This is a genomic window from Streptomyces sp. NPDC060049 (assembly GCF_042736715.1).
GTDB lineage: Bacteria > Actinomycetota > Actinomycetes > Streptomycetales > Streptomycetaceae > Streptomyces.
The window spans coordinates 238,873-294,868 of the sequence record NZ_JBHWVV010000009.1 but is presented as its reverse complement, the minus strand read 5'-3'; the positions used below and the strand labels follow the sequence as shown (position 1 = coordinate 294,868).

The 55,996-nt window shown below is 72.0% G+C and carries 49 protein-coding genes and 1 pseudogene (1 of these 50 cut by a window edge); 21 read left to right on the top strand and 29 right to left on the bottom strand.

All coding sequences use genetic code 11. The features are described 5' to 3' along the window. Window positions 1-330: 330 nt before the first annotated feature. Window positions 331-813, top strand: a complete 483-nt coding sequence (locus ACFWBY_RS19345; protein WP_385338646.1) for a hypothetical protein — start codon at window positions 331-333, stop codon at window positions 811-813. A 226-nt stretch (window positions 814-1,039) separates the two neighbouring features. Here the strand turns inward: ACFWBY_RS19345 and ACFWBY_RS19340 are convergent. The 5 genes and pseudogenes from ACFWBY_RS19340 to ACFWBY_RS19320 all read right to left on the bottom strand — a co-directional run. Then, a pseudogene (locus tag ACFWBY_RS19340) lies at window positions 1,040-1,432 on the bottom strand (mismatch-specific DNA-glycosylase); the annotation flags it as partial. Continuing rightward, window positions 1,429-2,862: an adenylosuccinate lyase gene (purB, locus tag ACFWBY_RS19335; protein ID WP_385338649.1), complete on the bottom strand. Its 1,434-nt coding sequence runs from the start codon at window positions 2,860-2,862 to the stop codon at window positions 1,429-1,431. The pseudogene ACFWBY_RS19340 and the gene purB, both read right to left, overlap by 4 nt. Window positions 2,863-3,027: 165 nt before the next feature. Then, window positions 3,028-3,819, bottom strand: coding sequence for an SGNH/GDSL hydrolase family protein (locus tag ACFWBY_RS19330; RefSeq protein WP_385338652.1), 792 nt, complete (start codon window positions 3,817-3,819; stop codon window positions 3,028-3,030). A gap of 98 nt (window positions 3,820-3,917) precedes the next feature. Next, window positions 3,918-4,937, bottom strand: a complete 1,020-nt coding sequence (locus ACFWBY_RS19325) for a hemolysin family protein (protein WP_385338655.1) — start codon at window positions 4,935-4,937, stop codon at window positions 3,918-3,920. Further along, window positions 4,934-6,274: a hemolysin family protein gene (locus ACFWBY_RS19320; RefSeq protein ID WP_385338658.1), complete on the bottom strand. Its 1,341-nt coding sequence runs from the start codon at window positions 6,272-6,274 to the stop codon at window positions 4,934-4,936. The genes ACFWBY_RS19325 and ACFWBY_RS19320 overlap by 4 nt, the downstream gene beginning before the upstream one ends. Window positions 6,275-6,491: 217 nt before the next feature. Here ACFWBY_RS19320 and ACFWBY_RS19315 point away from each other — a divergent pair, with 217 nt between their 5' ends. Further along, on the top strand, window positions 6,492-6,917 hold the full coding sequence (locus ACFWBY_RS19315; protein ID WP_385338661.1) for a GNAT family N-acetyltransferase: 426 nt from the start codon (window positions 6,492-6,494) through the stop codon (window positions 6,915-6,917). Window positions 6,918-6,988: 71 nt separating this feature from the next. Here the strand turns inward: ACFWBY_RS19315 and bioD are convergent, their stop codons facing one another. The 3 genes from bioD to bioB are packed head-to-tail and all read right to left on the bottom strand — an operon-like array spanning window position 6,989 to window position 10,269. Further along, on the bottom strand, window positions 6,989-7,717 hold the full coding sequence (gene bioD, locus ACFWBY_RS19310) for a dethiobiotin synthase (RefSeq protein WP_385338664.1): 729 nt from the start codon (window positions 7,715-7,717) through the stop codon (window positions 6,989-6,991). Window position 7,718: 1 nt separating this feature from the next. Then, on the bottom strand, window positions 7,719-9,041 hold the full coding sequence (locus ACFWBY_RS19305) for an adenosylmethionine--8-amino-7-oxononanoate transaminase (RefSeq protein ID WP_385338667.1): 1,323 nt from the start codon (window positions 9,039-9,041) through the stop codon (window positions 7,719-7,721). Continuing rightward, window positions 9,034-10,269, bottom strand: coding sequence for a biotin synthase BioB (gene bioB, locus ACFWBY_RS19300; RefSeq protein WP_385338670.1), 1,236 nt, complete (start codon window positions 10,267-10,269; stop codon window positions 9,034-9,036). The genes ACFWBY_RS19305 and bioB overlap by 8 nt, the downstream gene beginning before the upstream one ends. A gap of 154 nt (window positions 10,270-10,423) precedes the next feature. Between bioB and ACFWBY_RS19295 the strand changes: the two genes are divergently transcribed. Then, window positions 10,424-11,596: an 8-amino-7-oxononanoate synthase gene (locus tag ACFWBY_RS19295; RefSeq protein ID WP_385338673.1), complete on the top strand. Its 1,173-nt coding sequence runs from the start codon at window positions 10,424-10,426 to the stop codon at window positions 11,594-11,596. 75 nt (window positions 11,597-11,671) lie between these two features. On the opposite strand, the gene ACFWBY_RS19290 is transcribed toward ACFWBY_RS19295, so the two are convergent. Both ACFWBY_RS19290 and ACFWBY_RS19285 read right to left on the bottom strand, forming a co-directional pair. After that, a complete protein-coding gene (locus ACFWBY_RS19290) occupies window positions 11,672-11,893 on the bottom strand; it encodes a DUF397 domain-containing protein (protein WP_385338676.1) in 222 nt (73 codons plus the stop codon). A 13-nt stretch (window positions 11,894-11,906) separates the two neighbouring features. Continuing rightward, entirely contained in the window at window positions 11,907-12,791 is an 885-nt protein-coding gene (locus ACFWBY_RS19285) for a helix-turn-helix domain-containing protein (protein WP_385338679.1), read from the bottom strand. Between the two features lie 196 nt (window positions 12,792-12,987). Here ACFWBY_RS19285 and ACFWBY_RS19280 point away from each other — a divergent pair, with 196 nt between their 5' ends. Beyond that, window positions 12,988-13,437: an ATP-binding protein gene (locus ACFWBY_RS19280; protein WP_385338682.1), complete on the top strand. Its 450-nt coding sequence runs from the start codon at window positions 12,988-12,990 to the stop codon at window positions 13,435-13,437. A gap of 7 nt (window positions 13,438-13,444) precedes the next feature. Here ACFWBY_RS19280 and ACFWBY_RS19275 read toward each other — a convergent pair whose 3' ends face one another. After that, window positions 13,445-13,834 carry a VOC family protein gene (locus ACFWBY_RS19275; protein ID WP_385338685.1) on the bottom strand — a complete coding sequence of 130 codons (390 nt, stop codon included), beginning with the start codon at window positions 13,832-13,834 and terminating at the stop codon, window positions 13,445-13,447. A gap of 309 nt (window positions 13,835-14,143) precedes the next feature. Between ACFWBY_RS19275 and ACFWBY_RS19270 the strand changes: the two genes are divergently transcribed. From ACFWBY_RS19270 to ACFWBY_RS19240, 7 genes are all read left to right on the top strand, one after another. After that, window positions 14,144-14,446, top strand: a complete 303-nt coding sequence (locus ACFWBY_RS19270; protein WP_385338688.1) for an urease subunit gamma — start codon at window positions 14,144-14,146, stop codon at window positions 14,444-14,446. Between the two features lie 13 nt (window positions 14,447-14,459). After that, window positions 14,460-14,771 carry an urease subunit beta gene (locus tag ACFWBY_RS19265; RefSeq protein ID WP_385338691.1) on the top strand — a complete coding sequence of 104 codons (312 nt, stop codon included), beginning with the start codon at window positions 14,460-14,462 and terminating at the stop codon, window positions 14,769-14,771. Next, the gene (locus ACFWBY_RS19260; protein WP_385338694.1) at window positions 14,764-16,485 is read left to right on the top strand and encodes an urease subunit alpha; all 1,722 of its coding nucleotides are present in this window, start codon (window positions 14,764-14,766) and stop codon (window positions 16,483-16,485) included. Before ACFWBY_RS19265 ends, ACFWBY_RS19260 begins: the two co-directional genes overlap by 8 nt. A 30-nt stretch (window positions 16,486-16,515) precedes the next feature. Next, entirely contained in the window at window positions 16,516-17,190 is a 675-nt protein-coding gene (locus ACFWBY_RS19255) for an urease accessory protein UreF (RefSeq protein WP_385338697.1), read from the top strand. Window positions 17,191-17,252: 62 nt separating this feature from the next. Next, a complete protein-coding gene (ureG, locus tag ACFWBY_RS19250) occupies window positions 17,253-17,948 on the top strand; it encodes an urease accessory protein UreG (protein WP_385338699.1) in 696 nt (231 codons plus the stop codon). Beyond that, window positions 17,945-18,763 carry an urease accessory protein UreD gene (locus ACFWBY_RS19245; RefSeq protein WP_385338702.1) on the top strand — a complete coding sequence of 273 codons (819 nt, stop codon included), beginning with the start codon at window positions 17,945-17,947 and terminating at the stop codon, window positions 18,761-18,763. The genes ureG and ACFWBY_RS19245 overlap by 4 nt, the downstream gene beginning before the upstream one ends. Window positions 18,764-18,969: 206 nt before the next feature. Next, window positions 18,970-20,649, top strand: coding sequence for an alpha/beta hydrolase (locus tag ACFWBY_RS19240; protein ID WP_385338704.1), 1,680 nt, complete (start codon window positions 18,970-18,972; stop codon window positions 20,647-20,649). A gap of 48 nt (window positions 20,650-20,697) precedes the next feature. Here the strand turns inward: ACFWBY_RS19240 and ACFWBY_RS19235 are convergent, their stop codons facing one another. The 6 genes from ACFWBY_RS19235 to ACFWBY_RS19210 form a co-directional block, all read right to left on the bottom strand. Next, window positions 20,698-21,408, bottom strand: a complete 711-nt coding sequence (locus ACFWBY_RS19235) for a lysophospholipid acyltransferase family protein (protein WP_385338707.1) — start codon at window positions 21,406-21,408, stop codon at window positions 20,698-20,700. A gap of 72 nt (window positions 21,409-21,480) precedes the next feature. Then, window positions 21,481-21,627, bottom strand: a complete 147-nt coding sequence (locus ACFWBY_RS19230; RefSeq protein ID WP_385338759.1) for a hypothetical protein — start codon at window positions 21,625-21,627, stop codon at window positions 21,481-21,483. 44 nt (window positions 21,628-21,671) lie between these two features. Then, window positions 21,672-22,601 (bottom strand): cytochrome c oxidase assembly protein, encoded by a 930-nt coding sequence (locus ACFWBY_RS19225; RefSeq protein WP_385338754.1) that lies wholly within the window; start codon window positions 22,599-22,601, stop codon window positions 21,672-21,674. 139 nt (window positions 22,602-22,740) lie between these two features. Continuing rightward, window positions 22,741-23,769: a 6-phosphofructokinase gene (locus ACFWBY_RS19220; protein ID WP_385338709.1), complete on the bottom strand. Its 1,029-nt coding sequence runs from the start codon at window positions 23,767-23,769 to the stop codon at window positions 22,741-22,743. 190 nt (window positions 23,770-23,959) lie between these two features. Then, complete coding sequence (locus ACFWBY_RS19215; protein ID WP_385338712.1) at window positions 23,960-24,688, bottom strand: type 1 glutamine amidotransferase; 729 nt, start codon at window positions 24,686-24,688, stop codon at window positions 23,960-23,962. Window positions 24,689-24,717: 29 nt separating this feature from the next. Beyond that, on the bottom strand, window positions 24,718-25,956 hold the full coding sequence (locus ACFWBY_RS19210) for a MurT ligase domain-containing protein (RefSeq protein ID WP_385338715.1): 1,239 nt from the start codon (window positions 25,954-25,956) through the stop codon (window positions 24,718-24,720). A 123-nt stretch (window positions 25,957-26,079) separates the two neighbouring features. On the opposite strand from ACFWBY_RS19210, the gene def reads away from it, so the two are divergent. After that, the gene (def, locus tag ACFWBY_RS19205; RefSeq protein ID WP_385338717.1) at window positions 26,080-26,643 is read left to right on the top strand and encodes a peptide deformylase; all 564 of its coding nucleotides are present in this window, start codon (window positions 26,080-26,082) and stop codon (window positions 26,641-26,643) included. A 96-nt stretch (window positions 26,644-26,739) separates the two neighbouring features. Here def and ACFWBY_RS19200 read toward each other — a convergent pair whose 3' ends face one another. Continuing rightward, a complete protein-coding gene (locus tag ACFWBY_RS19200) occupies window positions 26,740-27,384 on the bottom strand; it encodes a TetR family transcriptional regulator (RefSeq protein ID WP_385338720.1) in 645 nt (214 codons plus the stop codon). 183 nt (window positions 27,385-27,567) lie between these two features. On the opposite strand from ACFWBY_RS19200, the gene ACFWBY_RS19195 reads away from it, so the two are divergent. After that, window positions 27,568-28,797: an acyl-CoA dehydrogenase family protein gene (locus ACFWBY_RS19195; protein ID WP_385338723.1), complete on the top strand. Its 1,230-nt coding sequence runs from the start codon at window positions 27,568-27,570 to the stop codon at window positions 28,795-28,797. Between the two features lie 88 nt (window positions 28,798-28,885). Here the strand turns inward: ACFWBY_RS19195 and ACFWBY_RS19190 are convergent, their stop codons facing one another. Beyond that, window positions 28,886-29,323, bottom strand: a complete 438-nt coding sequence (locus ACFWBY_RS19190) for an SRPBCC family protein (RefSeq protein ID WP_385338726.1) — start codon at window positions 29,321-29,323, stop codon at window positions 28,886-28,888. A gap of 155 nt (window positions 29,324-29,478) precedes the next feature. Between ACFWBY_RS19190 and ACFWBY_RS19185 the strand changes: the two genes are divergently transcribed. After that, window positions 29,479-29,664 (top strand): DUF5999 family protein, encoded by a 186-nt coding sequence (locus tag ACFWBY_RS19185; protein WP_112449366.1) that lies wholly within the window; start codon window positions 29,479-29,481, stop codon window positions 29,662-29,664. 146 nt (window positions 29,665-29,810) lie between these two features. On the opposite strand, the gene ACFWBY_RS19180 is transcribed toward ACFWBY_RS19185, so the two are convergent. Both ACFWBY_RS19180 and ACFWBY_RS19175 read right to left on the bottom strand, forming a co-directional pair. After that, window positions 29,811-31,832, bottom strand: coding sequence for an ATP-binding protein (locus ACFWBY_RS19180; RefSeq protein ID WP_385338729.1), 2,022 nt, complete (start codon window positions 31,830-31,832; stop codon window positions 29,811-29,813). A gap of 170 nt (window positions 31,833-32,002) precedes the next feature. Beyond that, window positions 32,003-33,001 carry a fibronectin type III domain-containing protein gene (locus tag ACFWBY_RS19175; RefSeq protein WP_385338732.1) on the bottom strand — a complete coding sequence of 333 codons (999 nt, stop codon included), beginning with the start codon at window positions 32,999-33,001 and terminating at the stop codon, window positions 32,003-32,005. Between the two features lie 234 nt (window positions 33,002-33,235). Here ACFWBY_RS19175 and ACFWBY_RS19170 point away from each other — a divergent pair, with 234 nt between their 5' ends. Together ACFWBY_RS19170 and ACFWBY_RS19165 are read left to right on the top strand one after the other, a co-directional pair. Continuing rightward, the gene (locus ACFWBY_RS19170; RefSeq protein ID WP_385338735.1) at window positions 33,236-33,430 is read left to right on the top strand and encodes a hypothetical protein; all 195 of its coding nucleotides are present in this window, start codon (window positions 33,236-33,238) and stop codon (window positions 33,428-33,430) included. Window positions 33,431-33,582: 152 nt separating this feature from the next. Then, window positions 33,583-35,151 carry a hypothetical protein gene (locus tag ACFWBY_RS19165; RefSeq protein WP_385338738.1) on the top strand — a complete coding sequence of 523 codons (1,569 nt, stop codon included), beginning with the start codon at window positions 33,583-33,585 and terminating at the stop codon, window positions 35,149-35,151. Between the two features lie 37 nt (window positions 35,152-35,188). On the opposite strand, the gene ACFWBY_RS19160 is transcribed toward ACFWBY_RS19165, so the two are convergent. Next, the gene (locus ACFWBY_RS19160) at window positions 35,189-38,683 is read right to left on the bottom strand and encodes a M28 family peptidase (RefSeq protein ID WP_385338757.1); all 3,495 of its coding nucleotides are present in this window, start codon (window positions 38,681-38,683) and stop codon (window positions 35,189-35,191) included. A 175-nt stretch (window positions 38,684-38,858) separates the two neighbouring features. Here ACFWBY_RS19160 and ACFWBY_RS19155 point away from each other — a divergent pair, with 175 nt between their 5' ends. Then, window positions 38,859-39,818: a LysR family transcriptional regulator gene (locus ACFWBY_RS19155; protein ID WP_385338740.1), complete on the top strand. Its 960-nt coding sequence runs from the start codon at window positions 38,859-38,861 to the stop codon at window positions 39,816-39,818. A gap of 56 nt (window positions 39,819-39,874) precedes the next feature. On the opposite strand, the gene ACFWBY_RS19150 is transcribed toward ACFWBY_RS19155, so the two are convergent. The 3 genes from ACFWBY_RS19150 to ACFWBY_RS19140 form a co-directional block, all read right to left on the bottom strand. Continuing rightward, the gene (locus tag ACFWBY_RS19150; protein WP_385338743.1) at window positions 39,875-40,471 is read right to left on the bottom strand and encodes a TetR/AcrR family transcriptional regulator; all 597 of its coding nucleotides are present in this window, start codon (window positions 40,469-40,471) and stop codon (window positions 39,875-39,877) included. A gap of 80 nt (window positions 40,472-40,551) precedes the next feature. Next, window positions 40,552-42,561: a discoidin domain-containing protein gene (locus ACFWBY_RS19145; protein ID WP_385338746.1), complete on the bottom strand. Its 2,010-nt coding sequence runs from the start codon at window positions 42,559-42,561 to the stop codon at window positions 40,552-40,554. Window positions 42,562-42,851: 290 nt separating this feature from the next. Next, entirely contained in the window at window positions 42,852-43,664 is an 813-nt protein-coding gene (locus tag ACFWBY_RS19140; protein WP_385338749.1) for a helix-turn-helix domain-containing protein, read from the bottom strand. A gap of 49 nt (window positions 43,665-43,713) precedes the next feature. Here ACFWBY_RS19140 and ACFWBY_RS19135 point away from each other — a divergent pair, with 49 nt between their 5' ends. Continuing rightward, the gene (locus ACFWBY_RS19135; RefSeq protein ID WP_385338751.1) at window positions 43,714-44,187 is read left to right on the top strand and encodes a DUF2000 family protein; all 474 of its coding nucleotides are present in this window, start codon (window positions 43,714-43,716) and stop codon (window positions 44,185-44,187) included. A gap of 138 nt (window positions 44,188-44,325) precedes the next feature. On the opposite strand, the gene ACFWBY_RS19130 is transcribed toward ACFWBY_RS19135, so the two are convergent. Continuing rightward, window positions 44,326-46,149 carry a protein kinase gene (locus ACFWBY_RS19130; protein ID WP_385344977.1) on the bottom strand — a complete coding sequence of 608 codons (1,824 nt, stop codon included), beginning with the start codon at window positions 46,147-46,149 and terminating at the stop codon, window positions 44,326-44,328. A gap of 323 nt (window positions 46,150-46,472) precedes the next feature. Between ACFWBY_RS19130 and ACFWBY_RS19125 the strand changes: the two genes are divergently transcribed. Both ACFWBY_RS19125 and ACFWBY_RS19120 read left to right on the top strand, forming a co-directional pair. Beyond that, entirely contained in the window at window positions 46,473-50,414 is a 3,942-nt protein-coding gene (locus tag ACFWBY_RS19125) for a Pls/PosA family non-ribosomal peptide synthetase (protein ID WP_385344975.1), read from the top strand. A gap of 84 nt (window positions 50,415-50,498) precedes the next feature. After that, window positions 50,499-51,821 carry a M1 family metallopeptidase gene (locus ACFWBY_RS19120; protein ID WP_385344971.1) on the top strand — a complete coding sequence of 441 codons (1,323 nt, stop codon included), beginning with the start codon at window positions 50,499-50,501 and terminating at the stop codon, window positions 51,819-51,821. A gap of 81 nt (window positions 51,822-51,902) precedes the next feature. Here ACFWBY_RS19120 and ACFWBY_RS19115 read toward each other — a convergent pair whose 3' ends face one another. Both ACFWBY_RS19115 and ACFWBY_RS19110 read right to left on the bottom strand, forming a co-directional pair. After that, the gene (locus ACFWBY_RS19115; RefSeq protein ID WP_385339726.1) at window positions 51,903-53,579 is read right to left on the bottom strand and encodes a carbohydrate binding domain-containing protein; all 1,677 of its coding nucleotides are present in this window, start codon (window positions 53,577-53,579) and stop codon (window positions 51,903-51,905) included. A 347-nt stretch (window positions 53,580-53,926) separates the two neighbouring features. After that, complete coding sequence (locus tag ACFWBY_RS19110; RefSeq protein ID WP_385339723.1) at window positions 53,927-54,283, bottom strand: VOC family protein; 357 nt, start codon at window positions 54,281-54,283, stop codon at window positions 53,927-53,929. 198 nt (window positions 54,284-54,481) lie between these two features. Between ACFWBY_RS19110 and ACFWBY_RS19105 the strand changes: the two genes are divergently transcribed. After that, complete coding sequence (locus tag ACFWBY_RS19105; RefSeq protein WP_385339720.1) at window positions 54,482-55,213, top strand: intradiol ring-cleavage dioxygenase; 732 nt, start codon at window positions 54,482-54,484, stop codon at window positions 55,211-55,213. 81 nt (window positions 55,214-55,294) lie between these two features. On the opposite strand, the gene katG is transcribed toward ACFWBY_RS19105, so the two are convergent. Then, window positions 55,295-55,996, bottom strand: the 3' end of a protein-coding gene (gene katG / locus ACFWBY_RS19100) for a catalase/peroxidase HPI (RefSeq protein WP_385339717.1). 1,488 nt of this gene lie beyond the right edge of the window; the window shows 702 of its 2,190 coding nt (coding positions 1,489-2,190); its start codon lies beyond the right edge, outside the window; its stop codon occupies window positions 55,295-55,297.

Here is a 55,996-nt window from a genome sequence, read left to right as displayed (position 1 = left end):
TGAAAGGCGGAAGAATCAGCCTCGTGCGGACCGGCGCCCTCGGCGGCAGCGCGGAGGCGGGCGTATTCGTGGGCCATGGATTCGGCGGTCCAGTGCGCGTTGAGACCACTCGGGTTGGGCAGGGCCCAGATACGAGTGGCACCGATGGTGCGGTCCTGAGGACCGATCTGTGCCTTTCGCTCGCCGAACGGCGGACAGATTGGCGCTGACGGTGACCTTCGCGCCACTCTGTCGGTTCTCAGCCGTTCCGCCGAGAGTCGTTGATCCGTAACGCTCCGTACTGACACGCTCTGACCAGGCAGGCAGTGAGCCGGCCAGCGAGGAGACGCCATGTCCGAGACCACGCCCAACTCCAAGGGCCCCGCGCCGGCTCAGTACAAGCCCACAGCGACAGAACCCGCTGCGAACTATGACGACACACTGAAGCGGATCGACGCTCAGGCAGCCGAACTCGCGAAGTCGCTTGAACAACTGAAGGATGCTCCCGAAGCCACTCGGGCGGCTGCCGTCAACGCCGTGAAACCGCACCTCACCGGCTTCTACACCAACTGGTCGCACTACGAAAGTGGCCGCTCCAGCTTGATCCCGGCAGAACAGGTCAAGCCCGAGGACATCGGCACACTGTCAATTGAGGATCGGGGCGGTAAGCCCGTCATCGTCGTCAGCGGCGGAAAGTACGTTCCGGCAGAGCTGTCGGTGGTTCATGTGGTGCAAGCACGCCAGAAGAACATCTTCCTGGCGAAGGTGAGTGACCAGGCAGAAAGGTACGACGAAATGATCAGCTACATGAAGGAAATTCCCTCCGGCATGTGAACTGTCGTACATCAGACGCCGGCAGGGCATGCCGACACTGAACCGGGGCAGCGCCAGAACAGCGGAGCCTGAACCCCGAAATCCTCACGCGTTTTGAGTCGGTGGCACGGACAGCGGTTGAACGTTCCCGTCCGTGTTCGTCCTGCTGAGCATGACGCCCCCACCGTCATGGTGGGGGCTTTTGCGTGTCCGCAGGTCAGGCAGCCAGCATCACATGCAGGTTGCTACGGCTTGCGAAGGCGGTGCGGTAGGCGGTGACTCCGACGACGGCCAACCACTGGGGGCGCAGGAGTTCGACCTTGGCGGTCAGGATGCGGCCGCCCTCGCGGAACTCCTCGGAGCTCAGTTCGTCGGCGCGCGCGGTGGCCCGGGCCACGACGTTGGTGATGCCGAGGCGGTAGCTCAGCAACTCCTCCTGCTCCGCCGGGGCGAGGCGTCGCGGGGTGAAACCGGACAGGTGCAGGACCGGCCAGAAGCGGTTGCCGGGGCGGGCGAAGTGGTGGCCCGTCGCGGCGGAGAGGAGACCAGGGTTGATGCCGCAGAAGAGGACACGAAGCCCGCCCGCGACCACGTCCGGGAGGACGCGGTCACGGGCGGCGTTCAGCTCGTCGGGGGTCAGAGGATCGACCCCGGGGTGTAGCCGGCGGCCTCCGGGTGCTCCTTGGTGATCGCTTCGATGCGCGAGAGCACCACGGCGACCTGATCGCCCGCGGCGCCGGTGAAGGACAGCTTGTCGGCCATCAGGGCGTCGAGCTGGGTCCGGTCCAGCGGCATCCGCTCGTCGGCGGCCAGCTTGTCGAGCAGCTCGTTGCGCTCGGCGCCCTGCTCGCGCATGGCGAGGGCGGAGGCCACCGCGTGCTCCTTGATGACCTCGTGGGCGGCCTCGCGGCCCACCCCGGCCCGCACCGCGCCCATGAGGACCTTGGTGGTGGCGAGGAAGGGGAGGTAGCGGTCCAGCTCGCGGGCCACGACGGCGGGGAAGGCGCCGAACTCGTCGAGGACGGTCAGGAAGGTCTCCATCAGGCCGTCGAGCGCGAAGAACGCGTCGGGCAGGGCGACACGGCGGACCACGGAGCAGGAGACGTCGCCCTCGTTCCACTGGTCGCCGGCCAGCTCGCCGGTCATCGACGCGTAGCCGCGCAGGATGACCATCAGACCGTTCACGCGCTCGCAGGAGCGGGTGTTCATCTTGTGCGGCATCGCGGAGGAGCCGACCTGACCGGGCTTGAAGCCCTCGGTGACCAGCTCGTGGCCGGCCATCAGGCGGATCGTCTTGGCGATCGACGACGGGGCGGCGGCCAGCTGCACCAGGGCGGTGACCACGTCGTAGTCGAGCGAGCGCGGGTAGACCTGGCCGACGGAGGTGAAGGCCTGGCCGAAGCCGAGGTGGGCGGCGATGCGCTGCTCGAGGTCGGCGAGCTTCGAGGTGTCGCCGCCCAACAGGTCGAGCATGTCCTGCGAGGTGCCGACGGGACCCTTGATGCCGCGCAGTGGGTAGCGGCCCAGCAGGTCCTCCAGGCGGCCGTAGGCGACGAGCAGCTCGTCGGCGGCCGTGGCGAAGCGCTTGCCCAGGGTCGTCGCCTGCGCGGCGACGTTGTGGGAGCGGCCGGCCATGACCAGCTCGGCGTGCTCGCCGGCCAGCTTGCCCAGACGGGCGAGGACGGCGACCGTGCGGTCGCGGGCCAGCTCCAGGGAGAGCCGGATCTGGAGCTGCTCGACGTTCTCGGTGAGGTCGCGCGAGGTCATGCCCTTGTGGACGTGCTCGTGGCCGGCGAGGGCGTTGAACTCCTCGATGCGGGCCTTCACGTCGTGGCGGGTGACCTTCTCGCGCTCCGCGATGGAGGCGAGGTCGACGGTCTCCAGGACGCGCTCGTAGTCGGCGAGGGCCTCGTCCGGGACCTCGATACCGAGGTCCTTCTGGGCGCGGAGCACGGCGAGCCACAGCCGCCGCTCCAGCGTCACCTTGTATTCGGGGGACCACAGGACGGCGAGCTCCGCGGAGGCGTAGCGGCCGGCCAGGACATTGGGGATGCGGGGCTTGGCAGTCACGTGGAGGGATTCTACTTGGGTCGCGGCTGTGCGTTCACGCAGGTGGGAACCCCACCGGGGATTGTGGCTTGCTACGAGGGCGAGGAAAGGGCGAGGAAAGGGGCGAGGAGAGGGCGAGGAGAGGACGAGGACGGCGACCGGCGGGTGCGGGTGGTGGCCCCGGGCTTACGGGAGCCGTTCTCCGGCCGGAGCCCCGTAGGGCAGCAGCTCGGGGCGCTTGGCCGGGCGGCCGTCCCCGCTGGAGCGGCCCGTCAGGCGGCGGCCGAGCCACGGCAGCAGGTGCTCACGCGCGAAGCTGAGGTCCTGTGCCCGCCGTACGGCCCACCCCGCCGGGACGGCCGAGGGCAGCTCGGCGCGCCAGTCCTCCCCGGGCGGCAGGCCCAGCGCCCGCCAGACCGCCTCGGCGACCCTGCGGTGGCCTTCGGCCGTCAGGTGCAGCCGGTCCACGTCCCACATCCGGGGATCGGCGAGCACGGGGGCCCCGTACAGGTCCACCACGACGGCGCCGTGCCGCGCGGCGAGCTCCTCGATGATGACGAAGACCTCCTCCATGCGCGGGCGGAAGCGATCCATCACGGGCCCGTCGCGTCCCGGCGAGCGCATCAGGACCAGCGTCCCGCAGGCGGGCGCCAGCAAGCCGACTGCCTCCTCCAGGTGCTCGCGGACCCGGCCCATGTCGACCTTGGGTCGCAGAGCGTCGTTCAGGCCGCCGACCAGGGTCACGAGGTCCGCGCCCATCGCGGCGGCCGCCGGCGCCTGCTCCTCGGCGATCTGCCCGATGAGCTTGCCGCGGACCGCGAGGTTGGCGTAGCGGAAGCCGGGCTCGCGCGCGGCCAGGCGATCGGCCAGCAGATCGGCCCAGCCCCGGTAGGAGCCGTCGGGAAGCAGGTCCGACATGCCCTCGGTGAAGGAGTCGCCGACCGCGACGAAACTGGTGTAGGACGCATTCATCTCCATGGCGGGAGCGATGCTACCGCGCGGTATCCCGGTCCCGCAGGCTGGGACCGGGATACCAGGCGATACGGGGATACCGGGATACTGGGAAGCGCGCCCGGCTACGGGGAGGCGGGCCGGCCGAACAGTTCCCGCAGGACGTCCTCCATCGTGACGAGCCCCGTCATCACGCCGTCGGGCCCGAGTACTGCCGCCAGGTGCGTACGGCTGCGCCGCATCGCGGTCAGCACGTCGTCCAGCGGGGTCTCCGCCCGCACCTGGGCGATCGGCCGCAGCGCGGCGACCGGGAACGGCTCGTCCCGCTCCACCACGTCCAGGACGTCCTTGACGTGCAGGTATCCCAGGATCCGGTGCCGTGCGTCGATCATCGGGAAACGGGAGTACCCGGACTCAGCCGACAGCTGCTCCAGCCCGGCCGGCGTAATGCCCTCGTAGGCCGGAACGACCCGGTCCGCCGGCAGCACCACATCGGTCACCGGGCGCCGCCCCAGCTCCAGGGCGTCGTGCAGCCGCTCGCTCGCCCGGTCGTCGATGAGGCCGGCCTCACTGGAGTCCTTGACGATCCGGGCCAGCTCGTCGTCGGAGAAGGTCGCCCCGACCTCGTCCTTGACCTCCACCCGCAGCAGGCGCAGCAGGGCGCTGGCGAAGGCGTTGATCGCGAAGATCACCGGCTTCAGTGCCCGGGTCAGGGTCACCAGCGGCGGGCCCAGCGCCAGCGCGGTCCGAACCGGTTCGGCCAGAGCCACGTTCTTCGGCAGCATCTCGCCGAAGAGCATGTGCAGGTACGTGGCCAGCGCCAGCGCCACCACGAAGGAGATCGCGTGCGTCAACCCGTCCGGTACCCCGAAGAAGTCGAACACCGGGGTCAGCAGGTGCGCGATGGCCGGCTCGGCCACCACGCCCAGCACCAGGGTGCACAGCGTGATGCCCAACTGGGCGGCAGCCATCAGAGCCGACACGTGCTCCAGGCCCCACAGTACGGCGCGCGCCCTGCGGTCGCCGTTTTCGGCATAGGGCTCGATCTGGCTTCGGCGGACCGAGATCAGCGCGAATTCCGCGCCGACGAAGAAGGCGTTGACGACGAGGGTCGCCAGGCCGATCAGCAACTGGACGACGGTCATCGGGTCTCCTCCGCACCGTGGTCGCCGGTGGGCTCGGCCGGCACGCGCAGCAGCACCCGCGCCGCCCGCCGCCCGCTCGCGTCCACCACGTCCAAGCGCCAGCCGTCGAGCTCCAGGCTGTCGCCGACCACCGGGATCCGCCCCAGTCGGGTCGCTATCAGTCCGGCCAGGGTCTCGTACGGACCGTCCGGCACGCGCAGTCCGATCCGCTGGAGCTGGTCGGTGCGCGCGGAGCCCTCCGCGGAGTACAGCGCGCGCCCGGCGGTGTCCTCCCCGGCCGGCGCCAGGTCGGAGGTCTCGTGCGGGTCGTGCTCGTCGCGGACCTCGCCGACGACCTCCTCGACGATGTCCTCCAGCGTGGCCACACCGGCCGTGCCGCCGTACTCGTCGATGACGACGGCCATCGTCTGCTTGCCGGACAGCCGGTCCAGCAGCCGGTCCACGGTCAGCGACTCCGGGACGAGGAGCGGTTCGCGCAGCAGCTGCGACACCGGATGGCGGTGGCGCTCCTCGGCGGGCAGGGTCAGTACGTCCTTGATGTGGACGGTCCCCACGACGGTGTCGAGGCTGCCCCGGTAGACGGGGAAGCGGGACAGACCCGTGGCGCGCGTCGCGTTGGCCACGTCCTCGGCGGTGGTCTGCACGTCGAGGGCGGTCACCTGGACGCGCGGGGTCATGACGTTCTCCGCGGTCAGGTCGGCGAGGTTCAAGGTGCGCACGAACAGCTCGGCGGTGTCCTTCTCCAGGGCGCCGGCCTTCGCGGAGTGCCGGGCCAGGGCCACCAACTCCTGCGGGGTGCGAGCGGAGGCGAGCTCCTCGGCCGGCTCCATGCCGAACCGGCGGACCATGTGGTTCGCCGTGGTGTTCAGATGGCTGATCAGGGGCTTGAAGGTGCGGCTGAAGACCCGCTGCGTGGTTGCTACGCGCTTGGCGACGGCCAGCGGTGAGGAGATCGCCCAGTTCTTGGGCACCAGCTCGCCGACGACCATCAGCACGACGGTCGACAGCACGGTGCCGAGGACCAGGGCGGTGGAGGACGCGACGCCGGCGGACAGCCCCATGGCTTCGAAGGGGCCCTTGAGCAGGGCGGCGATCGAGGGCTTGGAGATCATGCCGATGACCAGCCCGGTCACGGTGATGCCCAGCTGGGCGCCGGACAGCTGGAACGTCAGGCTGCGGACGGCGGCCAGGGCGCTGTCGGCGCCGCGCTCGCCGCGCTCGACGGCCCCCTCCAGCTCGCTGCGCTCGATGGTGGTCAGCGAGAACTCGGCCGCGACGAAGATCCCGCAGACGACGCAGAGCAGCAGGGCCAAGAGGAGCAGGAGCACTTCGGTCATCGGTTGTTCACCTCCGTCCCATGATCAGCCAGGAGGCGGTGGGTCGCGCGGTGTCGCGCACGGGGATGAAGGGCATTGGGAGGCTCGCCCATGGGCGGACGCTCACACCTTTCGTTTCGAGAGGACCGTCGGGGACCGTTCGCCCCATGGTAAAGGACAGGCAAAGTGGTCGGGGCATCCTTGTGGCGGAGCGAACCGTGCGTGATGGGATCCGCCCATGAACGATCTTCGCATCCAACCCGCCGCGGCGGCCGACCTCGCCACCGTCCTCGACTTCTGGAAGGCGGCCGCCGAGGGCACGAGTATCAGCGACGACCTCGACGGCGTCGAGCGCCTCCACGCCCGCGACCCGCAGGCACTGCTGCTCGCCCGCCGGGGCGGCGAACTGGTGGGCACGGTCATAGCCGGGTTCGACGGCTGGCGGTGCCATCTGTACCGCCTCGCGGTGCACCCGGACCACCGCCGCCAGGGGATCGGGTCGGCGCTGCTGGCGGCCGCCGAAGAGCGGTTCTCGGCGCTGGGCGGGCGGCGGTCCGACGCGATGGTCCTCGACCGCAACGAGCGGGGGCGGCGGGCCTGGGAGGCCGCCGGCTACCACCCCGAGGGCCACTGGACGCGCTGGGTCAAGCCGCTGGGCGGGTGATCCCGCGGTCCGGCGCGCCGGGCGGGCCGCCGGGCGGGCCGCCGGACCGGCCGCCCGCCCCGCGGTCCCGCCTACGCCGGCCAGCGGTTCAGGAAGGAACCGGCGGACCAGGTGCCCGCCAGAGGCGCGGCCAGCCAGGAGGGGGCCGCCGCCCGGAAGGCGGCGGGGTCCCACGAGCCCGCGCCGGAGGGGATCGCGCCCAGGAGGGGGAGCGCGGAGACCGAGGGCAGGTCGGCCAGGTTGCAACGGGCGGCCAGGTCGGGGTCGGCGGGCCAGCTGCCGATCACCACGCCGAGGGCGTCGAGGTCCCGGGCCCGGAGGGCTTCCGCGGTCAGGGCCGTGGAGTTGAGCGTGCCCAGGCCCGCCGGGGCCACGATCAGCGTCGGGGCGCCGAGGAGCCGGGCGGCGTCGGCCAGGGTGTGGCCGGCCTCGTCGAAGCGGACCAGCAGACCGCCCGCCCCCTCGACCAGGACCAGGTCGTGCGAGAGGGCCAGGCGCTGCGCGGCTTCCGCGATCTGCTCGGGGGAGAGCGTCGCCGAGCCTGCGCGGCGGGCCGCCGTGTCCGGGGCCAACGGTTCGGGGTAGCGGGCCAGTTCCACCGCGGTGACGGCGGAGCCGGCCAGCCGGACTGCCTCCGCGGCGTCCCCGGGCTCGGCCGGGCCGACGCCCGTCTGGGCCGGTTTGAGGACGGCCACCGAACGGCCGGCGGCGAGGGCCGCCGCCGCGACGGCCGAGGTGACGACCGTCTTGCCGATCTCCGTGCCCGTCCCCGAGATCACGAGTACCGAGGGGTGGGGCACGTCAAGCCTCCTTCGCGGCCGCGACGACACCGCGGCAGATGCGGGCGAGGTCGCCGTCGCCGGTGACGAACGGCGGCATCGTGTAGATCAGGTCCCGGAACGGGCGCAGCCAGACGCCCTCCCGGACCGCAGCCCGGGTGGCGCTCGACATGTCGACTTGGCGATCGAGCTGGATCACGCCGATCGCGCCCAGCACGCGGACCTCCTTGACTCCGGGCAGGGAAGCCGCCGGAGCCAGGCCTTCGAGCAGCCCCGCCTCGATGCGCTTGACCTCGCGCTGCCAGTCCTGGCCGAGGAGCAGGTCGATCGAGGCCAGCGCCACCGCCGTGGCGAGCGGGTTGCCCATGAAGGTCGGTCCGTGGGCCAGGACGGGCACTTCGCCCTGGGAGATGCCCTCCGCCACGCGCGCCGTGCAGAGCGTGGCGGAGAGCGTCAGGTACCCGCCCGTCAGCGACTTGCCCAGGCACAGCACGTCCGGGGTGATCCCCGCGTGGTCCGCCGCGAACAGCGCGCCCGTACGGCCGAAGCCGGTGGCGATCTCGTCGAGGATCAGCAGGACCCCGAACTCGTCGCACAGCTCGCGCAGGACGCGCAGGTAGCCCGGGTTGTGGAAGCGCATGCCCCCCGCGCCCTGGACCACCGGTTCGACGATGACCGCCGCCAGTTCCTCCGCGTGCGCCTCGATCAGGGAGCGCAGGTGGGCGACGTAGGCGGGGTCGAGCGCTGCGTGGAACCCGCTCGGCGGGGCGTCCGCGAAGAGCTGGCGCGGCAGGACGCCCGACCACAGCTCGTGCATGCCGCCCTCGGGGTCGCAGACGGCCATCGGCTGCCAGGTGTCGCCGTGGTAGCCGCCGCGCCACGTGAGCAGGCGGGTCTTCGCGGGACGGCCCACCGAACGCCAGTACTGGAGGCACATCTTCACCGCGACCTCCACCGAGACCGAGCCCGAGTCGGCGAGGAAGACGTGCTGCAGGCCGGCCGGGGTGATCTCGACGAGCTTCGCGGCCAGCCGGACGGCGGGCTCGTGGGTGAGCCCGCCGAACATCACGTGCGCCATGCGGCCGAGCTGTCCGGTCACCGCCTCGTTGAGGGCGGGGTGGTTGTACCCGTGGATCGCCGACCACCACGAGGACATGCCGTCGACCAGCTCGTCCTGGCCCTGGGACGGCTCGGCGAGCCGCAGCCGCACCCCCGAGGCGGACGCGACGACCAGCGGATCCTGCCGTCCGGGCATCGGTCCGTAGGGGTGCCAGACGTGCTGCCGGTCCAGCGCGAGCAGTTCGGCGGCCGGCAGCGGGTCGGGCGAGTGGGGCCGGTCAGGCATTGGGAGCGAGATCCGTTCCCGCGCCGCGGCGGCGTACGGCCACCAGGCCGGGCCGGACGTCGCCGGCCTCCGCCTGGGCCGGTACGGGGGCCTCGTGGTCGGCGTGTCCCGAGCAGCCGCTGCACGCCGAGCCGCAGCCGGCCTCGTCCGCCGGGGCGGAGGAACCGCAGACCGGGGCGCCGCCGCCCTGGGAGCCGCAGCCCCCGGTGGCCGCCTCGACCTCGGAGCGGTGCGTGGGGAGGGTCGGCGTTCCGGCTCCCTCCACCTCGAAACCGGCGTCCGCGATCATGTCGAGGTCGGCCTGTCCGGCCTGGCCCTCGCTGGTCAGGTAGTCGCCCAGGAAGATGGAGTTGACCAGGTGCAGGGCGAGGGGCTGCATGGTGCGCAGGTGCACCTCGCGGCCGCCCGCGAGGCGGACCTCGACGTCGGGGCAGACGAAGCGGACCATCGCGAGGATGCGCAGGGCGCGCTGCGGGGTGAGGTTCCACTCCTTGGCCAGCGGGGTGCCCTCGAAGGGGATCAGGAAGTTGACCGGCACCGAGTCGGGGTCCAGCTCGCGCAGCGAGTAGACGACGTCGACGAGGTCCTCGTCGCTCTCGCCCATGCCGGCGATCAGGCCGGAGCAGGCGGACAGGCCGGCGGCGTGCGCCTTCTGCACCGTGTCGACCCGGTCCGCGTAGGTGTGCGTCTTGGTGATCTGGCCGTAGGTGGCCTCGGAGGTGTTGAGGTTGTGGTTGTAGGCGTCCGCGCCGGCGTCCTTGAGCCGCTCCGCCTGGCCGTCCGACAGCAGACCGAGGCACGCGCACACCTCGACGCCCTCGTTCTGCTCCTTGATGGCCTCGATGGTCTTGCCGACGCGGTCCACGTCCCGGTCCGTCGGACCGCGTCCGCTCGCCACCAGGCAGACCCGCTTCGCCCCGCCGGCGACGCCGGCGGCCGCGGCCTGGGAGGCCTCCTCGGGCTTGAGCCACGTGTACTTGAGGATCTCGGCCTTCGACCCCAGCCGCTGGGAGCAGTACGAGCAGTCCTCGGGGCAGAGCCCCGATTTCAGGTTGACCAGGTAGTTCAGCTTGACCCGGCGCCCGAACCACTGGCGGCGCACCTTGCCGGCCGCGGCCACCACGTCGAGCAGTTCGTCGTCAGAGGTCGCCAGCACGGCGAGTGCCTCTTCGCGGGTCGGCAGCTCGCGCCGCAGCCCCTTGTCCACGAGGGTGTTCAGCAGGTCCATGACGCCGATCCTGGACCACGTGACCACTCCCGGCCAAGGAGGGATCGAACAACATGGCCGGAACGGAGTGTGTGTATCGCCACACCTGGCACTCGAGTCACGGCGGCTAGGGTCGGGCAGGTCTGTGGACTGCCGACAAACGCGAGGACCGCCGATGCCCCAGAACACCCCCGCCGCCGTGGACGTCTTCGCCTGGATCGACGACGCGGAGCGGGCCCGGGAACAGGCCGGACTCGTCCGGACACTGCGTCCGCGCCCGGCCTCCTCGCCGCTCCTCGATCTCGCGAGCAACGACTACCTCGGCCTGTCCCGGCACCCCGAGACCGTCAGGGGCGCGCGGGAGGCCGCCGAGCGCTGGGGCGCCGGGGCGACCGGCTCGCGCCTGGTCACCGGGACGACCGAGCTGCACGCGGAGCTGGAGCGCGAGCTGGCCGCCTTCTGCGGGTTCGAGGCCGCGCTGGTGCTCTCCTCCGGGTACGCGGCCAACCTCGCCGCCGTCACCGCGCTCAGCGACCGGGGCACCCTGGTCGTCTCCGACGCGGGCAACCACGCCTCGATCGTGGACGGCTGCAGGCTCTCGCGCGCCGAGACCGCCGTCGTCCCGCACTCCGACCCCGACACGGCCGCGAAGACGCTCGCCGCCCACGAGGGCCGGGCGCTGCTGGTCACCGACTCGGTGTTCTCGGTCGACGGCGACGCCGCCCCGCTCGCCGGCTACGCCGCGGTCTGCCGGACGGCGGGCGCGGCCCTGCTCGTGGACGACGCGCACGGGCTCGGCGTCCTCGGCGAGGGGGGCCGGGGCGCGCTGAGTGGCGCCGGGCTCGCGGGCGCCCCCGGGGTGGTCGCGACGATGACCCTCTCGAAGTCGCTGGGCAGTCAGGGCGGGGCCGTGCTCGGCCCGGCCAAGGTGATCCGCCACCTGGTCAACACGGCCCGGACCTTCATCTTCGACACCGGGCTCGCCCCGGCCGCGACGGGCGCCGCCCTGGCGGCCCTGCGCCTGCTGCAACGGGAGCCGGAACGCGCTGACCGGGCCCGCCAGGTGGCCGCCGACCTGTACGGGCGGCTCACCGCGTCCGGCCTGACCGCGGCCCGGCCGGACGCGGCCGTGGTGTCGGTACGGGCCCCGTCGGCTTCGGCGGCACTGCGCTGGGCCGCCGACTGCCGCGAGGCAGGTCTGTCCGTGGGGTGCTTCCGTCCGCCGTCGGTGCCGGACGGCATCTCCCGGCTGCGGCTGACCGCGCGGGCCGATCTCACGGGGGACGAGATCAGCCGTGCCGTGGAGACGATCCTGCGGACCGCTCCGGCCGGAGCCACGGACCGCTAGGCCGTCTCCTTCCACGGACCGCTGGACGGAGCCGCGGGCGCGGGTGCGCCCGTACGTCCGCCCCGGTTCCCGCTGCTAGGCGCCCACGTCCGCCCGTACGCAGCCGAGGAAGCCTTCCCAGGCCGGCCCGGTGAAGAGCACGGCCGGGCCGTCCGCCCGTTTGGAATCGCGGACGGCCAGCAGGCCGCCACCGAGGACGGCCGTTTCGACACAGTTGTTCATTCCGGTACTGCGGCTGCTCCGCAGCCACCGCGCGCTGTTCAGAAGTCCGCCGGTGGATAAGGGGGTTGCGGACACGGGGGGTGCCTCCTTACGCGTCGTCAGCGAGGGCGCTGATCAGATCCGACGAGTCGCGGGGCGGGAGGGCGTGCGCCTGGATGGTACGGAACGCGGCGCTGTACGCCTCTAGGTCTTCCTTCCGCTCCAGATAGAGGCTACTCGTCAAATGGTCGAGTACCACCACATCCAGATCGGCGATGTTCGGAAATGAGAAAATAACGAACGGTCCGGTCAGGCCGAGATGCCCTCCGACGCTGAACGGCAATACCTGCAAACGCACTTGTGGCAGCCGGGCCGCCTCCACGAGGTACCGCAGCTGCTCCGTCATCACCCCCGGCCCGCCGATCTTCCGCCGCAGCACCGCCTCGTCCAGTACGGCGCTCAGCTCCAGCGGCGGATCCGTCCGCAGGACGCACTGACGCGCCAGCCGAACGTCTACCAGCGCGTCCACCTTCGGCTCCGGCAGCCCTCCCAGCGCGGCCCGGGTCACCGCGCGCGCGTACTCGGGGGTCTGCAACAGTCCGGGCACCACGGAGAGTTCGACCGTGCGGGCGGAGCGGGCTCCGGCCTCCAGACTGATGAAGTCGCGGTACTCCTGCGGCAGCAGCCCGCGGTAGTCGTGCCACCATTCGCGCCCGCGCCCGGTGTCCGCCCCCGGCGCGGGACCGGCCGCCGAGGCCGAGAGGGCCTCCAGCAGGGCGCGCTGCTGCGGACGCACGACGTCCCCGTAGGCGTCGAGCAGCAGCCGGATGTCCTCCACCTTGACGCCACTGCGCCCCGTCTCGATGCGGCTGATCTTCGACTGGTGCCATCCCACGAGCCGGGCCGCCTCACCGCTGGTGAGTCCGGTCCGGTCGCGAAGGGCACGCAGTTCCTCGCCGAGCTTGCGTCGGCGCACCGCGGGACCGTGATGCACACCCGCCTCCTTCCACCGGCACAGCTCGCACCAGTCTGCCGTCCAAATACGCTCTTCCGTAGCAGAGTTCACCGCATCGAGCGACAGATATATGCATATGTTGAGGGATCGGCAGAAACGACGGGACGATGGGTGCCACTCTGGCGTCCAGCACAGATCCGGGACGATTCGCCCCGGTGGGAAAGGGACCGTCGCCATGGCAGATCACCAGGAAGCCTCCCTCACTCTGCCGAGCGATCCCGCCTCGGTCGCGGCCGCCCGGCGCTACGTCGCGCAGGTGCTGGACGAGTGGGGACTGACCGAGGGGACCGACACCGCCGACAGCGTCCGGCTGATCGTCTCGGAGCTCGCCACCAACGCCGTGCAGCACACCTTCGGCCAGTCGCCCACCTTCACCGTGGACATCCGCCTGGAGCGCGAGGAGTGGCTCCGCGTCGGCGTCACCGACAGCCACCCGCGGTGGCCCAAGCGCCTCCCGGCCGCGGTCCAGCAGGACAACGGCCGGGGGATGGTCATCATCCGCTGGCTCACGGCCGAGGCGGGCGGCCGCCTCTCCGTCAGCCCGACCGAGGACGGCGGCAAGACGGTGTGGATCGCGCTGCCCTGGACGGTCGGAGCGCCGGCGAAGGCGTCCACGGGCTGCTGATCCCCGATCAGGAGGCGGCGCGCTCCGAGACGCTGCGCTCGATGCACAGCTCGTTGCCCTCCGGGTCGGCGAGCACGACCCAGCCGGTGCCGTCCTCCCGGCGGCGGTCGTCCAGGAGCTTCGCGCCGAGTCCGATGAGCCGCTCCACGTTCTCGTCCCGCGTGCCGGTCGTCGGGATGATGTCCAAATGGACCCGGTTCTTGACCGACTTGCCCTCCGGTACCCGGATGAACAGGATTCCGGTCACGCCCGGCTGGCCCGGCACCAGGGAGATCTCGGGGTCGTCCTCCAGGTCGTCCGGGTGGATCGGGAAACCGGTCACGGCGGACCAGAACCGCGCGAGCTCGTACGGCTCCAGGGCGTCGAAGGTGATGTGGTGAACGGGGTTCAGAAACATGAGGCTCCTCGTGAGCGGCTCCGTATACGGAACCGGGCTGGGGACCGCCCGGAGTCGAACCGGGTACCTCCCCGAAACATGGGTTAACTCGGTGGAAAAGCGCGGCACATAGCGTAGCGGCCACGTTCCCTCCATCAATGATCACCCATGAGCCGGTAAAGCGATGGTGGTCGGGACGGCAAGCCCTTCTCTGCGTCGGGCAAGACACGCTTGGCCCGGATAAGCGCAGGTCAACAAAGCGTTGACGGGCCGTAGGGTCGGCCCGGCCCGGCGCGCTGTCGGTCATGTCCCGGAAGCTTGGTGATTCCCGTGCAGTTGACACCCCACGAGCAGGAGAGACTGCTCATCCACGTGGCCGCCGACGTGGCCGAGAGACGCAGGGCGCGCGGGGTCCTCCTCAACCACCCCGAGTCGATCGCCCTGATCACCTGCCACATCCTCGAAGGCGCCCGCGACGGCCGGACCGTGGCCGAGCTGATGGCCTCCGGCCGCACCGTGCTCTCCCGCGGGGAGGTCATGGAGGGGGTACCCGAGATGATCCACGACGTCCAGGTCGAGGCGACCTTCCCGGACGGCACCAAACTCGTCACCGTCCACGACCCGATCGTCTGAGAGTGGGTACCCCGTGATCCCCGGCGAAATCGTCTACGGGGACGGGCCGGTGCGCCTCAACGAAGGCCGGCCCGTCACCCGTCTCACCGTGCTCAACGCCGCCGACCGGCCCGTCCAGGTCGGCTCGCACTACCACTTCGCCGAGGCCAACCCCGGTCTCGGCTTCGACCGGGCCGCCGCCCACGGGCTGCGCCTCGACATCGCCGCGGGCACCGCCGTCCGCTTCGAGCCGGGCATCCCCGTCGCCGTGGAACTCGTACCGCTGGGCGGACTGCGCGCCGTACCCGGCCTGCGCGGACAGACCGGGGGACCGCTCGATGGCTGAGCTGTCGCGCCAGGTCTACGCCGACCTCTTCGGGCCCACCACCGGTGACCGCATCCGCCTCGCCGACACCGACCTCTTCGTGGAGATCGAGCGGGACCTCGCCGGCGGCCCCGGCCGGGCCGGGGACGAGGCGGTCTTCGGCGGCGGCAAGGTCATCCGCGAATCCATGGGGCAGGCCCGCACCACCCGGGCCGAGGGGGCCCCCGACACGGTCATCACCGGCGTGGTGATCCTCGACCACTGGGGCATCGTCAAGGCCGACCTCGGCATCCGCGACGGCCGGATCTGCGGCATCGGCAAGGCCGGCAACCCGGACACCATGGACGGTGTGGAGCCCGCCCTCGTCATCGGCCCCGAGACCGAGATCATCGCGGGCAACGGGAAGATCGTCACCGCCGGCGCCGTCGACGCCCACGTGCACTTCATCTCCCCGACCGTGATCGACGAAGCCCTCGCCTGCGGCATCACCACCCTCGTCGGCGGCGGCACCGGGCCCGCCGAGGGCACCAAGGCCACCACCGTCACCCCCGGACCCTGGCACCTGGCCCGGATGTTCGCCGCGCTGGAGGCCCACCCCGTCAACATCGGCCTGCTCGGCAAGGGCAACACCATGTCGCGCGACGGCATGTACTCCCAACTGCGCGGCGGCGCACTCGGTTTCAAGCTGCACGAGGACTGGGGGTCCACCCCCGCCGTCATCGACGCGTGCCTCGGCGTCTGTGAGGAGACCGGCGTCCAGGCAGCCATCCACACCGACACCCTCAACGAGGCCGGGTTCGTCGCCGACACGCTCGCCGCGATCGCGGGGCGGACCATCCACTCGTACCACACCGAAGGCGCGGGCGGCGGGCACGCCCCCGACATCATCACCGTGGTCTCCGAGCCGAACATCCTGCCCAGCTCCACCAACCCGACCCGGCCGCACACCGTCAACACCGTCGAGGAACACCTCGACATGCTGATGGTCTGCCACCACCTCAACCCCGCCGTACCCGAGGACCTCGCCTTCGCCGAGTCCCGGATCCGGCCCTCCACCATCGCCGCCGAGGACGTCCTGCACGACCTCGGCGCCATCTCGATCATCTCCTCCGACTCCCAGGCCATGGGCCGGGTCGGCGAGGTGATCCTGCGCACCTGGCAGACCGCCCACGTCATGAAGAAGCGGCGCGGCTCCCTGCCCGGGGACGGCCCCGCCGACAACCACCGGGTCCGCCGCTACGTCGCCAAGTACACGATCAACCCCGCCGTGGCCCAGGGCCTGGCCCGGGAGATCGGCTCGGTGGAGACCGGCAAACTCGCCGACCTGGTGCTGTGGAACCCCGCGTTCTTCGGTGTCAAGCCCGAACTCGTCATCAAGGGCGGCCAGATCGCCTACGCGCAGATGGGCGATGCCAACGCCTCCATCCCCACCCCGCAACCGGTGCTGCCCCGCCCGATGTTCGGGGCCCTCGGCCGTGCGCCCGGCCTCAACTCGGTCAACTTCACCTCGCAGGCGGCCCTCGAGGACGGCCTGCCCGAACGGCTCGGACTGGGAAAGGAGTTCGTCGCCATCGAGAGCACCCGCAAGGTGACCAAGGCGGACATGCGGTGCAACGACGCCATGCCGAGGGTCGAGGTCGACGCCGACACCTTCACCGTCACCATCGACGGAGAAGTGGTCGAACCCGCGCCGGCGAGCGAACTGCCCATGGCCCAGCGTTACTTCCTCTTCTGATGAGGGGCCTTTCGTGATGGGCACGCGCCGATGAGCCTCGCCACCCTGCTCGTCCTCGCCGACGGACGCTTCCCCGCCGGAGGCCACGCGCACTCCGGCGGGGCCGAAGCCGCCTGCGCCGCGGGCCGGATCCACGACGCCGCCGGCCTGGAGGAGTTCTGCCGGGGCCGGCTGCACACCGCCGGCCTCGTCGCGGCCGGCCTCGCCGCGGCGGCCGCCCTCGGGATCGACCCGGCGGCCCTCGACGAGGCCGCCGACGCCCGGACGCCGGTGCCGGCGCTGCGCACCGCCGGGCGAAGGCTCGGCCGACAGCTGATGCGGGCCGCCCGGGCCACCTGGCCCGACGCCGGACTGGACTCGCTGGCCGCGGCGTTCCCGCGCGGGGCGCACCAGCCCGTGGTGCTCGGCGTCACCGCCAGGGCGGCGGGACTCGGGGCGCGCGAGGCCGCGCAGGTGGCGGTGTACGAGAGTGTGAGCGGGCCGGCGAGCGCCACCGTACGGCTGCTCGGCCTGGACCCCTTCGAAGCGAGCGGGGTGCTGGCCCGCCTCGCCCCCGAGCTCGACTCCGTCGCCGCGGACGCGCTGCGCGGCGCCGAGCGGGCCCTCCTGGACGGGCCGGGAGTCCTGCCCGCGGCCTCCTCGCCCCTCCTGGACATCATGGCGCAGGCCCATGCCGACTGGCCGGTGCGGCTCTTCGCCTCCTGAGTCCCCTCGCAGCCGCCTCCGCGGCATCCCCCGCACCCACCCCCCCCGCCAAGGAGAAATCCATGCACCTCGACCACGGCGTGACCTACCCGCACCGCCACACCCGCAGCGCCGAGCCCGCGCGGCCGGACGGCACCCGCCGCGCCCTGCGCATCGGCCTCGGCGGCCCCGTCGGCTCCGGGAAGACCGCCACCGTCGCCGCGCTGTGCCGGGCCCTGCGCTCCGAGCTGTCCATGGCCGTCGTCACCAACGACATCTACACCCGCGAGGACGCCGAGTTCCTCCTCCGCGAGGCCGTCCTGCCGCCCGAGCGCATCAGCGCCGTCGAGACCGGAGCCTGCCCGCACACCGCGATCCGCGACGACATCTCCGCCAACCTGGAGGCCGTGGAGGAGCTGGAGGAGGCCTTCCGGGAGAGCGGCCCGCTCGACCTCATCCTGGTCGAGTCCGGCGGCGACAACCTCACCGCGACCTTCTCCCGGGGCCTCGTCGACGCCCAGATCTTCGTCATCGACGTGGCCGGCGGCGACGACATCCCGCGCAAGGGCGGCCCCGGCGTCACCACCGCCGACCTCCTCGTCGTCAACAAGACCGACCTCGCTCCCTACGTCGGCTCCGACCTCGGCCGGATGGCCCGCGACGCCGCCGAGCAGCGCGGCGACCTGCCCGTCGCCTTCCAGTCCCTGCGCGGCGGGGAGGGCGTGGCCCCCGTGGCGGCCTGGGTGCGCGAGCGGATCGCCGCCTGGGCCGTCGCATGAGCCCTACGGTGATCAGCGCGGCCCCCACCGACCCCCCGGCCCGGGCTCCGGCGACGAGCCCGGCCGGACTGCGCGCCACCGCCCGGATCCGCGCCGCCGCCGACGGGCGCGGCTCGACCGCCCTGCCGCTGCTCGCCGGTGAGGGCCCGCTCGCCCTGCGCCGCACCCGGGCAGGGGGAGCCGAGGCCGGGGTCATGCTCGTCGGAGCCATGAGCGCGCCCCTCGGTGGAGACCACCTCACGGTCGAAGCCGAGGCGGGCCCCGGCGCCCGGCTGGTGCTGCGCTCGGCGGCGGCCACCCTCGCCCTGCCCGGCCGCCACGGGGAGCCCGCGCGGTACGACGTACGGCTCACCCTGGCCGCCGGGTCGGCGGTGCGCTGGCTGCCGGAGCAGCTCGTGTGCGTGCGCGGCAGCGACCTGCGCGTCCTGACCCGGGCCGAACTCGCCACCACCGCACGGCTCGTGCTGCGCGAGGAGCAGGTCCTCGGCCGCAGCGGCGAGGCACCGGGCCTGCTGCGCAGCCGCCTCACCGTGACCCGGGAGGGGCGGCCGCTGCTGGACCAGGAACTGGCCTGCGGACCCGGAGCTCCCGGCGGCTGGGACGGCCCGGCAGGGCTCGCGGGCCACCGGGCGGTCGGTCAGCTCCTGGTGGTGGACCCGCGGTTCGAGGCGGCCCCGCCCCCGGCCCGGACACTGGGACCGTTCGCGTCGGCCACGCCGCTGGCGGGGCCGGCGGTCCTGGTCACGGCCCTGGCCCCGGACGCCCTGCGGCTGCGCGAACTGCTCGACGAGGCGTGGCGCGCCTACGGCTGGTGACGCTCCGGCCGGGGAAGCCCGAACCCGGGACGAACCAGGCACCGCTCAGCGGTACACCCGTTTCCGGATATCGGGTTGGCAAAGAACCGCTCCGCGCTCTGTCGCCCGCTCCTGGTCAGGCGGAAGTATCCCCCTGCACGCCGACGAACCCAACTCGCAGGAACCGAGCCGCCCATGGCGGCAGACGACGCAGGGGGAACAACCACGTGATACGCAACGCGGCGCTGGGGAGCGCCGCAACACTGATCACCGGCACGCTGGCGGCGAGCCTGCTGCTCGCCCCGTCCGCGTCGGCCTCGCAGGCCTTCCCGTCCGGCCGCGACAACGGGGCCGCCGAGGCGATCGGCACGCAGATCGCCGCCGCCCGCGCGGCGCGCAGCGGGATCGACTGGAAGGACTGCCCGGCCGACTGGGGCTTCGCCCCGCCCATCCAGTGCGGCTACGTGAAGGTCCCGCTGGACTACAGCAAGCCGTTCGGCAAGACGATCGACCTCGCGCTCGACCGCGCCGTCAGCACCGGCACCAAGGAGGAGCGCCAGGGCGCGCTCATCTACAACCCCGGCGGCCCCGGCGGCTCCGGCATGCGCTTCCCGCGCCGCATCACGACCCAGAGCCCGCTGTGGGTCAACACCGCCAAGGCCTACGACTTCGTGGGCTTCGATCCGCGCGGCGTCGGCCACTCCGCGCCGATCTCCTGCATCGACCCGCAGGAGTACGTCAAGGCCCCCAAGGCCGACCCGGTTCCGGACAGCGAGGCCGACAAGCGCGCCCAGCGCAAGCTGGCCGCCGAGTACGCGGACGGCTGCAAGGACCGCAGCGGCGAGATGCTGCCGTTCATGACCACGCCGAACATCGCGCGTGACCTGGACGTCATCCGTGCCGCGCTCGGCGAGCAGAAGCTGAACTTCCTCGGCGTCTCCTACGGCACCTACATCGGCGGGGTCTACGCGACCCTGTTCCCGAACCACGTGCGCCGCATGATCGTCGACAGCGTGGTCGACCCGGACCGCGACAACATCTGGTACGAGGCCAACCTCGGCCAGGACGTGGCGTTCCAGACCCGCTGGAACGACTGGCAGGACTGGGTCGCCAAGAACGACGCCGTCTTCCACATCGGCGACACGCGCGCAAAGGTCGAGGCCAAGTGGCTGGAACTGCGCGCCAAGGCCAAGGCCAACCCGCTCGGCGGGGTCGTCGGCCCGGCCGAGCTCATCGGCTTCTTCCAGGGCGCCCCGTACTACGACTCCTCCTGGGTGCCCGTAGCCCAGACGTGGAGCGCGTACCTGGCCGGCGACGAGCAGGCGCTGATCGACGCCATCGCCCCGGACATGGGCGACATCCAGGGCAACATCGCCTCGGAGAACGGCAACGCGGTCTACACCGCCGTCGAGTGCGCCGATGCCAAGTGGCCGACCAGCTGGTCCAAGTGGGACCGGGACAACAGCAAGCTGCACGCCAAGTACCCGTTCCTGACCTGGTCCAACGCGTGGATGAACCTGCCCTGCGCGACCTGGAAGTCCAAGCAGAGCAACCCGATAGAGGTCGGTGTCGGCCCCAAGCGCGGTCTGCCGCCTGTCCTGATCGTCCAGTCCGAGCGTGACGCCGCCACGCCGTACAAGGGCGGGGTCTCCCTGCACAACCGCCTCGCCGGCTCGCGTCTGATCACCGAGCAGAACGCCGGCTCGCACGGTGTCACCAACCTGGTGAACCCCTGCGTCAACACCCGGGTGGACGCCTACCTGCTCACGGGGAAGGTCGACGCCCAGGACGTGAAGTGCGCTCCGCACGCCACTCCGGTGGCGCCGGCCCCGGTCACCGCGAAGTCCACGGGCCAGGCTCCGGCCGACGCCCTGCGGGCGGCCGACGAGCTCCCGGCCATCCGCTAGGACTCCGGGCCGGCTGATCGCCGCGCCGCGCACCGCACGGGAGGAGGCTCAGCGCGACCTGCGCCGGGCCTTCTTCCGTGCTTCCTCCTCCTCCGCCTTGACCTCGCCCGCGTACCGGTCCACGTACTCCTGGCCGGACAGCGCGAGCACCTCGTACATGATCTCGTCGGTGACGGCCCGCAGCACGGACCGATCGCCCTCCATCCCCTCGTACCGGGAGAAGTCCAGCGGCCGGCCGAAGCGGATCGTGACCCGGCGGATGCTGGGGATCTTCTGGCCGGGAGGCTGGATCTCGAAGGTCCCGACCATCGCGCACGGCACGACGGGCGCCTTCGCGCCCAGCGCCATGGCGGCCACCCCCACCTTCCCCTTGTACAGCCGGCCGTCGTGCGAGCGGGTGCCCTCCGGGTAGATGCCGAGCAGCTCGCCCTTGGCCAGCACCCCGAGCCCCTCGCGGAGCGCGGCCTGCCCCGCGTCCTTGCCGGAGCGGTCCACGGGGATCTGCCCGGCGCTGCGGAAGAAGGCGGCGGTGAGGCGACCCTTCACGCCGGGCCCGGTGAAGTACTCGGCCTTGGCGAGGAAGGTGATGCGCCGCTTGAGGATCGCGGGCATGAGGAAATGGTCGGAGAAGGACAGGTGGTTGCCCGCGACGATCGCGGCCCCCTCTGCCGGGATGTTCTCCAGTCCTTCGATCCGGGGCCGGAACAGCAGCCGCAGCAGCGGCCCCAGGATCACGTGTTTGAGCAAGTGGTAGAACACCAGGCCGCTCCCGTCGACATCCCGTTGTCACGGACATCTTACGGACGGTCAGGCCCGGGGGGCGTTCCGCGGTCAGACGCTGCGCGAAGCCGCCATCGCGGCGGTCAGCAGCCCCAGCACGACCCAGCCGAACCACAGCCAGCCGTTACTGCCGAGAGCCACCGAGTACGTGGCGATCGCCACCAGAGCGGCGAAGGTCATCACTGCCATTGCCTTCACGGATCCGGTCATACCCCATGGTGGCCCGCGAAGGGGGTCCGGCGCTACTGGCCACGCGCCTGCAGCGAGGCGAGATACGCGTTGTAGGCCGCCAGCTCCTGGTCTCCGTTGCGGTCCTCCGCCCGGTCGGAGCGCTTCGCGGCCCGCTGCTCCGAGTGGTACCACTGGTAGACGAGCGCGATCAGCACCAGCACCGAGGGGATCTCGCTGAAGGCCCAGGCGATGCCGCCGCCCCACTGCTGGTCGAGCAGCGGGTCGATGCCGAGCGAGGCCGGCGGGTTCGCGTACGTCGTGACCATCGGCTCGCTCGCCATCATCAGCGCGATGCCGAAGAAGGCGTGGAAGGGCATCCCGGCGAACAGCTCCAGCATGCGCATCACGTAGCCGGGGCGGTGCGGACCCGGGTCCACGCCCATGATCGGCCAGAAGAAGAAGAGGCCGACGGCCAGGAAGTGCACCATCATCGCGGTGTGCCCGGTCTTGGACCCCATCAGGAAGTCGAAGAGCGGGGTGAAGTACAGGCCGTACAGGCTCGCGATGAACATCGGAATGGTGAACACCGGATGGGTGACCACCTTCATGTAGCGGCTGTGGAGCAGCATCAGCAGCAGCTCGCGCGGCCCCTTGTGGCCGCGGGCCGCCGGCGGCAGCGCGCGCAGCGCCAGCGTCACGGGCGCGCCCAGCAGCAGCAGGATCGGGCTGAGCATGCTGATCACCATGTGCTGGACCATGTGCACGCTGAACATGACCATGCCGTAGTCGTTCAGCTTGGTGCACATCGCCAGGGCCACGCTCAGCACGCCGACGGTGAAGGCGACCGTCCGGCCGACCGGCCAGGAGTCCCCGCGCCGGCGCAGCCGCAGCACGCCCCACGCGTACAGGGCGAGACCCGCGAGCGAGCCGATCAGGAAGAAGGCGTCGAAGGAGAACTCCAGCCCGCGCCCGAGGGTGAAGGGCGGCAGGTCCATGTCCATGTCCATGCCGTCGTGCGCGAGGTAACTCAATCTCTTCACTCCCTTGACCTGTGGTGCCCCACCACAGTAATGCCGCCCCCGGACGGCAAATCGACCGGGGGCGCCCATTACAGGAGTGACACGTAAAAGGGGGGAAAGATCACAGAACGTTCTGCGCCTCGGAGTAGCGCTCGGCCGGAACGGTCTTCAGCGTCTGCACCGCCTCGGCGAGCGGCACCATCTCGATGTCCGTGCCGCGCAGCGCCGTCAGCATCCCGAACTCGCCGCGGTGCGCCGCCTCCACCGCGTGCCAGCCGAAGCGGGTGGCGAGGACCCGGTCGTACGCGGTGGGCGTACCGCCGCGCTGGACGTGGCCCAGGATGACCGGCCGGGCCTCCTTGCCGAGCCGGTCCTCCAGCTCGACGGCGAGCCGGTTGCCGATGCCGGCGAACCGCTCGTGCCCGTACATGTCGGTGCCGCCCGCCTCCAGGGCCATCGAGCTGCCCTCGGCGGGCTTGGCGCCCTCGGCGACCACGACGATCGCGAACCGCTTGCCCTGCGAGAAGCGCTCGCCGACGATCGTCGTCAGCTCGTCGATGTCGAAGGGGCGCTCCGGTACGACGATCGCGTGCGCGCCGGCCGCCATGCCCGAGTGCAGGGCGATCCAGCCGGTGTGGCGGCCCATGACCTCCACCACCATCACGCGCTGGTGGGACTCGGCGGTGGTCTTCAGCCGGTCCAGCGCCTCGGTGGCGACGCCGACGGCCGTGTCGAAGCCGAAGGTGACGTCCGTCGAGGCGATGTCGTTGTCGATGGTCTTCGGGACGCCGACGATCGGCAGACCGCCCTGCGAGAGCAGGTTGGCGGCCTTCAGGGTGCCTTCGCCGCCGATCGGGATGATGGCGTCGAGGCCGAGATCGGCGACGTGGCCGCGGGCCCGCTCCACGCCGTCGCGCAGATGGGCGGGCTGGACCCGGGAGGATCCCAGAATGGTTCCGCCCCGGGCCAGGATGCCGCTCACGGCGTCCAGGTCGAGCTTGCGGTAGTCGCACTCCAGCAGGCCGCGCCAGCCGTCGTGGAAGCCGATGACCTCGTCCCCGTGGTCGACGACGGCGCGGTGCACGACGGAGCGGATGACCGCATTGAGGCCGGGGCAGTCGCCTCCGGAAGTGAGCACACCTATGCGCATGGCAGGAAGGACCTTTGCAACGTGGGCCGACGACCGGACCACGTCGTCCGGTTGGAACTACCCTGCACCCTACAAGTCGATCCCCGGTGGACTGAACCATCCTCCACATGCTGGTCGGCTCGGTCGTAGGAAAAGAGGCCGGCCCGGATCCCCTCGGGGAATCCGGGCCGGACGGCAGGCGTCGCGAAGGTTACGCGGGCTGCGTCGCCGCCGCGATCCGCTCGGCGCGCAGCGCCTCGTACCAGCGGTCGTCGACGGGCGGCAGCGCGTTCACGTCGAGGGCCAGCTTGAGCAGCAGGTCCGCGATCTGCGGGTTGCGCGCCATCACGGGACCGTGCATGTACGTGCCGAACACCGTGTCGTTGTACGCGCCTTCGGTGCCGTCTCCGGTGCCGTTGCCGCGCCCCATCGTGACCCGGGCGAACGGCTTCGCCGTCGGGCCGAGGTGCGTGATGCCCTGGTGGTTCTCGAAGCCCGTGAGCTGCGGCAGGCCGAGCTGCGGGTCGATGTCCCCGAGGACGTCGCCGACGCACCGCTCGCCCTCGCCGCGCACGGTCACCACGTCGAGCAGGCCGAGGCCCTCCTGGCGCTGGCCGACGTCGTTGACGAACTCCTGGCCCAGGATCTGGTAGCCGGCGCAGACGGAGAAGACGATCGCCCCGTTCGAGACGGCACGCTCCAGACCGCCGTCGCGCAGCAGCCGCTCCGCGGCCAGGCGCTGCGGCCGGTCCTCGCCGCCGCCGATCAGGTAGATGTCGCCCGAGGTGGGGATCGGCTGGTCGCTGCGCACGTCCACGCGCTGCACGTCGAGGCCGCGCCGGCGGGCCCGGCGCTCCACGACGAGGGCGTTGCCCTGGTCTCCGTACGTGCTGAGCAGGTCGGGGTAGACCCACACCAGACGCAGGCTGTTGTCGCTCATGCTCTTGTCCTCTGCGTTTCTGACGGGGGCTAGTTGCCGACGCGGCGGCGCACGTCCTGGAAGGCGGTGTAGTTGGCGATCAGCTCGATCTGTCCGGGCGGCGCCAGCTGCACGGCCTCGTCGAGGCTCTCGCACACCCGGAAGTCCAGGCCCGCGACCTCGAGGCGGACCGCGAGGTCCAGCTTGCGGTCGCCGATCACGAAGATCGGGTGGCCGGCCAGGCGCGGGTAGTCCACGTCCCACAGCCAGGAGGTGTCGGTGCCGTCCGCGCCCCGCGCGTTCACCGAGAGGATGACCGGCGTCGGCGGCGGGTCGATCAGCGAGAACGTCTCGAGCCAGCCCGCCGGGTTCTTCGCGAGCAGCAGGCGCAGTTCGCGGCCCTGGAAGCTCACCACGTCGTAGCGCCCGGCCACGGCCTGGACCTGGTACATCCGCTCCAGCGCGACCTGCGGCGGAACGCCGAAGACGGCGGCCACGGCGGCCGAGGTGGCGGCGTTCGCCTTGTTGGCACGGCCCGGCAGCTGGAGGTTGATCGGCCAGGCGCTGCCGTGCGGGTCGAGCACGTGGTCGCCGGAGAGCACCCAGCTGGGGGTGGGACGCCGGAAACCGCACTCGCCGCAGTACCAGTCGTCGCCCGGACGCTGCATGACGCCACCGCAGGAGGGGCACGACCAGGCGTCGTCCTTCCACTCCTGGCCGGCCGCGACCCACACCACGTTCTGCGAGGACGAGGCGGCCCAGACGATCAGCGGGTCGTCCGCGTTCGCGACGACCACGGCCTTGGAGCCCGAGAGGCCCTCGCGCCACTTCTCCGCGAGCATGCGGGTCTCGGCGGCGCGGTCCAGCTGGTCGCGGGAGAGGTTGAGCAGGGCGATCACCTTGGGCGTGACGTCCCGGGCCACTCCGGCCAGGTACTTCTCGTCCACCTCGATGACGCCGTAGCGGGCGTCCGAGCCGCCCGCCAGGGCGGAGGTGATGCCCGCCGGCATGTTCGCGCCCAGCGCGTTGGAGACGACCGGACCGCTGGCCCGCAGGGCCTCCGCGATCAGCCGGGTCGTCGTGGTCTTGCCGTTCGTCGCCGAGACGAGGACGACGTCGAGATGCTGCGCCAGCGCGCCGAGAAGATCGGGGTCGAGCTTGAGCGCGACCTTGCCTCCGATCACCGATCCGCTTCCGCGTCCCGCGGCCCGCGACACCGCCGCCGCGGCCTTGCCCGCCGTCACGGCCAGCTTGGCCCGCGGCGAAAGCGGCTCTGTGTTGCCTGCCATCGTCCCTTGTCCTCCTTGCGTCGGTCGCCCCCAGCCTATCCAGTACCCGCCCGCGCCCCGACCGCGGCGCCCCCGGTCCGCCGAAGATCTCCTCATATAGTCGCCCGTCGTACCCTTACGGCCATGCGACATCGCCCCCTCCCCGGCACCTCCGGCATCGTCCGCACCATGAGCCTGCTGGGCGACCCGGTGCTCCACTCCGCATGCGCGGAGGTCACCGACTTCGGCCCCGCCCTCGGCCGGCTCATCGAGGACATGTTCGCGACGATGTACGCCGCCCAGGGGGTCGGCCTCGCCGCGAACCAGATCGGCGTCGGGCAGCGGGTGTTCGTCTACGACTGTCCCGACGACGAGGACGTCCGCCACGTCGGACACATCGTCAACCCGCGGCTGGTCCTCACCGGCGGGGACGAGTTCGCCGGCCCGGAGGGATGCCTGTCCCTGCCGGGGCTGGAGGCGTCCACGGTCCGCTTCGACGAGGCCGTCGTCGAGGGCGTCACCTCGGACGGGGCGCCGGTGCGGGTCGGCGGGAGCGGGTTCTTCGCCCGCTGCCTCCAGCACGAGTGCGACCACCTGGCCGGCGGGGTCTACGCGGAGCGGGTGACCGGGCTGCGGGCGCGTCGTCTGCGGCGGCAGATCCGCAAGACGGAGTGGGGCGCCGCGGGGATGCACGCGCTGGGTGAGTGAGTCCGGAGGTACGGGGCCTGCGCGGGCAGCCCGGCGGAGCCGGGTATCCCGGGGCTCCGCCCCAGACCCCGCGCCTCGATCGCCGACGGGGCTGAATTAGAAGCCGGGGCCGTCCAAGCGGTTGCCGGCGGTGGCCAGGCGGCCCCACAGCAGGTCGGTCAGGTCGCTGACGAGTTCGGCGCGCTCGCAGGGGCGTTCGCCGAGCCACCAGTCGCCCGCCGCGTGCATCATGCCGACGATGCCGTGGCCCCACACGCGGGCCAGGCGCTCGCCGCCGGGACCGAGGTCCACGCGCTCCGCGATCACCTGAGCCAGCTCCTCGCCGAGGCGGCGCAGCAGCGGGGCCGAGTGCAGGCCGACGTCGAAACCGCGCTCGGCGGCCTGGGAGTCCTCGGCGGGGTGCATGAGGAAGCGGTAGACCTGCGGCCGGGCCTCGATGGCGGCGAGATAGGTGTCGAGGGTGGCCTCCACCCGGCTGCGCCGCTCGGCGGGGGCGTCGAGCGCCGCGCGCAGCGAGTCGAGCAGGGCGTCCGTGTGCCGTACGGCGAGGGCCTGGTAGAGCCCGGCCTTGTCGCCGAAGTGCCGGTAGAGGATCGGCTTGGTGATGCCGGCTTCGGCCGCGATGGCGTTCATGGACGCCTTGGGGCCGTCCCTGAGCACGACCCGGTCGGCCGCCTCCAGCAGCTCGCGCCGCCGGCGCTCGGCCGCTCCCGGCTCGCCCGCCTGCTGTGTGGTCTCCATGACGTGTCTCACTCCCCGCCCTTGCGATGTCCTGACGCCCACGCAACGTAACACTCCGCACACCGTGGCGATCTCACGGAGGCCGGTATCTGCGCTGCTTGACAGTGCTTACCGGCCGGTAACAGACTGTGTGGCTGTTCGGGTTACCAGCAGTAACCAATCTGTACGAAAGCTGGAGGGGACATGGCGGAGTTCACCATGGAGCTCAACGACGACCAGAAGCAGGTGCGGGACTGGATCCACGGCTTCGCCGCCGACGTGATCCGTCCCGCCGCCGCGGAATGGGACGAGCGCGAAGAGACTCCGTGGCCCGTCATCCAGGAGGCCGCCAAGGTCGGGATCTACTCGCTCGACTTCTACGCCCAGCAGTTCTTCGACCCGACCGGCCTCGGCATCCCGATGGCCATGGAGGAGCTGTTCTGGGGCGACGCGGGCATCGCGCTGTCCATCGTCGGCACCGGCCTCGCCGCCATCGGCGTCGTCGCCAACGGCACCGAGGAGCAGATCGGCACCTGGATCCCGCAGATGTACGGGACCCCCGACGACGTCAAGGTCGCCGCCTTCTGCTCCTCCGAGCCCGACGCCGGCTCCGACGTCGGCTCGATGCGCACCCGCGCCGTCTACGACCAGGCCAAGGACGAATGGGTGCTGAACGGCACCAAGACCTGGGCGACCAACGGCGGCATCGCCAACGTCCACATCGTCGTGGCCGTCGTCGACCCCGAGCTCGGCACCAAGGGCCACGCCTCCTTCATCGTGCCGCCGAACACCCCCGGCCTCTCCCAGGGCCAGAAGTTCAAGAAGCACGGCATCCGCGCCTCCCACACCGCCGAGGTGGTCCTGGAGGACGTGCGCGTGCCCGGGTCCTGCCTGCTCGGCGGCAAGGAGAAGCTCGACGAGCGCCTCGCCCGGGCCCACGAGCGGGCCAAGGCGGGCGGCGGCGAGCGCGTGAAGAACGCGGCCATGGCCACCTTCGAGGCCTCCCGGCCGGCCGTCGGCGCCATGGCGGTCGGCACGGCGCGCGCCGCGTACGAGGTGGCGCTGGACTACGCGAAGACCCGTACGCAGTTCGGCCGGCCGATCATCGACAACCAGGGCGTCGCCTTCCAGCTCGCCGACATGCGCACCTCCATCGACGCGGCCCGGCTGCTGGTGTGGCGGGCCTCGTGGATGGCGGTCGCCGGCAAGCCCTTCACCTCGGCGGAGGGCTCGATGTCGAAGCTGTTCGCGAGCGAGGCCGCCAAGAAGGTCACCGCGCAGGCCGTGCAGATCCTCGGCGGCAACGGCTTCACCCGCGAGTACCCGGTGGAGCGCATGCACCGCGACAGCGCGATTTACACGATCTTCGAGGGCACCAGCGAGATCCAGCGTCTGGTGATCGCCCGGACGATCTCGGGCATGCCGATCCGCTAGGGCGCGGCTCGAGCAGCATCAGGGCCCCGTGCCCGCCGCGAGGCGGTCCGGGGCCCTTCCGCGCGGGCCGGACCGCCCTCCCGCGGCCTCAGGGGCGCAGGAGGGCGTCCAGGGCGCGGGAGAAGAGGAAGCGGGCCGCCGCCGCGACCACGGGGTCCAGGGGGGCTCCCAGGCCGCGGACGCGCAGTTCCTCGCGCCACTCGACCTCGCAGCCTCCGACCGGAGCGGGACGGACCTCGATCTCCGCACCGCCGGTGATCGCGCGGCCGCGCTTGACCAGCCTGACCAGCCCCGGCGCGACGCCCCGAGGGGGCTGCCAGAGGGTGACCTCCATCGGGTCGTCGAAGGTGATCCTGCCCACTCCCGTGCGCGCCGTGAAGCGCGTTCCGACGCGCGTGGGAGGCGGCGTCTCGATGATCGTCCGAGTGAGCGGAACCTCGGCGCCGTGCCGTTCCCAGTCCGTCAGTCTCAGCCACGCCTGGGCGGGGGTGAGAGCCGCACGGCGAATGATCCGGATAGCGGGCATGAGCGCATGGTAATCGGGCATACACACCCTGAACTGGACGGCGAATATGGCTTCCGTCCGGGGGTGGCGATCAGCAATACTCACCGCCACTGTGGATCGCGGATTCGACCGGGTGACCACCGGCCCTCCCGCCCCACTCTGCGAGGAGGTGCGCCATGTGCTCCCACCAGCCCCCCTGCCCGACTGCCGAAAGCGCCGACCACGACGCCGCCCGCACCGTGGCCTTCCACCCTGAACAAGGCTGGAATCTGCTGTGCAACGGAGCCGTGGTCTTCGACGACACCGGCGAACTGCTCCCCGACGGCCGCACGGTGGAACCCCGCCGCCCGGCCCTGGTCTGAGCGAGGAGGCAGCATGCGCCAGCAGCTGATCCGCAAGCCCGTTCCCAAGCCCGCACCCCGCGACCTGGACCTGCGCACACCGTCGGGCAGACCCCTCCCGTACTGACGGGGCCCCGCAGTCGCGCCACGGCGCCACCGGCCGAGCGTCAGCCGGTGGGCGCCGCCGCGCCGCCCAGGAACGCGCTCTCGTACGCCGCGTCGCCGATCGCCGCCCTGGCCTGGCGCTCGCCCTCGTCGCGCAGGGCCGTCAGCGAAGGCGAGCCCATCTGCGGCCGGCCCACCGTGCGCCACCAGGCGTGCCCCGTGCCCAGCAGGCGTGCCGCCAGTTCGCCGTCGCCCATGGCCGCCACCGCCGCCGCCAGCAGGTCGAGGCCGAGCGCGATCCCGAAGCGGTCGCCCAGCAGCCGTTTGCCCGACAGCATCGCCCGCGCGTGCCGCGCCGCCTCCCCGTGGTGGCCGAGCCCGAAGGCCGCGACGGCCAGGATGTAGTCCGCGTAGGCCCGCAGCCACCGCTCGCCGAGCTCCTCGCACGCCTCGCGCAGGCCCCGTGCCTCCAGCTCGGCCTCTTCGAAGCGTCCGAGGTCGCACAGGGCGTAGCCGCTGGCCAGCCGGCACAGGAGCCAGCCGGTGCCGGTCGGCCGACCGCCGTGGCCGCCGCGTGCCCGGGGTCCTGCGAGCACGAGCGCGCGTACGGGATCGCCCGGCATCAGCACCGCCACCGCGTGCAGGTACGCCGCCCGCAGCTCCGGCTCCGGGTCGGCCAGCGCGGCCGCCGCGGTGGTGCACCGCTCGCCGAGTACCTCGGCCGTGTCCAGATCGCCCTGGAGCAGCGCGGTGAGGCCGAGGGCCCACAGGGCCCGGGCGTGCGCGGCACCCGCGTGCGGGGCTCCGCGCAGGGCCCGTTCCAGGAAGGCCCGGCCCTCGTGGACGTGCCCGCACGAGAACCAGAAGAACCACAGGTCGCCGGCGGTCTCCAGGGCCGCCGTGGGATCCGAGCCGAGCAGGTGCTCCAGGGCGGTACGAAGCTGCGCGTGCTCGGTGGTCATCCTGCGGTACCAGTCCACCTGGCCGGGCCCCAGCCAGCCCCGCTCGGCGGCGTGCGAGAGCGCCGCGTACCAGTGGGCGTGCCGGTCGGCGAGGACCCGAACCTCCCCGAGCTCCGCCAGCCAGTCCTGGCCGTACTCGCGGATCGTGTCCAGCAGCCGGTAGCGGGCGCCCGTGCCCCGCTCGTGCGTGCACCGGACGACCGACTTGGAGACCAGTCCCGCGAGCACCCGCTCCACCCGTGACGCGGGCAGCGGGCCGCCCGAGCACACCGCGCGTGCGGCGGCGGCGTCGAAGTCCCCCGTGAACACCGAGAGCCGGGCCCACAGCAGCCGCTCGAGCGGCTCGCACAGTTCGTGGCTCCAGCCGATCGCCGTGCGCATGGTCTGGTGCCGGGGCAGCCGGTCGGCGGCGGTGTCCGAGAGGAGGTCGAAGCTGACGTCGAGCCGCCTCGCCATCTGCTCCAGGGTCCAGAGCCGCATCCGGGCGCCGGCCAGTTCGAGGGCGAGGGGGATCCCGTCCAGACGGCGGCAGACCTCGGCGGCCACGGCCACCCGGTCCGGGTCGGCGAAGGCGGCGTCGGCGTACGGGGTGGCGGCCAGCGCGCGGGCCCGGAAGAGGGCGAGGGCGTCGCTGTCGGGCCCGTCGCAGGGCAGCGGACTGATCTCGACCACGTTCTCGCCGGGGCAGCCGAGCGGCTCGCGGGAGGTGATCAGTACCGTCAACCCGGGCGCGGACTGCAGGAGTTCACCCACGAGGTGGCGGCAGGCGGCCACCAGGTGCTCGCAGGTGTCGAGGACGATCAGCAGTTCCTTGTCGGCCATCCACGCGCAGAGTTCCTCGTCGAGGGGCTGCCGGGACTGGTAGGCGAGCCCGACGGCGTGCGCGACGGTCGCGGTGAGCAACTCGGCGTCCCGCAGCGGGGAGAGGGGCACCCACCAGATTCCGTCGCGCCGGCCCTGGTGGGGATCCGCGGTGGCGCGCAGGGCCACCCTGGACTTGCCGACGCCTCCGACGCCGGTGAGCGTGACGAGCCGCTGCGCGCGCAGCATGTCGTTCAACAGGGCGAGTTCACGCTCGCGGCCCACGAAGCTCGCCGTCTCCGGCGGCAGGTTTCCCGGCACGGCGCCAGAGTCTGGCTCAGGGGCGCCGCCCGCGGGATCTGCCTGATTGTTGTTGACCGAGTACTCACCGAACACGAATGTATTGTGCGTGATCTTCTTTCCGCGCAGTGCCGTTCAGGTCAGATCGAAGGGATGGGTTCCGGTCGGAGGGTGCGGCCGTGGACGGGAGTTCAGGGGGTGAGGACCACGCGCCGCTCGGCGGAGAAGGCCCCCCAGTTGCCGTCGGGCAGTCGTGCCCGCAGTTTCACCGTCCATACGGTGCCGGGCGGTTCGGCGACCGCGAGCCGGTGCTCGGCCCGGCCGGCAGGGACGGCCCCCGCGCCGAACTGGATGACGGTGGTGGGGCGTCCGTTGACGTAGAGCTCGTACTCGGTGGTGTCCCGGCCGGTCCGCGGAGCGGTCCAGGAGAGGTTGACCGCGCCCGGCGAGGCGGCCGCCGTGAGCTCGGCGGGAGCGGTGTCCGGGCGCTGCCCGGGTCCGGCCGGGGTCGTCACGTCCACCGCCGGGCCGTCGGGGGAGGAGTTGTCCGCGCCGTCCCGGGCCCGGACCGTGAAGGTGTAGGCGGTGTCGGGCTGGAGGCCCGCCAGGGTGGTCCCGGTGCTGCCCGGGCCGGCCGTGTGGATCCGGGCGTCGCCCTGGTAGACGTCGTACGCGGTGACCCCGGTGTCGTCGGTCGCCGGGCCCCACGTCAGATCGGCGGTCGTGGGTCCCAGCGCGCGGCCGGCCGTGCCCGTCGGGGCGGTGGGCGCCCGGTGGTCCTCGGCCCCGGCGGCGGGGGTGGTCGCCGAGACGGCCGTGCTGGGCGCGGAGGTGTTCCCGGCGGTGTCCCGGGCCCGGACCGTGAAGGCGTAAGCCGTCAGCGGGGTGAGTCCGGTGATGTCCACCATCGTCTTGTCCGCGGGGAGTTCGCGGACCAGGTGGTCCGACTGGAAGACCACGAACGCGGCCACCCCGTCGTCGGGCGCGGGCGACTGCCACATGACGTGGACCGATGAGGCGCTGGACGCCTGGGCGGTGAGCCCACCGGGAGCCGGTGGGGGCGTGGTGTCGGCCGCGGAGCACGCGGCCAGGGTGGCCACCGCGAGGGCGAAGGCCAGGGCGGGCGCCGCCCGGCGGCCGGACGGCGGGCGGACGGGGCGGGGCGCGGGGCCCGGTGCGGGATCGTGCACGGCGGAGCCCCTCTTTTCGGCTGCTCGGAAAGGTCTAGACATATATGGCATGCCGTGGGGCGGGCGGGCAAGAGCCGCGCACGGACCTCTGGAGCGGACGGACGGTCCGCCGGGGGGAGATCGTCAAGGACCGGACACCGGTCACGGACGGTCAACACCCGTTTGGCGGACGCCTGTTTCGCTCGAAGGGCCCTCCTCCTGCGCCACCATGGCGCCGCGTAAGGAGGTGTTCCGATGGTGATCTCCCTCTCCGTCGTCGTCCTGCTCCTCGTCCTCGCGTGGATCTTCATGCGCGGCGGCGGCCTCAAGGTGTCCCACGCGCTCGTCTGCGTCCTGCTCGGCTTCTACCTCGCGAGCAGCAGCCTGGCGACGACCATCCACAACGGCGTCTCGGCCACGGCGAACGTGGTCGGAGGGTTCACGCCGTAGGCGTACCGACCGGCGCACGGTGAGCGGCTGTTGCGCCTTCGTGAATCATCCGGCTCCTCCATGGACTCCTCGGGCGGCGCGACCTAGCGTCTGGCGGCGGCGCGACGTGATGCGCGATGTCAAGAGAACCGAGGACGAAGGAGGAAGTCCGGATGTTCCGAAGAGCGTTGAACTGCGCCGTGGTGCCGGCCCTCGTCGCCTTCGCGGCGGTGCACGGGATCACCCCGGCCGCCGCCGAGGAGATACCCCTGGCCCCGGGCCACCGCCTGGTCGGCCACTACGAGGGCGGACCCGCCGTGGCCCTGCCGCTGCCCGGCGAGGCCCCGCCGCAGCACCCGTTCCTCGCGCCCAACGGCCGCAGCGGCATGCACTCCGACGCGGCCGGCAGCGCCACCTCGCCCTGGTCCGGGCCGCTCGGCAAGGACCCGCGAGTGACCAGCCGGAAGATCGCCGCCCTCGGCGGCGAGTGCGCCACCGCCACCTTCGACTCGGCCGGCCGGCTGGTCACCGTGTGCGGCACCTTCGGCGGCTTCAAGGTCAAGCTCCTCGAACCCCGTACGCTCGCCACGCTCGCGGAATACCAGCTCCCGCAGCGTTCCTCGACGGTCCAGGCGATCACCTCGCTGGACTTCTCGAAGATCTTCAAGGACACGTCGGGCGGCGCCTACTTCTACCTGGACGACCAGGACCGGGCGGTGCTGGCCGACTCCCGCCAGCACATCCTGCGCCTCTCGCACGTCCGGAGCCCGGACGGCGGCTGGCGGTTCGAGGTCGACGACGACTGGGACCTGACCGGACTGGTCCCGCACGACTGCGTCGACTGGACCAACCTGTGGCCCAGCGGGACCTGTGACCCGGTCACCTCGGTGATGCCCGACTGGGAGGGCCGCATCTGGTGGGTCACCCGGCAGGGCCGCGTCGGCACCGTGGACCCGGCGACCTCGGTGGTCCGCTCGGTCCGGCTGGCGGGCGAGGAGATCCAGAACTCCTTCTCGGTCGCCGAGGACGGCGTCTCCATCGTCACCGACCACGCGCTCTACGGCTTCCGTGCCGCCGCCGACGGCACCCCCGTCGCCCAGTGGCGCCAGACGTACGACCGGGGGACGGGCACCAAGCCCGGCTCCGTGAACCAGGGTTCGGGCACGACCCCGGACCTCTTCGGCGACGGCTACGTCGCGATCACCGACAACGCCGACGACCGGATGAACGTCCTGGTCTACAGGCGGGGTGCGGACGTGCCCGCCGACCGGCGCCTGGTGTGCAAGGTCCCCGTCTTCGGTCCGGGAGCCTCGACCACCGACAACTCGCTGATCACCTGGGGCAACAGCATCGTCGTGGAGAACAACTACGGCTACGAGAACGTCACTTCGCTGGTCCTGGGCAAGTCGGTCGTCGGTGGGGTCGCCCGGATCGACGTCCGCGCCGACGGCAGCGGCTGCGACACGGTCTGGCAGAGCGCGATCCGCTCGCCGTCCGTCGTCCCGAAGCTCTCCACCGCCAACGGGCTGCTCTACTTCTACGAGAAGGAGCCCAGCGCCTGGGGCATCGACGCCTGGTACCTCACGGCGGTCGACTTCCGCACCGGCGAGCGCCGCTGGCGGCAGCTGACCGGCACGGGTCCGCTGTACGACAACAACTGGGCGCCGATCACCCTCGGGCCCGACGGGACCGCCTACGTCGGCGTCTTCAACGGCATCGTCGCGGTCCGCGACGGCGGCTGAGCCGCGCCGCCCGGGTGGGACGGGGGTGCCGGGGGCGTCAGCTCACCTGGAGGGTGACGTCGTCCACGACGAAGGACGTCTGGAGGGAGGGGTCCTCCACGCCCTGGAACTTCAGCGTGACCGTCTGGCCGGCGAACCGGGAGACGTCGTACGTCTTGAGCTGGTAGCCGGAGGCCGCGTTCACGTTGGACAGGGTCTCCAGCGTCTGGCCGCCCACCGAGACCGTGAACTTGTCGTAGACGGTGTTCTCGGTCTCGTCGGTGTCGATGTGCAGGTAGAAGCCGAGCTGGTAGGAGGTGCAGCCGGTCGGGATGGTCACCGACTGCGAGGCACTGTCCGTGTGGGTCTGGCCGTAGCCGTCCAGCCAGGCCTTGTACGAGCCCCCGTGCGGGGTCTGGCCGGCCTGGTTGGTGATGACGCCCGAGGTGGCCGTCCACGGGCTGCTGCCGCTTTCGAAGCCGCCGTTGGCGATGAGCTGGCGGGCGGTGCAGGTGCCGCCGCCGCCCCCGACGGTCAGGGTGTAGGTGGTGGCGTGGCTGACCGTGCCGGTGCCGGTGACCGTCAGGGTGTAGGTGCCGGGCGCGGCGCCGGCGCCTACCTGTACGGAGAGCGTGGAGGAGCTGCCCGACTGGACGGAGGTGGGGCTGAGCGTCGCGGTCACGCCGGTGGGCGCGCCGGTGACCGACAGGGCGACGTTCTGGGCGGCGCCGCTCACGGTGGCGGTGTTGACGGTGGAGGTGACGCTGCCGCCCGGGTTCGCAGTGCCCGAGGCCGGGGAGGTGCTGATCGAGAAGTCCTGCGCCGGGGTGGTCCCGCCGACGGCCTGGTTCCAGATCGTGTAGGCGACGCCGTCGGCGCTGCGGTCCAGGACCGTCGGGCTGATGTTGTTCGTGGTGTCGCAGGAGCTGTGGTAGCAGGAGTCGTACGCCGCGTTCGCGGTGCCGCCCCACTTCGCGGCCTGCGCCGAGGTCTTGCGGGCGCTGGCACCGGCCGCGTAGCCGGAGGTGGGGATGCCGCCCTGCTGGAAGGAGTAGTCGTCACTGCGGCCCTGGCCCTCGGTGTTCTCCTCGGGAGCGAGGTTCAGCGAGGTCCAGTAGGCCTTGAGCGGAGCGGCGGCGGTGGAGTTGACGTTGTTGATGAAGTAGCCGCCGTTGGTCGAGCCGACCATGTCGAAGTTGTAGTAGGCCTTGATGGCCGACTTCTGAGTGCTGCTGAGCTGGTTGACGTAGAACTCGGAGCCGTTGAGGCCCTGCTCCTCGTCCGTCCACCAGGCGAAGCGCACGTGCTTGGTCATCGTCGGGTTCTTTTGGGCGAGGACCAGCGCGTTCTCCAGCAGGGTCGAGGAGCCGGAGCCGTTGTCGTTGATGCCCGGGCCCGCCGAGACGCTGTCGAGGTGTGCGCCGAACATGACCGTCTGGTCGGCGGGGCCGCCGGGCCAGTCCGCGATCAGGTTGTTCGACGGGTAGGTGCACGAGGTGCAGTTCTGCTCGGTGACCGTGTAGCCGGCGGCCTGCAGCTTGCCCTTGACGTACGCCACGGACTGGGTGTAACCGGCGCTGCCCGCACGGCGGTGGCCGCCGTTCTGCGAGGCGATCGTGTTCAGCTGGGTCAGGTGCGCCTGGACGGCCGCAACGTCGATGTTCGGTGCGCCGGGGTTGGGCGTGGTGCCGCCGACGGTCAGCGAGTAGTCGACCGTGTGCGAGAGGCTGGTGCCCTGGCCCTTGACGACGACCGTGGACGGCCCGGGAGCCGCGTTGGCCGAGGCCGAGAGGGTCAGCGTCGAGGACTGGCCGGCCGTGACGGTGGCCGGGCTGAAGGAGGCGGTGACCCCGGCCGGCAGGCCGGACGCGGTGAGGGTCACCTGCTGGGCCGTGCCGGTGGAGACCGCGGTGGCCACGGTGGTGGTCACCGACGCGCCCTGCTGGACGGTTCCCGAGGCCGGGTTCAGCGCGAGGGAGAAGTCGTTGTTCTGGCCGCTCGGGGTACAGGTCGGGTCACCGGACTGCGCGGGCACGCTGATGGCGTCCCAGGCGGCCTTGGTCTTGGTGAAGAGGTTGCAGGTCGTGGGGTCCAGCGACTTGGCGGAACTCAGTGTCGCCGTCCGGTACTTCTTGTAGGACATGCTGGAGGTCTTCAGCAGCATGCCGCCGTAGAAGATCTTGCCGGCGTTCTGCGCGCCCACACCGGTCAGCGAGGTCTGGTTGCAGGTGCTGCTGTTCGGCTTGCCGCCGCCCGGGCTGGTGCCCTCGGCGAGCAGGTAGAACCAGTGGTTCAGCGGGCCGGCCGCGGCGTGCACCTCGGTGCCAGGTATCGAGGAGCTGTAGCAGGAAGGGTCGTTGTTGACGGCCGCCGGGTTGTACATGTTGCGGATCGGACCGGTTCCCACGAGGTTGACCGTCTCGCCGACGAGGTAGTCCGGGGTGTCGTAGGGGGACGGCTGGTTGATGTAGGCCTCGGTCAGCGCGCCGAAGATGTCACCGGTGGCCTCGCCGAGCCCGGACTCCTGGCCGCTGGTGCCGCCGGGGGTGTTGGAGTCGATGGCGTGCCCGTACTCGTGGGCCACCACGTCCACGGACGCGATCCACTCGTTGGCCTGGTTGTGCCCGATGGTGACCGAGCTGCCGTCCCAGTAGGCGTTGAGGTCGCCGAGCCCGACCTTGCCCGGGAAGCTGCGGCCGCTGCCGTTGACGCCGTTGCGGCCGAGCCACTGGCTCAGCATGTCCCACTGCTTCTGCGCGGCGAACATGAGGTCCGTGCAACCGGTCTCCTTGGAGGTCGGGTTGCCGGTGCCCCAGGAGTCCGAGGACTTCGAGAAGACGGTGCCCGAGCTGTAGTCGGCGCAGCTCAGACCGGTGCGGTTGGGGTCGCGCAGGGAGTACGTGGAACCGGACGCGGTGGTGTCGATGGTCAGCGGGTTCGGGCCGTTCCACTTGCTGTTGCCGGTGCCCGCGACCACCTCGTCGAAGCGGTCGACGACCTTGCCGGTGCGGGCGTCCACGAACACGTGGAGCTTGCTGGGCGCCGTAGCGGTCCTGCCGATGAGCACGGTCTCCCAGGACAGCACCGGCTTGTCGTCCTTGAGCCTGACCACGAGCCGGCTGCTCTGTACCTGGTCGGTCTTGACCAGCTCGCCCCGCGAGGTGGTCTCGGCGGTCTTGGCGCTCACGGTGGGCGTGGTCGCCACGTCGATCACCGTGGAGGAAGCCGACTGGAGGGCGCGTACCCGCCCTTCGCCGTCGGCGAGGACGACCGCGTCGCCGCCGACGACCGGCAGGCCGCGGTAGCTGCGCTCGTAGGCGACCGAGTACAGGTCCTGCACCCAGGGGGTGACGAGGCGCCGGTCGTACTGCTGCTCGGGAGAGTTGACCAGGGTGTCGAGTCCGCTGCGCACGGCGGCGTCCGCCGCGGCGACCGCCCGTTCGGCGGACTTGCTCTGGCCGGGGGCGGGATCCGCCTGCTGCGTGGCGGAGGCCGTGCCGGCCAGCGTGCCCGCGAGGCCCGTGGTCAGCACCATGGCCGCGATGGCGGCCATCCATCTGGTGGGCTGCAAGAGTCCACTCCGATCGTCTGTGGGGGGTGGGGATGAGGCGCGGAGATCTGGCTGTTCGCGGCCGAGTATGGACGTGTCCATGACGAGATCGGGACATCTCTGCACGCATAAGACCGGCGTTATGGTGTCGCCGCATGACGCTGCGTAAGCTGCTGGAATGCAGCTGGAGTTGAGACATCTGCAAGCCGTCTGCCAGATAGCGGAAACGGGCAGCCTGGGTGGTGCGGCGCGGAGGCTCGGGGTCTCACAGCCGGCGCTCTCCGCGCAACTGCGCAGGATCGAGCGGGTCACCGGCGGCGAACTCTTCGTCCGGGGCCGGCGAGGGGTCGAGCCCACCCCCCTGGGCCAGTTCGTCCTCGCGAAAGCCCGCCGCGTGCTCAGCGAGATGGACGACCTGGGCGCCGAGACCCGCGCCCGGACGGCAGGCGCCCCGCTGCGCCTGGGCTGCATCCTGCTCGTGCTCGTCGACGGCCTGATCGCGCAGCAGGACCTGGTCCTGTCCGGCAGGGAGATCACCGTGGACCTGGAGGACTCGGTGACGGCCCTGGTGCGGATGCTCGGCGCAGGCCGCTACGACGTCATCGTGTACGGCGAGGTCAACGACCACGAGGTCCCGCTGCCCGGAGGGGTGCTGGCCCGGACCCTGGTCCCGAAGGAACCGTTCTGCATCCGGATGTCCGCACGCCACCCGCTGGCCCGGCTGGAGGCCCTGGACCTCGCCGACCTCGCCGCGGACCCGTGGATGACGCTGGTGGAGGACGACGACGGCGGTCCCGAGGCGCTGATCGAGGCCTGTGCCAAAGCCGGCTTCGCCCCCTCGCTGCGCTACCGGATCACCGACCGGATGATGCAGTACGACCTGATCTCCGCCGGCCGGGCCGTCTCCCTGTGCCAGCCCACCGCGCCGGCCGTGGCGGGCACGGTGATCCGCCCCCTGATCGGCGCGCCCATCATGGGGCGGATCCGCCTCGCCTGGAACCGCTCGACGGTCTCGGCCCGGCAGGCGGACCTCTTCTACCGCTCGGCGGCCTGCGCGTACCTGGCCAACGTGGACAACAACCCCTTCCACCGGGCCTGGTGGGACGAGCACCCGGAAGTCCACCCGGCCCTGGACTGACCGCCTCGCGCCGCCGGCCGCCAACAGGATTTGTCGCGTGTCGACATGCGGGACGGTCAGCTCGGCCGGACGAGTCCCGCCACGTGGTCGGTCACCATGTCGAGGATCTCGGCGGCGGCCTTGTCGTCGCCCAGGACCAGGAAGTTCAGCGTCACCCCGTCGGTCATGGCCGCCAGGTAGCGGGCCAGCACGCTCACCGGCACGCTCAGCTCGAACGGCGAGATCCGGCGCAGCTCCTCGATCAGCTCGGCGTAGGTCTCGCAGTACAACTCGTACTGCCGGCGCGCCAGATGTCCGAACTCGGGCTGGCGCAGCGCGTACTGGGTGAGCTCGTAGGTGAGCATGTGCGCGCCGGGGCTGGCCGCCACGTGGTCCCAGTAGGCCTGGAAGCCGGCCCGGATGGTCTCCCGCAGCGTCGCCTTGGGCTGGATCGCCGCCTTCACGATCGTGACGTAGTGGGCGGTGATCGTTTCGATGACCGACTCCAGCAGCGCCTGCTTGGAGTCGAAGCAGTAGTGGAAGACGCTCAGGGACACGCCCGCCTCGGCGGCGATGGACCGGGTCGTGGTCCGCGGCACCCCGTCGCGGGCCATCGCGCGGATGGCCGCCTCCGTCAGCTGCGCACGCCGGTCGGTCAGCGGCATCCGTGCCATGTACGGGTTCCCCTTCGCTCTGGTGCTGCCCCGAGGGGGCGTGCGGGAGACGAATCCTCCCGGACGCCCCCTCGGCGCCGTCAGCTGCTGTATACGCCGACTTCGTACAGGGAGTAACCCCATTGCGTCCCGCGTCCCGTTCCGTGGACGCGCACGTACCGGGCCGGGACCCCCGCGAACCGCGCCGTGTCCAGACCCCCGTCACCGGTGGTCGTGGACCAGGCCGTCTGCCAGGCCGCCCCGTCCGTGGAGACCTCGATGCGGTACGCCTTGCCGTACGCGCGTTCCCAGTCGAGCGTGACCCTCTTGACCAGGTTCTCGGAACCGAGGTCGAACTGGACCCACTGGTCGTCGCTCCAGTCGCTCGCCCAGCGGCTGCCCTTGTCGCCGTCCACGGCCTGACCGGGCGCGTAGCTGACGAACGGGTTCCACTCGGAGGCGCTCGCGGAGGCGGCGGTGCGCGCCGCGAGGTTCACTCCGGCCTTGTGCTGCTCGGAGGAGCCCCAGGTGCGCAGGTAGGACTCGGCGCCCTTGAACAGGTCGTCGACCACGCCCTGCCCGCCGACGAGCCGGATGTCCTCGATCCAGTCCGGGACCAGGCCGTAGTGCGAGGCGCCGTCGGTGTTGAGGTCCCACGTGCGCTGGCCGGTGGTCTGCTTGTCGATGACGGATCCGCCGTCGGTGCTGCGGAAGGGGTAGGTGACCGGGGTCGGCGCTCCCGCGCCGCGCGGGCCGGGCCAGCCGCCGACGCCGTTCATGTCGGTGCCGTAGCCGTAGCCGACGTTGTACTTCTCGCGCAGCGCGTCCGTCCGCTTGGCCTCCGCGCTGAACCCCTCGGAGCCGCTCATGTACTGGGCCGCGAAACCGCCGAGCTTGTAGAGCCGCTCGGTCCAGCCGAGGTCCATCCAGCTGTGCGAGGAGATCACGCCCGGGTACGACTCGGACTCCAGGATGTCGAAGGCCTGGCCGGCGGCCTTCACGCTCATGTGGTCGAGCTCGAGCATCATCTTGCGCTTCATCATGCCGCGCACCGCGTAGTCGCCGAGTTCGGTGAGGCCGCGGGTGTTGCACTGGGCGCCCGCGGCGTAGGAGGGCACCGTCACTCCGGCCGGCAGCTCCTTCTCCGCCGAGACCGCCGGGGCCAGGCCGATGGGGTTGTCGTGCTGCGGGCCGGCGCACTCCTCGGTCTTCCAGAAGGTGCCGGTCGACAGGAACTGCCCGACGTTGATGGCCGTTCCCAGGGCGCCCTGATCGAAGCGGACCCCGCACAGGGCGTTGTCGAACTTGTGGCACAGGAACATGCTGCGCACGCCGAGCCCGTACAGCTCGTCGAGGCCGCGGTCGATGTCCTGCTTGCTGCACTGCCCGATGTCCAGGATCTGCTTGCAGCCGAAGGGCTCGGAGGTCTCGACGCCGAGGACCACGGCGAGCTTGCCCTGCTTGACGACCTCACGGGCCTGCGCGGAGTCGGTGACGATGCGGAACCACCCCTTGCCGGGGCCGCCGTACATCTTGTCGACGAAGGCCTGCATGTCGTAGCTCTTCTTCGCCTCCAGACGGATGGCGGTCATCTCGTCGCAGCTGCGGTCCTTGAAGAAGTAGACCGAGCAGATCACGCCGTTGGTGACGAGGTCGTTGACGAGGACGCGCTGGCCGCCGCGCCAGGCCCGCTCGATCCAGGCGTAGTAGTTCTGCTGGTGGGTCAGCGAGTCGTGGGCGGGCCAGTCCTTGAAGGTGGGCCAGCCGTCGGGGTCGTGCTTGCCGTCACCGCCCTTGGTGACGAAGTCGAAGATCGCCAGGCTGCCGTCGGGGTAGTGCTCCGGGCAGTCCTTGAGCGCGTCGGCCACCCCGAGGTCGGAGAACGGCTTGCCGCAGATCAGCCGGCCGCCGAAGCCCTCGTTGGACATGATGTGGTCGTGGGCGTCCACGAAGCCCCGTACGTTGCCCTGGGCGTCGGTGCCCTTGAAGGGCTCGCCGCTCACGTTGACCTGGGAATCGGGCGCGGGGCGTGCGGAGGGGTTCCACCAGCCCTCGTCGGCGGCCGCGCCCGGGACGGGGCCGAGCGCCATGGCCAGAAGGCCGAAGAGCATCGAAAGTATCGCGAGGGGCCTGGCGGGCCCGCGCCTTCGCTGTGGTGGTGATTGCGTCTCTCGGCTCATGGCCACTACTCACGTCCTCGGTCGGCACAGGGCGCGGTCGAGGACACGACCCCCGGGACATCCGCCCGGTGGTCGATTGTCATGTCCCGCGCAATCGTTGCGTCGAGAATCGCTACTGCCGGGTACAGAGTCAAGAGTCCGGGTCAAATGACCTGATGGTTCGTCACCCTACGCCTCCCGGGCGCCTTGCGGGGAGCTTTCGACGCGGGCCGCGCGCCCGGTCAGCGGGCCGCCGCGGAACGGGCGTAGCGCCCCGGGGTGGTGCCCACCATGCGCTTGAAGTGCCGGGTGAAATGGGATTGGTCGTAGAAGCCCGCCTCGACCGCCGTCTCGGCAGGCGGCCGGCCGTCGAGGAGCAGTCGGCGGGCCAGGGCGACGCGGCGCGAGACGACGTACTGGTGCGGGGCGATGCCGAAGGTGCCGCTGAAGGCGCGCACGAGATGGGCGGGGTGTGCCCGGAGCAGGCCCGCCGCTTCCTCCAGGGAGACGCCCTCGACCGTCCGTTCGTCGAGGAGTTCGCGCAGGCTCCGGGCGACGCCGGCGCCGAGCGGTGCGGCGGGCGCGTCCGGAAGGATCAGGCCGGGCCGCAGGAGGGTGCGCAGCCGGTCGCCGATCAGGGCCAGTCGGCTCTCCGCCTCGAACTCGTCGCCCGCGGTCGCCAGGACCCGGTGGAGGTGGCCGACGCGGTCGCGCAGTACGGGATCGGCGAAATCGGGCCCGTCCACGGCGGCCCCGATGAGACGCTCGTCCAGCTGTGTCGTGTCGAGGTAGAGCACGCGCTTGCGGAAACCGTGCGGGGTGGCGGGCGACCCGTTGTGCGGGACCTGGGGCGGGAGCAGGCTCACCGTGTCGCGCGGGGTGCCGCGCTCGTGGCGGTCGAGGTCGTAGCGGATGACTCCGTCGTCGACGATCACCAGCGCCCACGCGTCGTGGACGTGCATGGGGTAGGCGTGCGCGGTGAAGTGGGCGTGGAAGACCTCGACCACCCCCGCGACCCGGGGGCGCCAGGCGGATACCTCCTGCTGGGGCTTCACGCAAAGAACGTACAAGATCGTGAAACCCCGGGCCCGGCAGTCTCGTGCCATGGACGACGACAAGAAGATCGACATCGGCGGCGCCGCTGTCGAAGCGGACGCGCAGGCACCCGTCCGCTTCGACACCAAGATCGCGGTACTGCTGCGCGACGACCTCGAGGCCTGGCAGCGGCTGAACGTGACGGCGTTCCTCGTCAGCGGGCTCGGTACGCGCTCTCCCGAGGTGGTCGGCGAGCCGTACGAGGACGCCGACGGGACCGCGTACCTGCCGATGTTCCGCCAGCCCGTACTGGTCTTCGAGGGCGGGAAGGAGACGGTGACCGCGGCGCACGAGCGGGCGGTGCGGCGCGGGCTGCCCGCCGCGGTGTTCACGTCGGACCTCTTCGCCACCGGCGACGACCGGGCCAACCGCGCGGCCGTGGCGGCGGTGGCCACGGACCGGCTCGACCTGGTCGGGCTCGCCGTGTACGGGGCGCGCAACGCGGTGGACAAGGTCCTCAAGGGAGCCCGCATGCACTCCTGAACGCGGTGGAGGGGCGGGGCGGCGCGGGTGGGGCTCCGCCGCGCGCCCCGTACTCCGGACCGTGTCCAGGCCCCTACGCCCGACCCGGCCCGGAGCCGGCGGCGGTCCCGGCTCCGGGGCCGCCGCCGGCTCCGGGTCTCAGGGGATCCGCCACTGCTGGGCCTTGTTCCCGGAGACGCAGGCGACCACCGTCAGCTGGTTGCCCGCGCCGTTGGACGTCAGGCAGCCGCCCTGGAAGTGGATGTCCTTGATGTAGTGGGCGCCCGACGTCGGGGCCGCCTCCAGGTTCCACCACACGTCCCCGGAGAACTGGCCGGCGAGTTCGACGCGAACGGTGTCGTTGAATTGCGTCAGCGCCCGGCTCATCCCGGCGCCGGACGTGCTGCACGCCTTGAGGGTGTCGTAGTTGCCCTTCTCGTGCACCCAGCCGAAGGCCGTGGTGCCGCCCATGATCACCTTGGCGCCGCCTTCGGGGCCGGCGGTGCTCAGGCCGATCTTGAGGCCGCTCCCGACGTTCGTGATGGCGCCCCAGCTCGCGCCGCCGCACCCCTTCGGCGGGGTGGACCCGCCTCCCGAGCCGCCGTTGCCCGCGCCGCCGGGGGAGGAGGCCCCGCCGGGCGTGCTCGCGCCCCCGCTCGGTCCCGTACTGGTCCGCCCGCCGGCGCCGGCGGAACCGCCCGCCCCCTGCGCCGTGTTCGCTGCCGGAGGGGGCGCGGCGCCGTCGCCGCCGCCCTGGCCGCCGGGGTTCCCGATGGGGTCCGCTCCCGGCGGCGGGACCGAGGCGCCGGGCGGGGCGTCGCCCGGTGTCCCCGTGGGGGACGCGCCGGGGCTCGGGCTCCCGCCGACGGTCACCGGGGCGGACACCGAGGCGGACGGCTGCCCTCCCGCCGTCGGCGCGTCGGACTGCCGGCCCCGGGGGTCGATGTACAGGACGGTGACGGCCACCGAGGCCGTGACCGTCACGGTGACCGCGATCGGTACGGCGATGCTCGCGGGGAGGCGCAGCCAGTCCGGCCAGTCCGGCCGGTTCCGCCGCGGGCCGCCGGCCACGGACGGCGCGGCCGCGGGCACCGCCGGGCCGGTCCGGGGGACGGTCGGTCCCGCCGGCGCGTCGAGCTCGCCGAGCGGCCGGCCGGCCGCCGCGCGCCGCGCCGCCGCCGCCATCACCGAGGCGTCGGCGTAGCGCTCCTCGGGCTGCTTGGCCAGGGCCCTGGCGACGAAGGCGCGCACCGGCGCCGGAAATTCCTCGGGAAGGGACGGGACCGGCTCCCTGATGTGCTTGAGCGCGATCTCGACGACCGAATCGCCGGTGAACGGCGGCTCACCGGTGAGCAGTTCGTAGCAGACCACGCCCGTGGAGTAGAGGTCGGACGCCGCGACGGCACCGAGCCCCTCCGCCTGCTCGGGAGCCATGTAGAGCGCCGTGCCGAGCACCGCGTGCGAGTCGGTGATCCCGATGCTGGCCGCGCTGGAACGGGCGATGCCGAAATCGGTGACCGTGACCCGGCCGTCGTCCCCGAGCATCAGGTTCGACGGCTTGATGTCGCGGTGCGTCACGCCCTGCAGGTGCGCGGCGTGCAGCGCGTCCAGGGCCTGCCCGGCGATGTCGAGCACCTGTTCGGCAGGGAGTGGCCCGCCCTGCGCGCGCACCTCGTTGAGCGGTCTCCCCTCGACGAGTTCCATGACGATGTACGCGATCAGCTCGCCGGATTCGATCCGGCTCTCGCCGTAGTCGTGCACGTCGACGATGCCCGGGTGGCTGAGCGAGGCGAGGACCATGGCCTCCCGGCGGAACCGCGCCGCGAAACCCATGTCGTCGAGCAGTGCCGGCAGCAGCACCTTCACCGCGACCTGCCGTCTGAGCACGCCGTCGTCGGCACGCCAGACCTCCCCCATGCCACCCCCGCCGATCCGCTCGGCCAGTGTGTACCGGTCCCCGAGGACCGTCCCCCGTCCCCACATGTGCGCCCCTTGCCGTCCCTGCTCGTCGGTGGTCAGCCAAAGTCGGTCGGGACGAGGGTACTTGGTGCCTGCACGAGCTCCCGGTGCGCCTCGTCACCCAGGGCGGACGGGGGCGGGCCGGACGGCGCGCGGACGCCGGAAAGGGCTCCCGTAACCTCGTGGCCTCCATACCGTTCCCTCCCGGCCATGCGCAAGTCTTCTGCGGAAAAATCCTTGCCGTCGCACTAGACTGACGGGCTGTTTGGCGCTGGACCGGAACAACCCGGGCGAACCCGGGCTCCACCGGCGACCCGGACGTTCCCGGGAGCGAGACGCGAGGGCCGATGGCAGCCACACCTGAGCGCGGTGAAGTCACTCTGCTCGACGACGGGACCGGGCTCGACGGCGGCACCGGACCCGGTGACGGCGAGCGGTCCGAGGAGTCCGGCAAGTCCGCCCGGTTCCGCGCCGGGCCCGCCGCCCCGCCGCGCACCCTCGTCGACGTCTTCGAGGCCTCCGTACGGGCCTACCCCGACGACCCCGCCCTGGACGACGGCACCACCCGGCTGACCTACCGGGCACTGGCCGCGGAGGTCGAGCGCCGCCGGCGCGCCCTCGCGGCCGCCGGGGTGGGGCTCGGCGACCGGGTCGGCGTACGCGTGCCGTCCGGGACCAACGAGCTGTACGCGGCCGTACTCGCCGTGCTCGCCGCGGGCGCGGCCTACGTGCCGGTCGACGCGGAGGACCCGGACGAGCGGGCCGAACTGGTCTTCGGCGAGGCCGGGGTACGGGCCGTCCTGGGCGCCGGAGCCCGCATCGACGTCACCGGCCCCGCCGCAGCCCCGGTATCCGCGGGGCGGCCCGGGCCCGAGCACGACGCCTGGATCATCTTCACCTCCGGCTCCACCGGCAAGCCGAAGGGCGTCGCCGTCAGCCACCGCAGCGCCGCCGCCTTCGTGGACGCCGAGGCCGAGCTGTTCCTCGCGGAGGACCCGATCGGCCCCGGCGACCGGGTCATGGCCGGACTGTCCGTCGCCTTCGACGCCTCCTGTGAGGAGATGTGGCTCGCCTGGCGCTACGGGGCCTGCCTCGTGCCCGTCCCGCGCTCCCAGGTCCGCAGCGGGGCCGACCTCGGGCCCTGGCTCGTGGAACAGGAGATCACCGTGGTCTCCACCGTGCCGACCCTGGCCGCGCTGTGGGAGCCCGAGGCCCTGGGCGAGGTCCGGCTGCTGATCTTCGGCGGCGAGGCCTGCCCGCCCGAGCTGACCCAGCGCCTGGTCACCGAGGGCCGCGAGGTCTGGAACACCTACGGCCCCACCGAGGCCACCGTCGTCGCTTGCGCCGCCCTGCTGACCGGGGAGGAACCGATCCGGATCGGCCTCCCGCTGAACGGCTGGGAACTGGCCGTCGTCGACGAGTCCGGCGAGCCCGTTCCCCTGGGCGGCAGCGGCCAGCTCGTCATCGGCGGCGTCGGCCTCGCCCGCTACCTCGACCCGGACAAGGACGCCGAGAAGTACGCCCCGCTGGAATCTCTCGGCTGGGAGCGCGCCTACCGCAGCGGCGACCTGGTCCGCGCGGAACCGGAGGGACTGGTCTTCCTCGGCCGCGGCGACGAGCAGATCAAGCTCGGCGGCCGGCGCATCGAACTGGGCGAGGTCGACGCCGCGCTGCAGGCCCTGCCCGGCGTCGCCGGCGCGGCCGCCGCCGTACGCACGGCCCGAGGCGGCAACCAACTGCTCGTCGGCTACCTGGTCACCCAGGAGGGCTGGGACCACGCGGCGGCGGTGACACGGCTGCGCGCCGAACTGCCCGCCGCCCTGGTACCCCTGCTCGCACCCGTCGCGGAGCTGCCCACCCGCACCTCCGGCAAGGTGGACCGCGACGCGCTGCCCTGGCCGCTGCCCGAACTGGAGGGCGCCGGCCCGGCCGAGCAGCTGTACGGCACCGAGGCCTGGCTCGCCGAGCAGTGGAGCGAGATCCTCGGAGTGGCCGTCACCCGTGCGGCCGACGACTTCTTCGCGATCGGCGGCAGCAGCCTCGCCGCCGCCCAGCTCACCACCCGACTGCGCACCCGCTACCCCAGCGCGGCCGTACTCGACATCTACCAGCGGCCCACCCTGCGCAAGCTGGCCCGGCACCTGGAGAAGTCCGCACAGGACGACGGCGCGACCCGGACCGTCGCGCCCGTTCCGCTCCGGACCAAGGTGGTCCAGTCACTGCTGCTGCTCCCGCTGTTCACGCTGGTCGGACTGCGCTGGACCGTGGCGCTGCTGGCCCTGGGCAACGTACTCCACTGGTTCGGGCCCTATCCGTGGGCGCCGGCCGCCTCCTGGTGGCTCGTCGCCGCGGGGGCGGCCCTGCTCTTCAGCCCGCCGGGCCGCCTCGCGATCGCGGCCGGCGGCGCTCGCCTGCTGCTGCGCGGGGTGAAGGCCGGACGCCACCCGCGCGGCGGCAGCGTGCACATGAGGCTGTGGACGGCCGAGCGGCTGGCGGAGTACTCCGGCGCGACCTCGCTCACCGGCTCCTGGCTGGAGCGCTACGCGCGGGCCCTCGGCGCGAAGACCGGCCCCGAGGTGGACCTGCACTCGCTGCCTCCGGTCACGGGCATGCTCAAGCTCGGCCGCGGCTGCGCCGTCGAGTCCGAGGTGGACCTCTCCGGGCACTGGCTGGACGGCGACCGGCTCGAGATCGGCCCGGTCAGGGTCGGTGCGGGCGCCGTGGTCGGTACCCGCAGCATCCTCTTCCCGGGCGCGCGGGTCGGCAAGCGGGCCGAGGTGGCCCCGGGCTCCGCCGTCGTCGGGCAGGTGCCGACCGGTCAGCGCTGGGCCGGAGCTCCCGCCGTCAAGCTCGGCAAGGCCAAGCGGAACTGGCCGAAGGACCGTCCACCGCGCGGACTCCCCTGGAGGGCGGCGTACGGGGTGTCCGGCTTCGTCCTCACGGCCCTGCCCGTGCTCGCCACCCTGCCCGCCCTGCTCGTGGTGAGCTCCTTCGTGCCCGCCGACGCCGGGCTCGCCCGGGCCCTGCGCGGAGCGCTGCTCGCCGTCGTGCCCGGAGCGCTCGCCTTCGGCTTCGCGTACGCGCTGCTCCTGCTGGTCTCGGTACGCCTGCTCAGCCTCGGGCTGCGTACGGGAATCCATCCGACGCACAGCCGGATCGGCTGGCAGGCCTGGACGGTCACCCAGCTGATGGACCGGTCCCGGGAAACGCTCTTCCCCCTGTACGCGGGGCTGATCACACCGGTGTGGCTGCGGCTGCTCGGCATGAAGATCGGCCGGGGCGCGGAGGTGTCCACCGTGCTCGCGCTGCCGAGCCTCACCACCGTGGGCGAGGGCGCGTTCCTCGCCGACGACACCCTGACCGCCCCCTACGAACTGGGCGGCGGCTGGATGCGGATCGGGCACTCCGAGATCGGCCGCCGGGCGTTCCTCGGCAACTCCGGCATGACCGCGCCGGGCCGTACCGTGCCGGAGGGCGGGCTGGTCGGCGTACTGTCCGCGACTCCGAAGAAGGCCAAGAAGGGCAGCTCGTACCTGGGGCTGCCGCCGGTCCGGCTGCCGCGCTCCGCCGCTGACGCCGACCAGAGCCGGACGTACGACCCGCCCGCACGCCTGCTGTGGGCGCGGGGCCTGGTGGAGCTGTGCCGGCTCCTCCCGGTGTTCTGCTCGGCCGCGCTCGCCGTACTGACGGTAGCGGCGCTCTGTGCGCCGGTCCGCGCGGGCGGCCCGGGGATCGGTGTGACCGCGCTGCTGTCCGGAGCGGTCCTGCTCGCGGCCGGGGTGGCCGCGTGCGCGGTCTCGGTGGCCGCGAAGTGGCTGCTGGTCGGGCGGCACCGGGCGGGGGAGCACCCCTTGTGGAGCGGCTTCGTGTGGCGCAACGAGCTGGCCGACACCTTCGTCGAGGTGCTGGCCGTGCCGTGGCTGGCCGGATCGGTGCCCGGGACGCCGCTGCTGGCCCTGTGGCTGCGCGCGCTCGGGGCCCGGATCGGCCGGGGGGTGTGGTGCGAGAGCTACTGGCTGCCCGAGACGGACCTGGTGGTGCTCGGCGACGCGGTCAGCGTGAACCGCGGCTGTGTACTGCAGACCCACCTCTTCCACGACCGGATCTTGAGGACGGATACTGTGGTCCTCGGCGAGGGCGCCACCCTGGGACCGGGCGGAATCGTCCTGCCCGGGAGCACGGTCGGGGCACGCAGCACGCTGGGTCCCGCCTCGCTCGTGATGGCCGGGGAAACCGTCCCCGCCGACACCCGCTGGCTGGGCAACCCGATCGAGGCCTGGCGGTCCTGAAGGGGCGGCCCGGGTACGCCGCCCGAAGGGCCCCGGTTCCGGCACGTCGTACGAACAGGCACAGCGCAGGGAGCGGAAGCGGCAGTGAGCGGCCAGAGGGCATCGGCATCGGACCCGTACTTTCCGGCCAACGGCGACCACCGCTACCGCGTGCACCGGTACGAACTCGCCCTGGAATACCGGCCCGGCCCCAACCGGCTGGCCGGGACAGCCCGGCTCAGCGCGATCGCCGGGCGGGCACCGCTCACCGAATTCGACCTGAACCTGGCCGAGTTCAAAGTGGGCCGGGTCCTGGTGAACGGCCGGGCGCCGCACTACGGCCACCGGGGCGGCAAGCTCCGCGTCCGGCCGGCCAAGCCGCTGCCCGCCGGTGCCGCCTTCACCATCGAGGTCCACTGGGCGGGCAACCCCAAGCCGGTGCGCAGCCCTTGGGGCGGCCTCGGTTGGGAGGAGCTGACCGACGGCGCGCTCGTGGCCAGCCAGCCGGTCGGCGCGCCCTCCTGGTACCCCTGCAACGACCGGCCCGCCGACAAGGCCTCGTACCACCTCTCGGTCAACACGCCGTCCGCCTACACGGTGGTGGCCGGCGGCCGGCTGCTGACGCGGACGACGAAGGCGAGCACCACCACCTGGGTGTACGAGCAGTCCGCGCCGACGTCCAGCTACCTGGTCGGGCTCTCCATCGGCATGTACCAGACGGTGCTGCTCGGCGACCCGGGGCTCGGCGGTGTCCCGCAGAGCGCCCACGTGCCGGCGCACCTGCTGCCGCGGTTCTCCCGCGACTTCGCCCGGCAGCCCGCCATGATGCGGCTGTTCGAGGAACTGTTCGGGCCCTATCCCTTCGGGGAGTACGCCGTCGTCGTGGCCGACGAGGAACTGGACGTGCCGGTGGAGGCCCAGGGCCTCTCCCTGTTCGGCGCCAACCACGTGGACGGCGTACGCGGTTCGGAGCGCTTGATCGCCCACGAGCTGGCGCACCAGTGGTTCGGCAACAGCGTCACCATCGCCGACTGGCGGCACATCTGGTTGAACGAGGGCTTCGCGAAGTACGCCGAATGGCTCTGGTCGGAGCGCTCCGGCGGTCGCGGCGCCCACGAGCTCGCCGCGACCGCACACCGGTTGCTGGTCTCGCAGCCGCAAGACCTGCGACTGGCGGACCCGGGCCGCAAGCTGATGTTCGACGACCGCCTCTACCAGCGCGGGGGCCTCGCCGTGCACGCGATCCGCCGCGCCCTGGGCGACGAGGCGTTCTTCCGGATGCTGCGCGAGTGGGCCGCCGTCCACCGCCACGGCGTGGTGACCACCGCCGGTTTCACCGCCCATGTGGCCCGCTTCGCGGCCGAGCCGCTGGACGACCTGCTCACGGCGTGGCTCTACGAGAGCGCCCTCCCGCCGCTGCCCGCCTAGGCCGCCTCACATGGAAACCGACGCCGAGCGGGGGCCGTCGCCGGTGTGCGGCGACGGCCCCCGTTCGGGTAGCCGGGTGTGTCAGCCGGTGAAGCCGGCCGTGATGGAGGTGAACTGCCAGTCGCTCTGGGCGATGCCGGAGCAGGTTTCCTGCAGGCCGCCGCCGGGGCAGCCGCGGTCGCGGTTCACCGACCAGAAGGCGAGGCGCGCGATGTGGTGGGAGTTGGCCCAGTTGCGGATGTCCGTCCAGTTCTGGACGGTCGTGGTCTCCTGCGTGTCGCTGACGCCGTTCATTCCGGAGATGCCGATGTGCGCGTAGGCGGTCGCGTCGTCCCAGCCGAAGGTGGACTTGAGCTTGGACTTGAGGCCCTCGGTCGCGCTGACGGTGCTGGCGTACATGTCGGTCGAGGCGTTGCCGAAGTCGAACGGCATGATGGTGAAGACGTCGATGCCGGCGTTCAGCGCCTTCGCCTGCTCTATGAGGCGGTTGCCCCAGCTGGTCGGGCCGGTGGTGCTGGTCCCGAAGGTCAGGATGGTCTTCAGGCCGGGGTTGTTCTGCTTGACGATCTTGAGCGCCCCGAGGATGCGGTCCTGGACCACGGCGTTCTCGAACTCGTCGGTGTTCTCGATGTCCACGTCGATGGCCTTGAGGCCGTAGGCGTCGATGACCTTCTGGTAGGCACCGGCCAGGGCCTCGGGGGTGGAGCAGTTGGGTCCGAGCTTGTTGCCCTGCCAGCCGCCGATGGAGGGCACGATGTCGCCGCCCGCCGCGCGGATGGAGGCGATGGTGCTCTGGTCCACGCCGCCGGTCAGCGGGCGCTGGCCGTCCCAGGACGGGTTGCAGCCGCCGGAGGAGAGGATGAACGCCATCGTGAACCACTTCGCGCCGGTCGCGTTCATCACGGCCGTCGCGCTCGGCGGGTTGCCCCAGCCGAGGTAGAGGTAGGGCGCGGCCTGCTTGAAGCCGGTCGGCGTCGTCCCGTTGTCGGTGGTGACGTTGAGGGTGTTGGAGGCGGGCGAGGCGTTGCCGGCGAGGTCGCGGGCGCGGACGCTGAAGGTGTAGGCCGTGCCGGGGGTCAGGCCGGTCACGGTCGCGCTGTTCGTGGTCGAGGTGGTGACCTTGGTGCCGCCTCGGTAGACGTCGTAGCCGCTGACGCCGACGTTGTCGGTGGACGCGGTCCATGCCAGGGAAGCGGTGGTGGAGGTCTTGCCGGTGGAGGTGAGGCTTCCCGGCGTGGTGGGGGCCTGGGTGTCGGCCGTGCCGCCGGGGCCGTCCAGGGTGACGTCGTCGGCGTAGTAGGTGCCCTGTCCGTACCAGCCGTTGAGGTAGACCTGGGCGCTGGTCTGGGAGGCGCCGGTGGTGAAACCGACGGTCAGCTTGGTGTAGGCGCCGGTCGAGGTGGTCCAGGTGGAGGATCCGCCGTCGACCCCGAGGTAGACGTAGCTGCCGCGGACCCACGCGGAGAGCGTGTACGTGGTGTTGGGCTGCACGGCGACGGTCTGCGTGCACTTGGCGTTGTCGGATGCGGTGGCCGCCCCGGCGAGCGCCTTGCCGCCGCCGTGCACGGGGGAGCCCACGACGGAGCCCAGGCCACCGGAGCAGGACCAGCCGGTCGTGGTGCCGGCCTCGAAATCGCCGTTCGCGAGCAGGTTGGCGCCGAACGCCGCACCGGGTGAGGTGAGCACGGCGGCCGCGCCGAGCAGGGTGGCGCCGAGGCCGCAGGCCAGCCGGGTTCGGGTTCGGGAGGGGGTACGCAAGGAAGTGCCTCCAGTGGGAATGGGGGGACGGCGGGGAACGCGAAGCCCGGGCGTGCGGCCGGAGAGGGCATGGGGAGGGAGCGGCGGAGACCTGGCCCGCCGCAGGGCCGTACGCCGGTTCAGGTGGGGGGAGTTGGCTTCGTGACCGCTTCGTGGCCGGGAACCTAATCGTCCGCACCGGCTGCCGTCAACAGGTCTGGACCAACAGGAAGTTGGTGACCTCAATCGGAAAGTTTCCTAACCGTGAGGGTTGACAAGGGCGCCATCCCTTGGGGAACCTCAGACGACCGCGAGCGGGCCCGGTGCCCGACCCGGGGCGGACTTCGGGCAGCGGTCCGTCGTCCGGATCAGGCCCGCCGCGAGGCCAGTACGCAGAACTCGTTGTCCTCCGGGTCGGCCAGCACGACCCACGTCACGTCGGCGTCCTGCCCGACGTCGGCGCGGCGCGCGCCCTGTGCCAGCAGGCGCCGCACCTCCGCCTCCTGGTCGTCGGGGCGGAAGTCGAGGTGGAGGCGGTTCTTCGACGTCTTGGCGTCCGGCACCGGGACGAAGACCAGCCCCGGCAGCCGCTCGGCGTCAGGGCGGATCTCGTACTCGTCCGGGGAGTCGTTCACGACGACCCACCCCAGGGCCCGCGCCCACCAACGGCCCAGGGCGGCCGGGTCCGCGGCGTCGACGACGGTCTGCTCCCACTCCAGTGCCATGCGTCGAGCGTAGGCCCCGGCGTCGCCGTCGGGCCCCGGACCACGCCGCTCGGACGGGCGGAAGCGACCGGCGGCAGGACGCGGCACGAGTGGGACCGGGGGCGTGTCGGTGCTGGTCGCGACCCCCGCCGTCCGGCACGGTGGGCGCGGTCGGTGGCCGTCCGGTACGGCGGCCCCAGGAGCGCGCGAGGGGTTCGTATGACCGAGGACGCCATCTCCCACACCAGCCGGCGCGCGGTACTGCTGGCCGCCGGATCGGCCGGGGCGGCCGCGCTGGCGGCGGCCTGCTCGGGCCCGGCCGGGAGCCGGGGGGAGGCAGGTCGGCCCACGGCCCCCTCGCCCCCGCCCGCGACACCGACGACGCCCTCGACGTCCGCGCCCGGCAGGAGCACGCCGCTCTGCGTGCTCACCGCGGAGTCGGGCGCGGGCCCCTACTACCTCGACCTGGACCGGGTCCGCTCCGACATCACGGAGGGCCGCGGCGGCGTGCCTTTCCGGCTGGAGTTGACCGTCGTACGGGTATCGGCCGGCTGCCGCCCGGTCGCGGGCGCCACCGTCGACGTGTGGCACGCCGATTCCTCGGGCACCTACTCCACCGGCGGGGGCAGCTTCCTGCGCGGCACCCAGGTCACGGACGCCGCCGGGCGGTGCGCGTTCCGCACGATCGTGCCCGGCTGGTACGCCGGGCTGGCGCCGCACATCCACTTCAAGGTGCGCCCCGACCGGAGCACCGAGACGACCTCGCAGTTCTTCTTCCCCGAGGAACTCCTGCTGAAGGTCTACGCCCTCCAGCCCTACGCCCGCCGCTCCGCGCCGAAGCACCCCAACACCCGCGACAGCCGCTACCGGGACTCCGGTGCGGCGATGACACTGGCCCCCGTCCCCGACGGCGGCGGGCACCGGGCCGCGTACACCGTGGGCATCGCCTGAACCAGGCGGTCGCGGGGCTGTGCGCCGCCCGCCGGCCGGGAACGCCCGGCCGGCCCGTGAGGGCCGACCGGGGCACCGGGCTCAGGCGAGGTCGAACCGGTCGAGGTTCATCACCTTGTCCCACGCCGCCACGAAGTCACGTACGAACTTGCCTCCCGCGTCCTGCGACGCGTAGACCTCCGAGACGGCTCGGAGCTGGGAGTGCGAGCCGAAGACGAGGTCGACCGCGGTGGCGGTCCACCTGGCCTTGCCCGTGGCCCGGTCCCGGCCTTCGAACACGTTCTCCGCCGAGGCCGACGCCTTCCACTCCGTACCCATGTCGAGCAGGTTGACGAAGAAGTCGTTGGTCAACGTCCCGGGCCGGTCCGTGAAGACGCCGTGCGGGGACCGCGCGAAGCCGGTGCCGAGGGCGCGCATCCCGCCGGTCAGGACCGTCATCTCGGGAGCGGTCAGGGTCAAGAGGTTGGCCCGGTCCAGCATGAGGGTCTCCGGAGACAGCTTCTCTCCCGCCCGGAGGTAGTTGCAGAACCCGTCCGCCCGGGGTTCGAGCACGGCGAACGACTCCACGTCGGTCTGCTCCTGCGAGGCGTCCGTGCGCCCCGGTGCGAACGGGACCGTGATCTCGTGCCCGGCGTTCTTCGCGGCCTGCTCGACGGCCGCGCATCCGCCCAGGACGATCAGGTCGGCCAGCGAAACCTTCAGGCCGCCGTCCTGGGAGCCGTTGAAGTCCTGCCGGATCTGCTCGAGGGCCCGCACCACCTCGGCCACCTCGGGCTGGTCGTT

Coding starts and splice junctions, on each gene's coding strand:
- ACFWBY_RS19315 (WP_385338661.1), top strand. CDS start 6,492: ATGAACGATCTTCGCATCCAACCCGCCGCGGCGGCCGACCTCGCCACC.
- ureG (WP_385338699.1), top strand. CDS start 17,253: ATGCACCTCGACCACGGCGTGACCTACCCGCACCGCCACACCCGCAGC.
- ACFWBY_RS19125 (WP_385344975.1), top strand. CDS start 46,473: ATGGCAGCCACACCTGAGCGCGGTGAAGTCACTCTGCTCGACGACGGG.
- def (WP_385338717.1), top strand. CDS start 26,080: ATGCGACATCGCCCCCTCCCCGGCACCTCCGGCATCGTCCGCACCATG.
- ACFWBY_RS19195 (WP_385338723.1), top strand. CDS start 27,568: ATGGCGGAGTTCACCATGGAGCTCAACGACGACCAGAAGCAGGTGCGG.
- ACFWBY_RS19225 (WP_385338754.1), bottom strand. CDS start 22,601: ATGGACATGGACCTGCCGCCCTTCACCCTCGGGCGCGGGCTGGAGTTC.
- ACFWBY_RS19135 (WP_385338751.1), top strand. CDS start 43,714: ATGGACGACGACAAGAAGATCGACATCGGCGGCGCCGCTGTCGAAGCG.
- ACFWBY_RS19105 (WP_385339720.1), top strand. CDS start 54,482: ATGACCGAGGACGCCATCTCCCACACCAGCCGGCGCGCGGTACTGCTG.
- ACFWBY_RS19130 (WP_385344977.1), bottom strand. CDS start 46,149: ATGTGGGGACGGGGGACGGTCCTCGGGGACCGGTACACACTGGCCGAG.
- ACFWBY_RS19150 (WP_385338743.1), bottom strand. CDS start 40,471: ATGGCACGGATGCCGCTGACCGACCGGCGTGCGCAGCTGACGGAGGCG.
- ACFWBY_RS19145 (WP_385338746.1), bottom strand. CDS start 42,561: ATGCTCTTCGGCCTTCTGGCCATGGCGCTCGGCCCCGTCCCGGGCGCG.
- ACFWBY_RS19160 (WP_385338757.1), bottom strand. CDS start 38,683: ATGGCCGCCATCGCGGCCATGGTGCTGACCACGGGCCTCGCGGGCACG.
- ACFWBY_RS19215 (WP_385338712.1), bottom strand. CDS start 24,688: ATGAGCGACAACAGCCTGCGTCTGGTGTGGGTCTACCCCGACCTGCTC.
- ACFWBY_RS19170 (WP_385338735.1), top strand. CDS start 33,236: ATGGTGATCTCCCTCTCCGTCGTCGTCCTGCTCCTCGTCCTCGCGTGG.
- ACFWBY_RS19110 (WP_385339723.1), bottom strand. CDS start 54,283: ATGGCACTGGAGTGGGAGCAGACCGTCGTCGACGCCGCGGACCCGGCC.
- ACFWBY_RS19305 (WP_385338667.1), bottom strand. CDS start 9,041: ATGCCTGACCGGCCCCACTCGCCCGACCCGCTGCCGGCCGCCGAACTG.
- ACFWBY_RS19275 (WP_385338685.1), bottom strand. CDS start 13,834: ATGTTTCTGAACCCCGTTCACCACATCACCTTCGACGCCCTGGAGCCG.
- ACFWBY_RS19330 (WP_385338652.1), bottom strand. CDS start 3,819: ATGGAGATGAATGCGTCCTACACCAGTTTCGTCGCGGTCGGCGACTCC.
- ACFWBY_RS19210 (WP_385338715.1), bottom strand. CDS start 25,956: ATGGCAGGCAACACAGAGCCGCTTTCGCCGCGGGCCAAGCTGGCCGTG.
- ACFWBY_RS19255 (WP_385338697.1), top strand. CDS start 16,516: ATGAGCCTCGCCACCCTGCTCGTCCTCGCCGACGGACGCTTCCCCGCC.
- ACFWBY_RS19165 (WP_385338738.1), top strand. CDS start 33,583: ATGTTCCGAAGAGCGTTGAACTGCGCCGTGGTGCCGGCCCTCGTCGCC.
- ACFWBY_RS19220 (WP_385338709.1), bottom strand. CDS start 23,769: ATGCGCATAGGTGTGCTCACTTCCGGAGGCGACTGCCCCGGCCTCAAT.
- ACFWBY_RS19260 (WP_385338694.1), top strand. CDS start 14,764: ATGGCTGAGCTGTCGCGCCAGGTCTACGCCGACCTCTTCGGGCCCACC.
- bioB (WP_385338670.1), bottom strand. CDS start 10,269: ATGGACCTGCTGAACACCCTCGTGGACAAGGGGCTGCGGCGCGAGCTG.
- ACFWBY_RS19320 (WP_385338658.1), bottom strand. CDS start 6,274: ATGACCGAAGTGCTCCTGCTCCTCTTGGCCCTGCTGCTCTGCGTCGTC.
- ACFWBY_RS19295 (WP_385338673.1), top strand. CDS start 10,424: ATGCCCCAGAACACCCCCGCCGCCGTGGACGTCTTCGCCTGGATCGAC.
- ACFWBY_RS19185 (WP_112449366.1), top strand. CDS start 29,479: ATGTGCTCCCACCAGCCCCCCTGCCCGACTGCCGAAAGCGCCGACCAC.
- ACFWBY_RS19245 (WP_385338702.1), top strand. CDS start 17,945: ATGAGCCCTACGGTGATCAGCGCGGCCCCCACCGACCCCCCGGCCCGG.
- ACFWBY_RS19325 (WP_385338655.1), bottom strand. CDS start 4,937: ATGACCGTCGTCCAGTTGCTGATCGGCCTGGCGACCCTCGTCGTCAAC.
- ACFWBY_RS19345 (WP_385338646.1), top strand. CDS start 331: ATGTCCGAGACCACGCCCAACTCCAAGGGCCCCGCGCCGGCTCAGTAC.
- ACFWBY_RS19190 (WP_385338726.1), bottom strand. CDS start 29,323: ATGCCCGCTATCCGGATCATTCGCCGTGCGGCTCTCACCCCCGCCCAG.
- ACFWBY_RS19155 (WP_385338740.1), top strand. CDS start 38,859: ATGCAGCTGGAGTTGAGACATCTGCAAGCCGTCTGCCAGATAGCGGAA.
- ACFWBY_RS19280 (WP_385338682.1), top strand. CDS start 12,988: ATGGCAGATCACCAGGAAGCCTCCCTCACTCTGCCGAGCGATCCCGCC.
- ACFWBY_RS19200 (WP_385338720.1), bottom strand. CDS start 27,384: ATGGAGACCACACAGCAGGCGGGCGAGCCGGGAGCGGCCGAGCGCCGG.